The 57671-nt window shown below is 61.1% G+C and carries 49 protein-coding genes and 1 tRNA gene (2 of these 50 cut by a window edge); 23 read left to right on the top strand and 27 right to left on the bottom strand.

The annotated features are described in order from the left end of the window. A protein-coding gene (locus tag L6762_RS00560; RefSeq protein WP_237185065.1) for a bifunctional 3'-5' exonuclease/DNA polymerase crosses the window boundary here: on the top strand, positions 1 to 516 show its final stretch. 1254 nt of this gene lie to the left of the window's left edge; the window shows 516 of its 1770 coding nt (coding positions 1255-1770); its start codon lies off the left edge, out of view; its stop codon occupies positions 514 to 516. A 1-nt stretch (position 517) separates the two neighbouring features. On the opposite strand, the gene L6762_RS00565 is transcribed toward L6762_RS00560, so the two are convergent. Both L6762_RS00565 and nth read right to left on the bottom strand, forming a co-directional pair. Continuing rightward, positions 518 to 1276, bottom strand: a complete 759-nt coding sequence (locus L6762_RS00565; protein WP_237185066.1) for an NUDIX hydrolase — start codon at positions 1274 to 1276, stop codon at positions 518 to 520. Further along, entirely contained in the window at positions 1269 to 2171 is a 903-nt protein-coding gene (gene nth / locus L6762_RS00570; protein WP_237185067.1) for an endonuclease III, read from the bottom strand. Before nth ends, L6762_RS00565 begins: the two co-directional genes overlap by 8 nt. A 179-nt stretch (positions 2172 to 2350) precedes the next feature. Here nth and acs point away from each other — a divergent pair, with 179 nt between their 5' ends. The 3 genes from acs (at position 2351) to L6762_RS00585 (ending at position 6251) form a co-directional block, all read left to right on the top strand. Beyond that, positions 2351 to 4288, top strand: coding sequence for an acetate--CoA ligase (acs, locus tag L6762_RS00575; RefSeq protein ID WP_185174160.1), 1938 nt, complete (start codon positions 2351 to 2353; stop codon positions 4286 to 4288). A gap of 214 nt (positions 4289 to 4502) precedes the next feature. Then, positions 4503 to 4958 (top strand): type II 3-dehydroquinate dehydratase, encoded by a 456-nt coding sequence (aroQ, locus tag L6762_RS00580; protein WP_237185069.1) that lies wholly within the window; start codon positions 4503 to 4505, stop codon positions 4956 to 4958. A gap of 9 nt (positions 4959 to 4967) precedes the next feature. Further along, positions 4968 to 6251, top strand: coding sequence for an APC family permease (locus L6762_RS00585; protein ID WP_237185071.1), 1284 nt, complete (start codon positions 4968 to 4970; stop codon positions 6249 to 6251). Here the strand turns inward: L6762_RS00585 and L6762_RS00590 are convergent. After that, positions 6248 to 7420: a MarP family serine protease gene (locus L6762_RS00590; RefSeq protein ID WP_237185079.1), complete on the bottom strand. Its 1173-nt coding sequence runs from the start codon at positions 7418 to 7420 to the stop codon at positions 6248 to 6250. The two genes, L6762_RS00585 and L6762_RS00590, sit on opposite strands and share 4 nt — an antisense overlap. Before the next feature lie 373 nt (positions 7421 to 7793). Here L6762_RS00590 and L6762_RS00595 point away from each other — a divergent pair, with 373 nt between their 5' ends. Then, positions 7794 to 8471: a Crp/Fnr family transcriptional regulator gene (locus L6762_RS00595; RefSeq protein WP_237185080.1), complete on the top strand. Its 678-nt coding sequence runs from the start codon at positions 7794 to 7796 to the stop codon at positions 8469 to 8471. Positions 8472 to 8579: 108 nt separating this feature from the next. On the opposite strand, the gene L6762_RS00600 is transcribed toward L6762_RS00595, so the two are convergent. The 4 genes from L6762_RS00600 to L6762_RS00615 form a co-directional block, all read right to left on the bottom strand. Beyond that, positions 8580 to 9656 (bottom strand): hypothetical protein, encoded by a 1077-nt coding sequence (locus L6762_RS00600; protein ID WP_237185081.1) that lies wholly within the window; start codon positions 9654 to 9656, stop codon positions 8580 to 8582. A 2-nt stretch (positions 9657 to 9658) separates the two neighbouring features. Then, positions 9659 to 10615, bottom strand: a complete 957-nt coding sequence (locus L6762_RS00605; RefSeq protein WP_237185082.1) for an NUDIX hydrolase — start codon at positions 10613 to 10615, stop codon at positions 9659 to 9661. Then, the gene (locus L6762_RS00610) at positions 10608 to 11084 is read right to left on the bottom strand and encodes a RidA family protein (RefSeq protein WP_237185083.1); all 477 of its coding nucleotides are present in this window, start codon (positions 11082 to 11084) and stop codon (positions 10608 to 10610) included. The genes L6762_RS00605 and L6762_RS00610 overlap by 8 nt, the downstream gene beginning before the upstream one ends. Before the next feature lie 89 nt (positions 11085 to 11173). Beyond that, positions 11174 to 11380, bottom strand: a complete 207-nt coding sequence (locus tag L6762_RS00615; RefSeq protein ID WP_185174154.1) for a DUF4177 domain-containing protein — start codon at positions 11378 to 11380, stop codon at positions 11174 to 11176. A gap of 121 nt (positions 11381 to 11501) precedes the next feature. Here L6762_RS00615 and L6762_RS00620 point away from each other — a divergent pair, with 121 nt between their 5' ends. From L6762_RS00620 to L6762_RS00645, 6 genes are all read left to right on the top strand, one after another. After that, the gene (locus tag L6762_RS00620) at positions 11502 to 13631 is read left to right on the top strand and encodes a transglycosylase domain-containing protein (protein ID WP_237185084.1); all 2130 of its coding nucleotides are present in this window, start codon (positions 11502 to 11504) and stop codon (positions 13629 to 13631) included. Positions 13632 to 13663: 32 nt separating this feature from the next. Beyond that, the gene (locus L6762_RS00625) at positions 13664 to 14593 is read left to right on the top strand and encodes a metallophosphoesterase (RefSeq protein ID WP_423817072.1); all 930 of its coding nucleotides are present in this window, start codon (positions 13664 to 13666) and stop codon (positions 14591 to 14593) included. A 43-nt stretch (positions 14594 to 14636) separates the two neighbouring features. After that, the gene (locus tag L6762_RS00630; RefSeq protein WP_237185085.1) at positions 14637 to 16502 is read left to right on the top strand and encodes an ABC transporter ATP-binding protein; all 1866 of its coding nucleotides are present in this window, start codon (positions 14637 to 14639) and stop codon (positions 16500 to 16502) included. A 67-nt stretch (positions 16503 to 16569) separates the two neighbouring features. After that, positions 16570 to 18327, top strand: a complete 1758-nt coding sequence (locus L6762_RS00635; RefSeq protein ID WP_237185274.1) for an ABC transporter ATP-binding protein — start codon at positions 16570 to 16572, stop codon at positions 18325 to 18327. 65 nt (positions 18328 to 18392) lie between these two features. Further along, positions 18393 to 18469, top strand: a tRNA-Pro gene (locus tag L6762_RS00640). Between the two features lie 145 nt (positions 18470 to 18614). Next, on the top strand, positions 18615 to 19175 hold the full coding sequence (locus tag L6762_RS00645; protein ID WP_237185086.1) for an NADPH-dependent FMN reductase: 561 nt from the start codon (positions 18615 to 18617) through the stop codon (positions 19173 to 19175). A 107-nt stretch (positions 19176 to 19282) separates the two neighbouring features. Here the strand turns inward: L6762_RS00645 and L6762_RS00650 are convergent, their stop codons facing one another. Both L6762_RS00650 and L6762_RS00655 read right to left on the bottom strand, forming a co-directional pair. Next, positions 19283 to 21436: an MMPL family transporter gene (locus L6762_RS00650; RefSeq protein ID WP_237185087.1), complete on the bottom strand. Its 2154-nt coding sequence runs from the start codon at positions 21434 to 21436 to the stop codon at positions 19283 to 19285. 9 nt (positions 21437 to 21445) lie between these two features. Beyond that, positions 21446 to 22459, bottom strand: coding sequence for a hypothetical protein (locus L6762_RS00655; RefSeq protein WP_237185088.1), 1014 nt, complete (start codon positions 22457 to 22459; stop codon positions 21446 to 21448). Positions 22460 to 22573: 114 nt separating this feature from the next. Here L6762_RS00655 and L6762_RS00660 point away from each other — a divergent pair, with 114 nt between their 5' ends. Beyond that, positions 22574 to 23935 (top strand): cation:proton antiporter, encoded by a 1362-nt coding sequence (locus L6762_RS00660; protein ID WP_237185089.1) that lies wholly within the window; start codon positions 22574 to 22576, stop codon positions 23933 to 23935. A 78-nt stretch (positions 23936 to 24013) separates the two neighbouring features. Here the strand turns inward: L6762_RS00660 and L6762_RS00665 are convergent, their stop codons facing one another. From L6762_RS00665 to L6762_RS00675, 3 genes are read right to left on the bottom strand one after another with little or no spacing between them, the layout of a single operon-like run. Then, positions 24014 to 24655 carry a LutC/YkgG family protein gene (locus L6762_RS00665; RefSeq protein ID WP_237185090.1) on the bottom strand — a complete coding sequence of 214 codons (642 nt, stop codon included), beginning with the start codon at positions 24653 to 24655 and terminating at the stop codon, positions 24014 to 24016. Continuing rightward, on the bottom strand, positions 24655 to 26280 hold the full coding sequence (locus tag L6762_RS00670) for a LutB/LldF family L-lactate oxidation iron-sulfur protein (RefSeq protein WP_237185091.1): 1626 nt from the start codon (positions 26278 to 26280) through the stop codon (positions 24655 to 24657). Before L6762_RS00670 ends, L6762_RS00665 begins: the two co-directional genes overlap by 1 nt. Positions 26281 to 26284: 4 nt before the next feature. Beyond that, on the bottom strand, positions 26285 to 27082 hold the full coding sequence (locus L6762_RS00675; protein ID WP_237185092.1) for a (Fe-S)-binding protein: 798 nt from the start codon (positions 27080 to 27082) through the stop codon (positions 26285 to 26287). Positions 27083 to 27599: 517 nt separating this feature from the next. On the opposite strand from L6762_RS00675, the gene L6762_RS00680 reads away from it, so the two are divergent. Next, the gene (locus L6762_RS00680; protein ID WP_237185093.1) at positions 27600 to 29294 is read left to right on the top strand and encodes an L-lactate permease; all 1695 of its coding nucleotides are present in this window, start codon (positions 27600 to 27602) and stop codon (positions 29292 to 29294) included. A 124-nt stretch (positions 29295 to 29418) separates the two neighbouring features. Then, positions 29419 to 30177: a FadR/GntR family transcriptional regulator gene (locus tag L6762_RS00685; RefSeq protein WP_237185094.1), complete on the top strand. Its 759-nt coding sequence runs from the start codon at positions 29419 to 29421 to the stop codon at positions 30175 to 30177. On the opposite strand, the gene L6762_RS00690 is transcribed toward L6762_RS00685, so the two are convergent. The 3 genes from L6762_RS00690 to L6762_RS00700 form a co-directional block, all read right to left on the bottom strand. After that, positions 30174 to 31100 carry a phosphoribosylaminoimidazolesuccinocarboxamide synthase gene (locus L6762_RS00690; RefSeq protein ID WP_237185095.1) on the bottom strand — a complete coding sequence of 309 codons (927 nt, stop codon included), beginning with the start codon at positions 31098 to 31100 and terminating at the stop codon, positions 30174 to 30176. The genes L6762_RS00685 and L6762_RS00690 overlap by 4 nt on opposite strands. Positions 31101 to 31185: 85 nt before the next feature. Beyond that, entirely contained in the window at positions 31186 to 32466 is a 1281-nt protein-coding gene (gene purD / locus L6762_RS00695) for a phosphoribosylamine--glycine ligase (RefSeq protein ID WP_237185096.1), read from the bottom strand. A gap of 176 nt (positions 32467 to 32642) precedes the next feature. Then, positions 32643 to 32987, bottom strand: coding sequence for an endonuclease domain-containing protein (locus L6762_RS00700; RefSeq protein WP_237185097.1), 345 nt, complete (start codon positions 32985 to 32987; stop codon positions 32643 to 32645). Between the two features lie 1090 nt (positions 32988 to 34077). On the opposite strand from L6762_RS00700, the gene L6762_RS00705 reads away from it, so the two are divergent. The 7 genes from L6762_RS00705 to purM all read left to right on the top strand — a co-directional run bounded on the left by L6762_RS00705 (position 34078) and on the right by purM (position 42846). After that, positions 34078 to 34785, top strand: coding sequence for a TetR/AcrR family transcriptional regulator (locus L6762_RS00705; protein WP_237185098.1), 708 nt, complete (start codon positions 34078 to 34080; stop codon positions 34783 to 34785). A 38-nt stretch (positions 34786 to 34823) separates the two neighbouring features. After that, a complete protein-coding gene (locus tag L6762_RS00710; protein ID WP_237185099.1) occupies positions 34824 to 37853 on the top strand; it encodes an MMPL family transporter in 3030 nt (1009 codons plus the stop codon). Positions 37854 to 38002: 149 nt separating this feature from the next. Continuing rightward, complete coding sequence (locus L6762_RS00715) at positions 38003 to 39001, top strand: asparaginase (protein WP_237185100.1); 999 nt, start codon at positions 38003 to 38005, stop codon at positions 38999 to 39001. Further along, complete coding sequence (locus tag L6762_RS00720) at positions 39001 to 39396, top strand: sterol carrier family protein (protein WP_135012526.1); 396 nt, start codon at positions 39001 to 39003, stop codon at positions 39394 to 39396. Before L6762_RS00715 ends, L6762_RS00720 begins: the two co-directional genes overlap by 1 nt. A gap of 55 nt (positions 39397 to 39451) precedes the next feature. Then, positions 39452 to 39823 carry a hypothetical protein gene (locus tag L6762_RS00725; protein WP_237185101.1) on the top strand — a complete coding sequence of 124 codons (372 nt, stop codon included), beginning with the start codon at positions 39452 to 39454 and terminating at the stop codon, positions 39821 to 39823. Positions 39824 to 39978: 155 nt separating this feature from the next. After that, the gene (purF, locus tag L6762_RS00730) at positions 39979 to 41703 is read left to right on the top strand and encodes an amidophosphoribosyltransferase (protein ID WP_237185102.1); all 1725 of its coding nucleotides are present in this window, start codon (positions 39979 to 39981) and stop codon (positions 41701 to 41703) included. Beyond that, positions 41704 to 42846 (top strand): phosphoribosylformylglycinamidine cyclo-ligase, encoded by a 1143-nt coding sequence (gene purM, locus L6762_RS00735; RefSeq protein WP_237185103.1) that lies wholly within the window; start codon positions 41704 to 41706, stop codon positions 42844 to 42846. It abuts the gene before it with no gap. A gap of 79 nt (positions 42847 to 42925) precedes the next feature. Here the strand turns inward: purM and L6762_RS00740 are convergent, their stop codons facing one another. The 9 genes from L6762_RS00740 to clpB all read right to left on the bottom strand — a co-directional run bounded on the left by L6762_RS00740 (position 42926) and on the right by clpB (position 54331). Further along, positions 42926 to 44164, bottom strand: a complete 1239-nt coding sequence (locus L6762_RS00740) for a bifunctional glycosyltransferase family 2/GtrA family protein (protein ID WP_237185104.1) — start codon at positions 44162 to 44164, stop codon at positions 42926 to 42928. A 5-nt stretch (positions 44165 to 44169) separates the two neighbouring features. Continuing rightward, the gene (locus tag L6762_RS00745) at positions 44170 to 45201 is read right to left on the bottom strand and encodes a phosphodiester glycosidase family protein (RefSeq protein ID WP_237185105.1); all 1032 of its coding nucleotides are present in this window, start codon (positions 45199 to 45201) and stop codon (positions 44170 to 44172) included. A 202-nt stretch (positions 45202 to 45403) separates the two neighbouring features. Next, complete coding sequence (locus tag L6762_RS00750; protein WP_237185106.1) at positions 45404 to 45742, bottom strand: endonuclease domain-containing protein; 339 nt, start codon at positions 45740 to 45742, stop codon at positions 45404 to 45406. 960 nt (positions 45743 to 46702) lie between these two features. After that, a complete protein-coding gene (locus L6762_RS00755) occupies positions 46703 to 46909 on the bottom strand; it encodes a DUF3073 domain-containing protein (RefSeq protein WP_237185107.1) in 207 nt (68 codons plus the stop codon). A 318-nt stretch (positions 46910 to 47227) separates the two neighbouring features. Next, the gene (locus L6762_RS00760; RefSeq protein ID WP_237185108.1) at positions 47228 to 48751 is read right to left on the bottom strand and encodes a carbohydrate-binding domain-containing protein; all 1524 of its coding nucleotides are present in this window, start codon (positions 48749 to 48751) and stop codon (positions 47228 to 47230) included. 58 nt (positions 48752 to 48809) lie between these two features. Next, positions 48810 to 49682, bottom strand: a complete 873-nt coding sequence (locus L6762_RS00765; RefSeq protein WP_237185109.1) for a polyphosphate polymerase domain-containing protein — start codon at positions 49680 to 49682, stop codon at positions 48810 to 48812. Positions 49683 to 49891: 209 nt separating this feature from the next. Further along, positions 49892 to 50485, bottom strand: a complete 594-nt coding sequence (locus tag L6762_RS00770; protein WP_237185110.1) for a DUF4956 domain-containing protein — start codon at positions 50483 to 50485, stop codon at positions 49892 to 49894. Positions 50486 to 50644: 159 nt separating this feature from the next. Further along, complete coding sequence (locus L6762_RS00775; protein WP_237185275.1) at positions 50645 to 51577, bottom strand: Sir2 family NAD-dependent protein deacetylase; 933 nt, start codon at positions 51575 to 51577, stop codon at positions 50645 to 50647. A 165-nt stretch (positions 51578 to 51742) separates the two neighbouring features. Then, positions 51743 to 54331, bottom strand: coding sequence for an ATP-dependent chaperone ClpB (gene clpB, locus L6762_RS00780; protein ID WP_237185111.1), 2589 nt, complete (start codon positions 54329 to 54331; stop codon positions 51743 to 51745). A 215-nt stretch (positions 54332 to 54546) separates the two neighbouring features. On the opposite strand from clpB, the gene L6762_RS00785 reads away from it, so the two are divergent. Further along, positions 54547 to 55263: a glutamine amidotransferase gene (locus tag L6762_RS00785; protein WP_237185112.1), complete on the top strand. Its 717-nt coding sequence runs from the start codon at positions 54547 to 54549 to the stop codon at positions 55261 to 55263. Between the two features lie 26 nt (positions 55264 to 55289). On the opposite strand, the gene L6762_RS00790 is transcribed toward L6762_RS00785, so the two are convergent. Next, complete coding sequence (locus L6762_RS00790) at positions 55290 to 55883, bottom strand: hypothetical protein (RefSeq protein ID WP_237185113.1); 594 nt, start codon at positions 55881 to 55883, stop codon at positions 55290 to 55292. A 50-nt stretch (positions 55884 to 55933) separates the two neighbouring features. Here L6762_RS00790 and L6762_RS00795 point away from each other — a divergent pair, with 50 nt between their 5' ends. Beyond that, positions 55934 to 56584, top strand: a complete 651-nt coding sequence (locus tag L6762_RS00795) for an HAD family hydrolase (protein ID WP_237185114.1) — start codon at positions 55934 to 55936, stop codon at positions 56582 to 56584. 85 nt (positions 56585 to 56669) lie between these two features. On the opposite strand, the gene L6762_RS00800 is transcribed toward L6762_RS00795, so the two are convergent. Further along, positions 56670 to 57173: a Dps family protein gene (locus tag L6762_RS00800; RefSeq protein ID WP_135012503.1), complete on the bottom strand. Its 504-nt coding sequence runs from the start codon at positions 57171 to 57173 to the stop codon at positions 56670 to 56672. Positions 57174 to 57487: 314 nt separating this feature from the next. Beyond that, a protein-coding gene (locus L6762_RS00805) for a YrzE family protein (RefSeq protein ID WP_237185115.1) crosses the window boundary here: on the bottom strand, positions 57488 to 57671 show its final stretch. The gene runs 866 nt beyond the window's last position; 184 of the gene's 1050 nt are visible here — the last part of the coding sequence; its start codon lies beyond the right edge, outside the window — the gene reads right to left on this strand; its stop codon occupies positions 57488 to 57490.

Below are 57671 nucleotides of genomic sequence, written 5' to 3' on the forward strand. Positions count from 1 at the left end.
GGCGAAGGCGGGCAACTCATGCCCCACCTCAAAAAAATGTTCCCAGCCGCCATCGGCCTCACCGAACGCGCCGCCGACGTAGGTCTGCGCGGCGGGCAGGTCACCACTTATCTAGGGCGCACCTCCCCTGCTCCCTCCCACGCCTGGTTCCAAGCGCAACGCAACCAGGTCACCGCAGCCGACGAACGCGCCGCCCGCTCAGCCGCCCGCGCCCACAGCCGCTTCACCCGTAACTTCGTCATCCAGGGAACAGCCGCCGAATGGGCCATCATCTGGATGGCCCAAATCCGCAAACGCCTCCGCACCGAACGCCGCTTCGGCAAACGCATGCAAACCCGCCTGGTCTACTTCCTCCACGACGAAATCATGCTCTACGGACCCATCGGCGAATCAGCCCGCGCCGCCGAAATCGTGCGCGAGTCAGCGCAAGCTGCCGCCGAACTCATCTTCGGCCCCACCGACGTCGAGTTCCCCGTCACCGTGGTCACCACCGACGATTACTCGCAGGCTAAATAGGCTAACTCCCAGCTTCCCGGGTGCGCTTCTTATCCCAGGGCTCTTCCCAGCCCAGCTCTTCAAAGACGCGGGACAGCAGGTTGCCGGTGAATCCCCAGATGATAAAGGGGGCGAAGTTGCCGGTTACCTCAAAAGCCGGGGATTTGTGCCTGGTCCGGCCGCGAGTCACCGTCATCGTCAGCCGGTTAGCCGGGTTCAGCAGGTCTGCCACCGGTACGCGCACCACCAGGGTTGACTCATTCCGGTCTACTGCCTCCACCGGGGTCGGTAGGTCCCACCAGCCCAGCACGGGAGTCACCCGGTAGTTACTCACCGGCAGATCAACCGCCGGGAGCTGGCCCAGCAGGCGCACCCCCTCAGCCTGCAGGCCGGTCTCTTCCACAGCCTCCCGCAGGGCAGCCACCTGCTGGACGGTTCGGCCGGTACGGGATGCCTCGTCGTAGTCCTCAGGGTCGATCCGCCCGCCGGGTAGGGCAGGCTGGCCGGCATGGTGACGCAAGGAGTCCGACCGCACCAGCACCAAGAGGTCAAGGTCTGACGCAACCGTGCCGCACCCGGTATTCTGCGCCGGAGCCTCATCAAGCACCCCCATCAGCACCAGCACAGCAGCCTCTTTAACGGTGCCCGGGTCCATCTGCCCAATCGGCCACGAATCCTCGGGGCGCACAACGCTCGGGGCCCGCTCCGCCAACTCCTGCAGGGCCGCTAGGGCAGGGTGCTGCCCCGCTATCTCTTCCCCTGATATCTTTTTCCTAAGCACTGAGCGTCCACCCCTCTTCCCGCAGCTGACGACGGGTAGCGCCCTGCACAAAGCGCAGGTGCAGGCGCTCACGCCCCGGGGCCATCTCGTACTTGAGCAGTTTCTCTGCCGCCACCGGGTTGGTTTCACCGCTGCCGTAAGCCGGGCAGAGGTCGGCAACGGGGCAGGCCCCGCAGGCCGGTTTTTGGGCGTGACAGATGCGGCGGCCGTGGTAGACCAGCCGGTGGGAAAGCTGCGTCCAGTCCTTGGGTTCAAAAAGCTCGGCGACGTCGCGTTCGACCTTAACGGGGTCGTCTTCAGTGGTAAAGCCAAAGCGGCGGGCTAGGCGGCCGAAGTGGGTATCGACGGTAATTCCCGGCTTGCCAAAGGCATTACCCAGCACCACGAAAGCGGTTTTTCGCCCCACCCCGGGGAGCTTCACCAGTTCCTCAAGCCTGCCCGGTACCTGCCCGCGGTGATCTGCCACCAGCTGGGCAGCCAGATTCACGATTGCTTTGGCCTTGGAGCGGTAGAAGCCCAGGGGCCGCACAATGTCTTCCACGTCTTCGATTCGGGCGGACGCCAACGCCGCCGCATCGGGGTAGCGGGCAAAAAGTTCGGGGGTGGTGGCATTCACGCGCACATCGGTGGTTTGGGCTGAGAGCACGGTAGCTACCAGGAGCTCAAAGGGGTTATCAAAATCGAGTTCGGCAACCGCATAGGGGTAGGTCTCCCCCAAAATACGGTTGATTTTGCGGGCACGACGGGTGAGCGCTAGGGGGCTTTCGGCCTCACCGCGAGCTGCCGCGCGGGCGTGCTTTCGGGCGGACGCTCGCGCCTTGGGCTCGGGTACAGAGCGGGTTTCAAGCTGGGCGAGCTCGTCAGGGCTAAGAGGTACATCGGCATGTAGGGGCATATACCCAAGCCTACCGCCGCCCGTCCTTGCGGTACCCGGGTTAGCTGCCACTGGCGTCCTGATTTCGCGTAACACGAACGCACAAATTTGTGACTAGCGCTACAGGGTGCGCTAAGGTGAGAAAAAGTCCGTTTGTGGCGCACATCAATGACGCGCCCCACAGAACAGGAAGGCACACCATGACCGACACCCAGGACGTCTTCGCCCCCAGCGCCGAATTCTCAGCCCAGGCCAACGCTCAGCCCGGCATCTACGAAGAAGCCAAAGAAAAAGGCACCGAATTTTGGGCAGAACAGGCCCGCAACCTGCTCACCTGGTACAAGCCCTTCACCGAAACCCTCGACTGGTCCAACCCGCCCTTCGCCAAGTGGTTCGCAGACGGCGAGCTCAACGCCTGCTACAACGCCGTAGACCGCCATGTTGAAGCAGGTAACGGCGACCGCACCGCCATCCTTTTTGAGGGCGAGCCCGGCGACACCAAGTCCTACACCTACGCAGAGCTCAAGGACGAGGTCTCCCGCGTAGCCAACGGCATCGAATCCCTGGGTGTTTCTAAGGGCGACCGCGTTGCTATCTACATGCCCATGATTGCCGAAGCTGTGATCGCCATGCTGGCTTGCGCCCGCATCGGCGCTGTGCACTCGGTCGTCTTCGGCGGCTTCTCAGCCGACGCCCTGCTCTCCCGCATCGAGGATGGCGAAGCCAAGCTGGTCATCACCGCCGACGGCTCCTTCCGCCGCGGCAAGCCCTCCATGCTCAAGCCCGCCGTCGACACCGCCCTGGCCAAGGGGGGCTCTTCGGTCGAAAAGGTTCTGGTCGTCAAGCGCAACGGCGAAGATATCAACTGGGTTGAGGGCCGCGACGTCTGGTGGCACGAGCTGGTCGCCGAGCAGTCCACCGAGCACGAACCCTCCCGCCAGAACGCCGAAGACCCCCTCTTCATCCTCTACACCTCCGGCACCACCGGTAAGCCCAAGGGTATTCTGCACACCACCGGCGGCTACCTCACCCAGGGCGCTTTCACCCACAAGAACATCTTCGACCTCAAGCCCGAAACCGACATCTACTGGTGCACCGCAGACGTCGGCTGGGTCACCGGCCACTCCTACGTCGCCTACGGCCCCCTGGTCAACGGCTCCACCCAGGTCATCTACGAAGGCACCCCCGATGCCCCGCACCGCGGCCGCTTCTGGGAAATCGTGCAGAAGTACGGGGTGACCATCATGTACACCTCCCCCACCGCTATCCGCACCATGATGAAGTGGGGCGAGGACATCCCCGCCCAGTACGACCTCTCTACCCTGCGCGTCCTCGGCACCGTGGGCGAAGCCATCAACCCCGAAGCCTGGCGCTGGTTCCACCGCGTCATCGGCGGCGGCAAGTGCCCCATCGTCGACACCTGGTGGCAGACCGAGACCGGTGCAATTATGGTCTCCCAGCTGCCCGGCATCACCGCAGCCAAGCCCGGCAGCGCCCAGCAGCCCATTCCCGGCATCACCATCGACGTGGTGGACGACCTGGGCGAGTCCCTGCCCAACGAGCAGTCCGGCTTCCTGACCATCCGCGAGCCCTGGCCCTCCATGCTCCGCACCATCTGGGGCGACGACGACCGCTTCGTCGACACCTACTGGTCCCGCTTCGAAAAGATGTACTTCGCCGGCGATGGCGCCAAGCGCGACGCCGACGGCGACCTCTGGGTCCTGGGCCGTGTGGACGACGTCATGAACGTCTCCGGCCACCGCCTCTCCACCCCCGAGATTGAATCAGCTCTGGTCTCCCACCCCGCCGTCGCCGAAGCAGCGGTTGTTGGTGCAGCCGATGAGACCACCGGCCAGGCCGTCATGGCCTTCGTCATCCTCAACGACGAGGCCAAGGCAGCAGGGCACGACGAGACCGAGCTGGCAGAGCAGATTCGCGCTCACGTGGGCGTCGAAATCTCCCCGATTGCCAAGCCCAAGCGCGTGCTGATTGTGGATGATCTGCCCAAGACCCGCTCCGGCAAGATCATGCGCCGCCTGCTCAAGGACGTCGCCGAAGACCGCCCGGTCGGCGACACCACCACCCTGGCAGACCCCACCGTCATGGAAGCTATCGAGGCTAACTTCAAGAAGGGTTAGCAGCGCGATATAACAGGATGTGGGGCATGCGTGCCCGCCGACTAACCTTCTTGCTGGCTCGCAAGCAATTCATGCCAGCCCCAGCCAGTCGGCTTTGGCACGCATGCCCCACATCTATCGAAGTTAGTGTTCTTTGATTAAACGCCCGCCCCAGTGTGCTCCATCTATGGCTGCAAGCTGGAGGCGGGCGTTTTCGTGTGAAAAACTAGAACCTATGGCAACACCACAGACTGCACCACGACATATCTCCGTGATTAACGGCCCCAACCTCAACCTGCTCGGCGTGCGCAAACCCGAGATTTACGGGCGCACCACCCTAGCCGACATCGAAGCAACCCTGCGCGTCCAAGCCGCCGAGCTGGGCTACGAGATCAGCTTCATGCAGTCCAACCACGAGGGCGACCTCATCGACGCAATCCAGGCAGCCCGTACCGCGTCCGCCGGTATCATCATCAACCCGGCCGCCTACACCCACACCTCTGTGGCCCTGCACGACGCCCTCGAAGCGGCCGAGCTGCCGGTTGTCGAAGTGCACCTCTCTAACGTGCACAAGCGGGAGCCCTTCCGCCACCACTCCTACGTCTCACCACAGGCGACCGCCGTGATTGCAGGTGCAGGTGCCCAGGGCTACGAGCTGGCGCTCTCCTTCCTAGCCCGCCACCTGGGCTAGTTCGGCACGATGGCTACCCAACCTCGGGCACAGCTGACCCTCACCGACGCCGTCTGCATCGGTGCCGGGTCCATGATTGGGGCTGGCCTCTTTGCTGCCTTCGCGCCGGCAGCGGCAGCAGCTGGGAACTGGCTGCTGCTCTCCTTAGCCCTAGCTGCCTTTCTCGCCTTCGCTAATGCGACCTCTTCGGCCCAGCTGGCCGCCCAGCACCCCGAATCAGGCGGTACCTACATCTACGGCAGCCGCCAGCTCGGCCACATCTGGGGCTTTGCGGCGGGGTGGTGCTTCGTCATCGGTAAAACGGCCAGCTGCGCCGCTATGGCCATGACTTTTGCCGCTTATCTGGCACCGGGCTATGAAAAGTTCCTGGCTATCGCAGCAGTTGCTGCCCTCACAGCTGTCAATTACAGGGGTATCACCCGTACCGCGGCCCTCACTAAAATCCTGGTTACGCTGGTGCTCTTAGCCCTGGCCGTCTTTTTCGGGGCAGTCCTACTCGGGGTAGCCCCCGACCCGGCGATCACCAGCCCAAACGCAGGAGCCGGGGCGGGAGCGTCCGCCACACCCACTAGCCCGGTGACAACTATCTACGGGGTGATGCAGGGCGCTGGCCTGCTCTTCTTTGCCTTCGCCGGCTACGCCCGTATTGCCACCATGGGGTCAGAGGTCAAAGACCCCGCCCGCATCATTCCGCGGGCTATCATCATTGCCCTGACGCTGGTGGGCACCCTGTACCTGCTAGTTGCCCTCGCGCTCATCCACCAGCTGGGTTATGCGGGCTTGGCAGGAACGTCCGCCCCGCTGGCTGCGGCGGTAGGGTCGTCCGCACCCCTGAGCGCCCTCATGGGTATCGCGGCTTCCATCGGTGCGCTCGGAGCCCTGCTGGCCCTTATCACCGGTATCGGCCGCACCGGGCACGCCATGGCTGCCCACCGCGACCTGCCCGCCTATTTTGCGCACCTACACCCGGTCTACGGGGTGCCCTACCGGCTAGAGATCACCGTAGCGGTGGCTGTGACCACCCTGATTCTGTTCTTTGATGTGCGCGGTGCTATCGGCTTTTCATCCTTTGGCGTGCTGCTCTACTACTGCGTGGCGAACCTGGCAGCCTTCACACAAACAGCCCCCTACCGCCGCTACCCGCGCGCCCTGCAGGTTGCCGGGGCAGCGGGCTGCTGCTTGGTGGTGGGGACGCTGCCGCCCGCCTCTATCGCAGGCGGGTTACTTCTGCTGGGGGTGGGGCTAGCGGTTTATCTTCTGTACGCCCGCCCCACCCAGACCGCGAAGCCCTAGTTAGGTACGCACTGGCCGGTGGCAACCTCGGGTGAGGCTGCGCTGACCTGGGTTAGAGCCTCAATGATCTGCGAGGCCGGAACAGCGTAGCCGGTCTGGCTCTGGGTCGACTTAGCAAAGACCATAGCCATGACCTGCCCATCCTCGGTGAGCACAGGACCGCCGGAGTTACCCTGCTGAACCTGGGCAGCTAGCTGGTAGACCAGGCGGGAGGGGTTGGTTTCCCCGGTCTGCGCGTTGATGGTTTGGGTGTAGCCGAGCCCCTGGACAATCGCTGCCCGGCTGGCGAAGGGGCCGCCGCCCGGGTAGCCCATAAAGGCAACCTCGGTGTCCGAAGCGACCTCGGCTTCGTTCAGAGCCAGGGGGGCGAGGGCCAGGTCGGGGGCGCTGATAATGGCGATATCGCGTTCAGTATCGTAGTAGACCACATCGCCCGTTGCAGCCTGACCGTCGCGGCTCAGCAGGGTAGGGGTGCTCACGCCCGCAACCACGTGCGCGTTGGTGACCACTAGACCACCGTCCACCACGAAACCCGAACCCTCAGATGTGTAATTACAAGCCTGGGCTGCACCCACAACCTGCACCACCGACCAGCCAGCTTCTTCCAGCGCAGCTGTTTCAAGGGTGCCGAGCGGGGCGGACTGCTCGGGGTAAAGCAGCTGAGAAATCTCGGGCAGGCCGGTGGCCTGCACAATCTGGCCCCGAACCTCGGTTACTTTTTCCTGCACGGACGCCGGGGTCACCTGCATCATCCAGGTCACCACCTTAGATTCCGCGGCGAGGGCGGTAACCGCTGGGATACCCAGGGGGCGGACGACCAGCACCACGGTCACGATGACCAGCGAGGCCAGCACCATGTTGAGAACACCGCCTGCAAGTCGCTCTAGACCGCGCAGGGGCGTGCGGTCGCTTGCCCTGCGGATTGCGCTACCCAGGGTCATACCCAGGGTCTGCCCCAGCACCAGACAGGCGAGCACTGTACCCAGTCCGGCAAGAAGGTACCACCGTGAATCAACCTGGTCAATGACCCAGGGGGTGGCGTACATAGCTGCAACCGCACCCAGCACAAACCCAACAAAGGTACCCAGGGTGACAAAGAGCCCCTGCCGTACACCGGCCAAGAAGTAGAGGGCAATGATAGCAATAATGACCCAGTCAAGAACGGTCATGATTCTCCATTCAACGGGGAAGGCCAAACGGGCTAGGCTCCACCCTATGCCGCCTCAGTAAAAATAGGCCGAGCGGACGCTGGGAGCTCTGCCGGGACTCAGCCCTCACAGGAATACCACAGCCTACACGTCCAACCTGAAAAAATAGGCGGAAACTCAGGAAAAATTCTCGGTGAAGGGACTAAGCTCTAGGCGCTTTGGGTATCGAAAGCATCAAATATCCTGTAGGCTCGTATTAGTTGAATATGTCACAGATAAAAGTGCTGTGTGATGAACTAGGCAAAGACTATGCTTAGAAGTCTGCCCGCCCTGTGTGTACAGGGCACTGCACTCGAATCGCCCTTTAGATCCACATCAGGAGTAAAAGAGAACCATGGATATTGAAGTACTACGCCGTGCTCCGCTGTTCGCTTCACTCGACGACGAAGCCTTTGCAGCGCTAACCAAAGACATCACCGAAGTCGACCTTTCACGCGGCGCTACCCTCTTCTACGAAGGTGACCAGGGCGACCAGCTCTACTTCGTCATCTCAGGCAAGATGAAGCTGGGTCGCACCGCTTCCGATGGCCGCGAGAACCTGGTAGCTATCATGGGCCCCGGCGAAATCTTCGGCGAAATGGCCCTGTTCGACCCCTCACCCCGCTCAACCAGCGCAACCGCTGTCTCTGAGACCCGCCTGGCAGGTGTCAAGCACGAGTCCCTGCGTAAGGCTATGGAGAAGTCCCCCAACATCTCCGCCCAGGTTCTGCAGGCCCTGGCCCGCCGCCTGCGCCGTACCAACGAGAACCTGGCTGACCTGGTCTTCTCAGACGTTCCCGGTCGCGTTGCCAAGGCCCTGCTTGACCTGGCTGACCGTTTCGGTCGCCCCGCCACCGACGGTGTGTTGGTTGCCCACGAACTGACCCAGGAAGAGCTGGCCCAGCTGGTCGGCGCTTCCCGCGAAACCGTGAACAAGGCCCTGGCCGAGTTCGTTTCCCGTGGCTGGATCCGCCTGGAGGCTCGCGCTGTGGTCATCCTCGACCTGCAGCGTCTGCGCCAGCGCTCCCGCTAAGGTGGGGCGGGCGTCCGGCCTGCTCTCAATACTCTAAAACCGGGTGGTCAGCTCTAGCTGACCACCCGGTTTTTTGCACCTACCCCGGGCAGGGGCGGACGCCGGTGGTTAGCGGGTCTGCCAGGTGAGGCCGTCGGATGAGGTGATGAGGGTGGTGCTACTTGAGGGAACCCAGGCCGGATAGCCAACTTCAAGGGTGTAGGTTCCGTTAGTGTAGTGGGCCTCTAACAGGTAGGAGGCGGCTGGGTCTAGCTCGTGGGTAGTCCAGGTGAGCCCGTTATCTGCGCTGGTCAGCAGTGTGGCCCCTTCGGCCCGGGCTTGGCAGTAGACCAGAACTGTCTTACTGAGGCGCTGGTGACCGCAGAGCTCTAGGGATTTGGCTCCAACCGTAGAGATTTTTCCGCCCATAAGCCAGTGACCCTGGTCGGTGTAGGTTGCGGCGTAGATGTCGTTGCTGTTGGCCAGAACCAGGCCGAAGGTTCCGCTCTCGTCGATGTCGGTGACGTTTTCAGCCTCAACCGGGGTAAGCGGAGCGGGAGTGTAGGGCTGGTCGGTGGGCTCGGGGGCAGGCATTGAGGGTGCGGACGGAGTGAAGGCATCTGGCACCCGAATCTCATCCAGGCTGCTCGGCGGTGTGGGGGTGGCCTTACCGTCGTAGTTGTTGTACCAGCAGACATAGCTATCGCCAAGGTCACGGGCAAATATCAGGTAGGTCTGCTCTAGCTGCCTGCAGGAGTCACCCCCAAATGGGGTTCTGACCTGGTAATAGGTTTTTCCCTCAATCTCGTAGCGCGTCCAGTTGTTGCCCAGCACCAACAAGAAGATAAAGAAAAGAGTCATCAATAGGGCAAGAGCACTTGCCAGCAAGAACAGAAGTCCTTGGGCGAACCAGGTGGTTAGCAAGACCAGGGTGCTGCTTCTAGCTCCATCTGGCTGGGGGATTTTTCCCAGGCTCTTGAGGATATAGGCGGTACCACACACCAGTAAGGTAAGGGCCGCCAGGTAAAAAAGCCCCAGGCAGAAAAGACCAACCTCGGGGATGAGCAAGAAACCCAACGCGTCCACCCCATACCGGCCACCGGCAATCACCACCAAAAGAAAGCAGGCCCCCAGGGTCGCCCATCTGGTAAGTCTCTGTGAGAACGAGATGGGTACTGGGCTGGGGGCCTGATGCTTGAGGGGCACGACTAGACCTTTTTCTCCTGCACCGCCAGGTAGCAGGTGCCAGCGGCGTCCTGCTTGACCTCGGGCAGGTAGAGGGAAACCTGACGTCGTTTAGCCAGAAAGGCTACCGCCCCCGATGAGGCAGCCAGCTGTTCAAGCAGGTACATGACGCCGGGGGTCACTAGCTCTTGGAAGGGAACCCCGATGGTGTCCTCCTGCCCAATTTCATTACCGAGCTCCACGCTTGTGGGGTGGGCAACCAGGTCACGCACGTTCACCCAGCGCCCCCAGATACCCTTGCCAGCTAGCAGGGAGGGGTTCTGCCCCACCGGCACCGCGCAGGTGAAGTAGTGAATGTCGTAGCGCTTGTGGAAGAAGCCCGGCGACTGCCAACGAGCTAAGGGTTTGAGCAGGTCGGCGCGAATCTTCAGGCCCCGGCGTTCAAGGTAGTCAGCAAAGGTCTTATCCTGCTGGGCAACGGCCTGGCGGGAAGCCATGCATTCGTGCCCGCTAGTGAGTTCGATGGTTGAGAGCTCTCCGCTACCTGCTAGCAGCACACCGGTCTCTTCAAAGAGCTCACGCACTGCGGTGACCACAACTGCGTGCGCTGCCCCCAGGTCGTCCTCGCTAAAAGCCTTAGCCCAGTAGTCACCACCGGGCCCCACCCAGCCGGTAGGGGCGGCGTCCTCGGGCACGCCTAACCCGCCGGGGAAGGCAACCCGCCCCATGGGCGATTTCACGCGGTAGGTCATAAAAGTTTCGGGCCCTGAGGCGCCATCACGCACAAAAACAACCGCGGCTGCGGGCTTGGCCGCGCGCGGGGTGCACTCTCCTTCATCGAGCCAGGTACGGGCTGACTCCTGCTGGCTTGACGGGATGGGGTGGGTTTTGGGGGCCGGAGCCGCCGCCGAGACATAGGGGGCGGACGCCGGCGGCGGCACCCGCTTGAGGGCGCCGGTATACATGGGTTGGCTAGGCATATTCCACAATGATTTCAACTTCTACCGGGGAGTCCAGCGGTAGTACCGGCACGCCAACGGCTGAGCGGGCGTGCACGCCTGCCTCGCCAAAGACCTCGCCCAAAAGCAGGGAGGCCCCGTTGATGACGGCGGGCTGGCCGGTGAAGGAGGGGTCTGACGAAACGAAGCCGACCACCTTGACCACGCGGGTGACGCGGTCAAGATCGCCGATAACGGACTTGACGGCAGCCAGGGCGTTCAGAGCTGAGAGGCTAGCCAGTTTCTGGGCGGTCTCGGGGTCTATAAAGCCTTCGGCGTCGGAGTCGGAGACCTTACCGGTGGCGGGCAGCTCGCCCTTAACGAAAGGCAGCTGGCCCGAGGTGTAGACGTAGTTACCGCTGGTGACGGCAGGAACGTAGGCGGCTACCGGGGCTGCCAGCTCGGGCAGGTCGTAGCCAAGTTCTTTGAGGCGGTCTTCGATCTTTGACACGGTATACCTTCTTGAAAAGCAATGTTTCTAGGGGCCAAAAACCGGGCTCGTGGCTATGGTCAGCCTGAACCCGGTTCTGGTGTGAGTATTTAGTTACTAGCCTTCTTGCGCTTGAAGTAGGCGATCGGATTACCCTGAGTGGGAGCAACCATGTTTCCGGCGGGAGTGGCGCCGCTAGGAGCGGGGGCACCGGGGAGCACGGTAACGAGCTCCCAGCCGTCTTCACCCCAGTTATCGAGGATCTGCTTGGTTGCGTGAATCATCAGGGGCACTGTTGCGTATTCCCATTTTTCCATAGCACCAAGCCTAGACCACCGGGGCTAAAAAGACGACTCTTACATCTCTCACAGGTTTTTCTTGGGTGGCTGTGACATGCATGCCGGTGCGCTTTTCGCCCTGAGCCGATAAACTGATGCAATGGCTTCTTCAAAGAATGTGCGAAAGAGGCGCCGTAGTCCCGGCGACCTTGTTCAGTTTATTGCGCTGAGCATCATTGCCGGTTTTATTGCGGCGCTGATTATGGTGCCGCCCGCTACAGCTCTCAGTGCATCCATTAATGCATCAATGAACTGGTTTAAGAGTCTGCCCGCCTCCCTGAGTGACGGACCGCTCTCTCAGCCGTCCGTCATCTACGCAAATGACGGAAAAACTGAGCTGGCGTCCTACTATGCCCAGAACCGTACCGAGGTGGCGCTGGACGACATTTCCCAACATATGAAGGACGCGATTCTTTCGTCCGAGGACCGTAACTTCTACGAGCACGGTGCGGTTTCCCCCATGGGTATCGCGCGTGCCCTGGTCAACAACATCATTAACCCTGAAGCCCGTCAGGGTGCTTCTACTCTGACCCAGCAGTACGTCAATAACCTTCTGATTGATGCCGCTGAGCAGGCAGGCACCGAGGCAGGTACCTTGGGTGCTAATAAGGACTACCTTGATAAGATCAAGGAATTTAAGCTGGCCATCTCGATGGAGCAGAATCTCTCCAAGGACCAGATTCTTGAGGGCTACCTCAACATCATCAACCTGGGTGGTTCCAACTACGGTGTAGAGGCCGCAGCCTACTACTATTGGGGCATTTCAGCATCAGAGCTCAGCATCTCCCAATCGGCAATTCTGGCGGGCATGGTGGTTTCACCTAACGTCTACCGCCCCGATGTTAACCCCGAACTGTCCAAGGAACGTCGCGATGTGGTGCTGGGCACTATGCTCCGCGACGGCAAGATTACCGAGGACGAATACTCGGATGCCCTGAACGAAGAGATTACTCTCGATATTCACACCACCCCCATGGGCTGCTCAACCGCCGGCGACTTTGCGCATTTCTGTAGGTACGCAATATTTGATTTCCTGGGTGACGAGACCTACGGTGCCACCAAAGAGGACCGTGAAAATGCCCTCTACCGCGGCGGCTACAAGATCGTTACCACCGTTGACCCTGATGCCCAGAAGGACGCCAAGACCCAGGTTGAGGCCACCCAGCCTTCCACCAACAACCCCGATCGCGTCAGCGCCGCTCTCGTTTCCGTTGCTCCCGGTACCGGCAAGATTATTGCCATGGCCCAGAACTCCGGCTACGGCCCTTCTGATACGAGCAACTTTGCTGATAACTACTTCAACTTCAATGCAGATGTGGATCACGGTGGTACAGCAGGCTTCCAGCCGGGTTCTACCTTCAAGGCCGTGATTCTGGCCCAGTGGATTAAAGACGGTAAGGGCGTCAACGCTACTATTGACGGCACCTCACTGAGCTACCCCAAGGACTTCCGCTGGCCCGCTACCTGTGAAAAAAACGGCTACGTTACCTCTGAGGATGAGGAAGGGTACGTCTTTACCAATTCTGAAGGCGGTAACCAGAGCTGGGGCACTGTAGCCTACGGTCTGAAGAACTCCATTAACTCCTACGCCATTAAGATGGCTTCGGTTACTGATGCCTGTGCCATCAACGATTTGCGAGCCAAGCTCCGCATCACCGACGGCACCGGTTCAGACCCCTACACTATTACCCGCCCCGCCTATCTTCTGGGTGGTTGGGAACGCGGTACCACTCCGCTGATTATGGCTTCGGCTTATGCAACCTTTGCCAGTGGTGGCACCTACTGCGAGCCCATGTCGCTGGAAAAGGTCAGCAAGGGCGATACCGAGGTCAAGACCTATGAGTCCACCTGCGAACGCGTACTTGAAGAGGACGTTGCCAACGGTGTGAACTATGTGCTCAAGCAGGTTCTGGTGGACGGCTCGGGTTACCAGCGCGGCATTGGCCTGACCGATGCGTCCGCTGCTAAAACCGGTACCACCGATAACTCTGCCCAGACCTGGACCGTGGGGTACACGCGCGGCCTTTCCACCGCGTCATGGGTGGGCAGCATAGAAAACACCTCTCGCCCCCTCAACGGCCTTTCCATCAACGGTAGGGTTCTGAGCTACGTGGACGGTGCCACCTACGCAGGTGCCCAGTGGCAGAAGTTCATGCAGGCCCAGGCTAAGAACTACAACACCGATAAGTTCGATACCCCCTCGAACACGGTTCTTGGTACTAACCAGTAAGGACTCCCTTGAATTCTCAGAATTCTCGTGGCGTGGCGGCTTCAGCTGGCACCCTGGCTCAGACCCTTTCAGGGGTTCTGGCAGCGGGTGCTGTAGCTGGGGCCGCCACGGCCGCTTATGCCCACTTTATTGAGCTCAATAACTTCCAGGTACGTAGGGAAACCCTGCCGATTCTGCCGGCAAGTAGCCCCGATTTTAAGATTCTGCATATCTCGGATATGCATATGATTCCGGGGCAGGCCCAGAAAACCGCCTTTATGCATTCTCTGGCCGAGCTAGAGCCTGACCTGGTCATCAATACCGGCGATAACCTCTCCCATCTCGACGGTCTTCCCGCCCTACTAGAGGCCCTGGACCCTCTGCTGGATTTCCCGGGTGTCTATGTGCCCGGCTCTAACTGCTACTTTGCCCCGGTGCCCAAAAACCCGGCCCGCTACCTCTGGAAGAAGAACACCGGGGACGAGGCCAACGACCAAACCCGCGCGGTACTCCCCACCCAGGTGATGCACGATGCCTTCGATGCCCGCGGCTGGATAGGGCTGATCAACCGCTACGAGACGCTCACCCTTGGAGGGCTGCGCCTAGAGTTTTCTGGGGTGGACGACCCTCACCTGGAGTACGACCGCCACCCCGGCTTCTCCCCCACCGCTTTCGATGCGGAGCCGGGCCCGAGCGTCCGCTTGGGTGTCTGCCATGCCCCCTACCTGCGCACCCTCGACCGCTTTGCGGACGACGGCGCCCAGGCTATCTTTGCCGGCCACACCCACGGCGGGCAGGTCTGCCTGCCCGGCGGGCGGGCCCTGGTGTCCAACTGCGATCTGCCACCGGCCCGGGCCAAGGGTCTCTCCTACCAGGGGGACGTGCCCGTGCAGGTGACGGCTGGCCTGGGCACCTCACGCTATGCCCAGGTGCGCCTCTTCTGCCCGCCCGAAGCCGTACTGGTGACCCTAACCGCCAGGTAATCTATCTGGTTTTTGCAGGAATGCAAATGTAAGATAGATTACTATGGCTTCTCGACTACTGCGCGTCTCCCCCATACCAACCCCTCCCCCTGTGCCACCCGGTGCCCGCACCGAGCAGGACATCACCCTCTGGCAGTACTCCCGCCCCATTCGCGTCCGCTGGGTCTGCGGTCTTTTCGTGGCACTCACCGCCGCTATCATCGCTATCTCTATTCCCCAGGTGCTGGGCTGGATTGTCGATGCCATGCTCACCGACCAGCCCACGGTGGGAGCAGTCTGGGCGGGCGGTGCCCTGGTATTTGCCCTGGGTCTGGCTCAGTCAGCCCTTTTCTTCCTGCGCAGGCAGCTGGTTATTGAGCCTGCCAGCACGGTTGAGAACACCATGCGCATTGACCTTTTTGACCGCCTGCTGCGTTTCCCCGTGGCCTTCCATGACCGCTGGCCCTCAGGTCAGCTGCTCACCCGAGCCATGAGCGACCTGGGCACCATTCGCCGCTGGACAGCCTTCGGCCTGATCCAAATTATTACCGTGGCCGTCCAGGTAACCGTCGGCAGTTTCTACATGTTTACCGGCTCCTGGCAGCTGGGTCTGATCTTCCTGGCCAGCATGCCGCTGACCCTCTTCTGCGTCTGGCGATTTGTGCTGACCTTCCGCACCCTGACCCGCAAGGCCCAAGAACGTACCGGCGACCTGGCAACAACCGTCGAAGAATCGGTGCAGGGCTTACGCGTGCTCAAGGCCCTGGGGCGCGGCCCGCACGCCCTGGCGGGGTTCAGGGCAGAGTCCCTAGAGTTGCTTGACCTTGAAGTTGCGCGCGGTAGGGCTATGGGCCGGGTCCGTATGCAGAGCACCTTCATCAGCGGGGCCTCCCTCTGCATAGCCCTGCTCTGGGGCCTGCACCTGGTGAGCACCGGCGTCATGACTGTCGGCGCCCTCACCAGCTATTTCGCCACCGCCACCATCCTCTTCACCCAGGTGGAGCGCTCGGGCATGCTGATTTCTATGTACCTGGCGTCGAGCGTTTCAATGGACCGCCACCGCCAGGTCATGGTGGGCGCGGCCGGTGAAGATATCGACATTCTGCCCGCCCACCGCGAGCGCCCCGAGGCGGCAGCTGCCCGCCTCGATTTTAAGGACGTCACCTTCAGCTACGGGGAGCAGGAGCAGCAGGTGCTCACCGGCTTTTCTGTGCAGGTGCAGCCGGGGGAGATTATTGCCCTGGTGGGCTCAACCGGGTCGGGCAAGTCTACCGTCCTGCAGCTGGTGCAAAGACTGTATGAGCCCACCTCAGGCAGTATCAGCTTGAACGGCCGAGATATTGCCTCTTTGCCTCTGCCGGAGCTCCGCTCCCAGGTGTCAATCGCTTTCGAAGACCCCCTGCTATTCTCAACCAGCGTGCGGGAGAACGTCCTGCTGGGGGTTGACCGTAGCGGGCTCAGCCCCGACCAGGAAGATGCCCTACTCCACCGGGCCCTGACCATAGCGGCTGCCGACTATGTCTACCAGCTTCCGCAGGGGCTGGACACCGTGATTGGTGAAGAGGGCATGAGTCTTTCAGGGGGGCAGCGTCAGCGCCTCTCGCTGGCCCGCGCTATTGCTGCGGCCCCGGCCGTCCTGCTGCTGGATGACCCCCTCTCGGCTCTCGATGTGACCACCGAAGAAAAGGTGGTGGGCCTGCTCAAACAGGAGCTGACCGAAACCACCACCCTGCTCACAGCCCACCGGCCCTCTACGGTGGCCCTGGCCGACAGGGTTGTGCTCTTGCAGCAGGGGCAGGTGGCAGCGGTGGGCACCCATACAGAGCTTCTGGATAACCCCGTCTACCGCGACCTCATGAGCACCGACACCACCATGCCTACCGCAGGGCAGGATGCCGGGGCTCCAGCCCACGAGAGCAAGGAGGGCTAGCACCGTGGCAGCACACAAGATTTCCGATGCCGAAGACAAGATCACCCTCAGCCGCGAAGAGGCCAAGATGGTGCGGCAGCGCTCGGTTGCCCTTCTGCTTGATGTCCTACGGCCGGTGCGGGGTCATTTGCTCTTCACGCTCTTCCTGGTCATCCTGGCAACCGCCCTGACCACCGCCATGCCCTGGCTGATTTCCACTGCCATTAACGATGCCCTGGAGCCTCTTCTCGCCGGGGACAGCAGCTATGCCATCACCCTAGCTGCCCTCTATGTAGCTGCAGCGGTCGTGGCCGGCTTAGCGACCTACACCAACATTCTGCTCACCTACAAGATTTCCCAAAAGGTGCTCTTTGACCTGCGCCAGCGTATGTTTGAGCACGCCCAAAAACTCTCGGTAGGCTTCCACGACACCTACACCTCGGGCCGTGTAATCTCCCGCCTCACCAGCGACCTCGATACGATTCGGCAGTTCCTCGACTCGGGGCTTTCTGAGCTTGCAGCCATGCTGCTCTCCATCTCCTTTACCATCGTGGCCCTCTGCCTCATGGACTGGCGAGCTGGCCTCGCCCTACTGGTGATGATGCTCCCCGTCGCCTGGCTCACTGCCTGGTTCCGCCGCGAATCTGAGCTGGCCTACCGGGCCCAGCGGGTGGCGTCCGCCCGCATCATCTCCCGCTTTGCCGAGACCTTCACAGGCCTACGCGCCGTCAAGGCCTTCCGCGCCGAGGCAAGCTCGCGCGCAGCCTACGCGGACGCTGCCGAGGACTACCGGGTGCGGGTTATGCAGTCCATCAAGGTGCACGGCACCTACATGCCAGCCCTTCAAGCCCTGGGCAACACCTTTGTTGCCATTGTGCTCGTCATCGGTGGCTACTCCATTCTGGGCGGGGCCATGCAGGCCGGAACCCTGCTAGCCCTGGTCATCTACGCCAACCGGGTCTTTGAACCTATCTTCATGCTCTCGGACTACTACAACATGTTCCAGTCAGCGGTCTCTGCCCTCGAAAAAGTCTCAGGCTTTCTCGCTGAAGAGCCTGAGGTAGCCGAGCCCGAGCGTCCGGCCCATCGAACCGCTCCCGCAAGCGGCCACCTGATCTTTGACGAGGTTGAGTTTGAGTACGTCGAAGGACGCCCCACCCTGCACCGTCTGAATCTCGACATCCCTGCCGGGCAGCGCCTAGCCCTGGTGGGCGAAACCGGCGCCGGTAAATCAACCATCGCCAAACTCATTGCCCGGTTCTACGATGTCACCCACGGGCAGCTCACCCTCGACGGGGTAGACCTGCGTGACCTATCCGATGAGCAGCTGCGCCGTGAGGTCGTCATGGTCACCCAGGAGGCCTACCTCTTCAAGGGCACCGTGGCCGACAATATCCGCCTGGGCAACCCGGCCGCCAGCGATGAAGAGGTGTTCGAGGCTGCCCGCAAGGTCGGGGCCTACGATTTCATCACCGGCCTACCCCAGGGTTTCAATACCAACCTTTCTAAGCGCGGTGGGCGGGTCTCTGCGGGCCAGCGTCAGCTCATTTCCTTTGCCCGGGCCTTCCTGGCCGACCCGGCCGTCCTAATTCTCGATGAAGCCACCGCCTCCCTCGATATTCCCACCGAAAAGCTGGTACAGCAGGGGCTTGAGTCCCTGCTGGCGGGGCGCACCTCTGTGGCGATTGCGCACCGCCTCTCCACGGTCCTTACCGCCGACCGGGTGCTGGTAGTGTCGGACGGACGCGTGGTGGAGGACGGCTCCCCCGCCGCCCTGGTCGAGGCCGGCGGACGCTTTGCCGCCATGGCCCGGGCCTGGGAAGAGAACAACAGTACCGAGGGCTAAATCGGGGTGATTTGGCAGGCTTAAGACCACCGCGCTATACTTGAGAGGTTGTTATACGCAACAATCGGGATGTGGCGCAGCTTGGTAGCGCGCGTCGTTCGGGACGACGAGGCCGCAGGTTCAAATCCTGTCATCCCGACCAAGCATAACCGCCCCTGGTTCTAGCCGGGGGCGGTTTTTTGTTGCCCGCTTTTGCCCCCATAGGGTCACACAGCGTCATAAATACTTGCATTGTAAAGTTTATAGGGTGTAGTCTAAAGAAAAATGCAAATGTGAAAGGAAAACCAGTGTCACAGAAAGTTCTCGTTATCTCAGGCTCTGACCGCGACGGCTCCTTCAACACCCAGCTGGCAGAGCAGCTCGTTGAAGCCCTTGAAAACGAAGGGCAGAGCGCCGAGGTCTACGACTTCTCAGCTGTCCCCCTGCTCAGCCAGAACTCCGAGTTCCCCGCCCCCGCTTCCGTCGAGAAGCTGCGCGCCGACATCGCTAACGCGGCCGGCCTGATTCTGGTCTCCCCCGAGTACAACGGCTCCTACCCTGCCCGTCTCAAGAACCTGATTGACTGGGCCTCACGCGCCGTCATCGCGGGTGACAACACCACCCCCACCGTTCTCAACGGCAAGAAGGTCGGTGTAGCTTCGGTTGCTAACTCAACCTACGGCAAGTTTGTGCGCGAGAACCTGCGCAATCTGGTTCCCTACGTCCGCGCTGACCTGATGGAGGGCGAGGGCCTGGGCATCCGTATTCCCGGTGAAGCCTGGGGCACCGGCAAGCTGGAGCTAGAAGAAGAGCAGCAGAAGAACGTTGATCAGTTCGTGGCTGACTACCTCAAGTTCCTGGCAGCCTAAGCCAGCTCAACTCAAGACATTGGGGCCTCCCTGTACAGCAGGGAGGCCCCTTCTTTATGGGCCTGGCAGGTGGCTTCACCCGGCCAGATAGGCTCTGTGCTAAGGCCTTAGCGGGAGAGCTTTGAAGGCCACCAGATTTTCTTGCCGATATCTTCAACGAGTGCCGGTATGAGCAGGGCTCGCACTACAGTGGCATCGAGTAGCACGCCGAAGGCAACGATGAAGGCGAGCTGGGCTAGGAAAATCAGCGGGATAACGCCCAGGGCTGCGAAGGTGGCCGCCAGAACGATACCGGCTGAGGTGATCACACCGCCTGTTGCTACCAGGGCTGTGCGCAGGCCGCTCTTAGTACCCCGATGCAGGGCTTCTTCTCTCACGCGGGTCATCAGGAAGATGGTGTAGTCAATACCCAGAGCGACGAGGAAGACGAACCCGTAGAGGGGCACGGTGGGGTCAGCACCGGGGAAATTGAAAACGTGGTTGAAGACCAAGGCTGAGACGCCGAGAGCGGTGAGATAAGACAGCACCGTGGCAGCCACCAGCATCAGCGGTGCCAGAATTGAGCGCAGCAGAACCATCAGAATCAGGGTGATAACGACCAGCACTACCGGGATAATCAGGGCCCGGTCGCGCTGGGCGCTGTCGATGGTATCGAGGTCAGACGCGGTGGTTCCACCCACCAGGGATCCGGGAGCTGCGTTGGCCAGGCTCTCGCGCATCTGGCGCACGGTCTCTTCTGCCTGCGGCGAGTCGGCGGGGTCAGCCAGGGTCACCTGGAGCATGACGCGCCCCTCAACTTCAGTGGGGGCAATACCGGCAAAAATCGGCGGCACTGACTCAGCGGACGCCCCCACCGGCACGGTGCCAGCAGGCGAGTCTTGGGCAACCGCGGCAATGGAGCTCACCCCATCGAGCCCGTCAAGGGCAGCCACTGCGGTATCTTGCTCAGCAGCAGGCACAATTACATTTGCCGGGGAGCCTGAGCCACCGGGGAAGTGTTCAGCCAGCACGTTCTGGCCATCCCGTGCCTGAGACTGCCCCAGCACCAGGTCAGATTGGCGCACCCCATTGGCCTGGAAAGTCGCAGAAAAGCCGGCGAAGATAGCCAGCACCAGAGCCGTAACCAGCCAGACTGTGCGGGGCTTGCCCGACACGAAAGCCGCAATTTTTGCCCAGAAGCCGGCTGAGGCGTCCTTAACCTCAGCGGAATAGCGAGGACGGGCAGGCCAGAAGGCTACCCTGCCCAGCAGGGCCAGGACGGCGGGCAGGAAGGTCAGCGAGGCCAGCATAGACAGCACGATGCCGGTAGCTGCCACGGGTCCCAGGGCCTTGTTCGACGACAGCTCAGAGAGTAGCAGACACAGCAGGCCCGCAATCACCGTACCGCCGGAGGCCAGAATCGGCTCAAGGGACCCGCGCCAGGCAGCCCGGGTAGCGTCCCAGCGCGAAACGTACTGGGTGAGGGCTTCGCGATAGCGGGCTACATAGAGCAGGGAGTAGTCGGTTGCAGCACCAACCACTAGAATCAGCAGGATTCCCTGCACCTGACCGTTAATCATCACCCAGCCGGCATTCGCCATATGCCAGATAACGAAGATAGCACCCGAGAGGGCAACCATCGAGCTGGTCAGCACGATGATGGGCAGCAGGGGTGAGCGGTAGACCACCAGCAGAATCACAAAGACCACAATGAGGGCAACTGCCAGCAGGATGCCGTCGATACCGCCAAATGCCTCAACCAGGTCGGCCGAGAAGCCAGCCGGGCCGGTCACGTAGCCGGTGAGGCCGTCGGGGGCCTGGGCTATCTCTGCCCGGATAGCGTCAACGACCTCTCGGGTTTCGAGGTCGGTGGAGATAGGGAGAATGAGCTCGGCCGCCCGGCCGTCCTCTGAGTAAATCACGGGTGAGCTTTCACCGGTGAAGGCTCCGGACGCCGCCAGCTGGTCGGTCAGGCCCTCCAGGTAGGTCTGGTGGGAGTCAGTGAGGGAGCCGTCGGCTTCAAAGACGAGAATAGCGGGCACCGCGTCGGTACCCAGGAAATCGCCCTGCTGCTCTACCACCTGGGTAGATTCAGCGGACGCCGGCAGGAAGTCGGTCTGGGAATTGGTCGAGACCTCGGAGATTTTTCCGAAGTAGGGCCCGCCGATACCCGCCACAGCAAGCCAGGTAAGGGTCAATAGGACGGCAAGAGCAACCCGCACCCAGGTGCGTGAAGAGGAACCGGCCCTGATAGAGCCGGTTTCCGAAGAAGAAGTATGCATACTGAGAGTTTACCCCCTGCCAGAGACCCAGGCTAAGGGAGTCTCAAGCGGGCCGCGCCGCAAGAAGGTCTGCCCAAGCAGGCGCTGCCAGGCCCAGGCAAAGAGCAGGGCACCCAGAATCAGGCCGAACATCATGGCCCAGGAGTTATCGGAGGCAGGCAGGCCGTAGGCCGGGGCGTAGTTAGCGTACAGGGCCAGCACGGCAATCTGGAGCACGTAGAGGGAAAGGGTCATACGCCCGGCTCCCACCAGGGCACCGGCCAGGTGCTCCCGCCCAGCTAGAGCGCGCGCCAGCAGGCAGCACCAGCCCACGGTCGCCAGGCAGGCTGCCAGGCTAAAGGCAATCTCAAGCCGGCTGGAGGTGTAGGGAAGGAACTCAGCCACAGCAAAGCGGGAGTACCAGAAGAGGCCACCGGTAGCCAGGCTACCTAACAGGGCCAGAGCCACATCGCCCCACACGCCCCAGCGCTCAATCAGGGAAGCAATCACAGCCCCCACGCAGGCATAGGTGAGCAGAGTGAAGACCTGATAGTTATGGCCGGTGAACATCCACTCGTAGAGGTAGGCAGTGTAGCTGCCGTCGAGAGATGCCTGCATAGCCTGGGGCTGGAAGTAGGTCCGGGCGGACGCCGCAAACCACCAGCTGCCCGCAGCCAGGAGGGCCAGGGCCCAGGAGGGTAGGAAGACAAGAGGGGCCATGAGCAGGCTCAATACCCCCAGGTACTCCAGCACGATATCGACCTGGGCGCCCCAGGTACCGATGTAGAGCCCCACAGCAACCAGGGCGATAGCTCGCACCACCGAGGAGGCGAAGAGGGCGGGGAAGCTCATACGCTGAGACGAAAAGAGGGCACCTGCCCCCAAGAGGAAGGCAAAGAGCGGGGTGGCCAAGAACTCGCTGAGATTTAGGACATCCCTGGGGCCACTGACTGGAGCACAGTATGCAATAAACATGCTGATCAGGGCAGCACAGCGAGCCAGGTCAATACCGATAACACGGCCTGCGGTTTTTAGGTCGGTCACGCAATACTCCTCAATAAATACCTGCTTTAGCCTAACACTGCCCCGCCACCCTGCGTGGGCAGGGGCACCCATGGCACACTGGTTAGGTTGCCCCTCACCTCTTTGAAAGTCACTATGAGCACCCACTCCACCGACGTCGTCCTTCTGGCCGCCGGTTCTTCGGCGACCAGCGAGTATGTTTCTATCTTCTGGATAGCTGCCGCTGCCCTACTGGCGCCCCTGGCGTCCGCCCTGGTGAAGAAGAAAATCCCTGATGTTGTCTTCCTGATTATCTTCGGCGTACTCATTGGCCCGCAGGTGCTAGGGTTTGCCAGCACCGACGGCGGGGTTGCCCTGGTCAAAGATCTGGGGCTAGGGTTGCTCTTTTTGCTGGCTGGTTACGAAATTAACGCCGGAGCCCTGCGCGGACGCCAGGGGGCTTTCGCTGTGGGCTCCTGGCTGGTGAGCTTCACCCTCGGCCTGGTTCTAGCGATGAGCCTCTCCCAGTTTTCGGGTACTTTCTCTACCTACGCGGTCATCGGTATTGCCCTGAGTTCTACCGCCCTGGGCACCCTGCTGCCCCTGCTCAAAAGCCACGGTAAGGCGGGCACGAAAGTCGGTGACGGGGTGATGGTGCACGGGGCTATCGGTGAGCTGCTCCCTATCTTTGCGATGTCCCTGCTGCTCTCATCGCATGCCCCCTGGGTTGCGGTGCTGATTCTGCTGGCCTTTATGGTCATTGCTGTCATTTCAGCGGTTGTACCCCACCGCCTCTTTGAGCATATTCCTGGCCTGCGCCGCACCATGGCAGCTGAGGCTAACACCACCAGCCAGACCATGCTCCGCCTGGCTATGTTCCTTCTGGCTACCCTCATGATGGTCGCCGCGGTCTTTGAGCTCGATGTGGTGCTCGGCGCTTTTGCTGCCGGCATCATCCTGCGCTCCCTTACCCCCGATGGTGCCTTTGAGCCCTTCTCCAAGCGTCTTGAGGCCCTGGGCTTTTCCTTCCTCATTCCCCTCTTCTTCGTGAGCTCGGGTATGGGCATCAAGGTGTCGGTCATCTGGGAGCAGCCGCTGCTTCTTGCCGGTATTGTGCTCGGTATTCTGGTGGTGCGCGGCCTGCCGGTCTTTACCGCTGAAAAGTTCTTCGATACCGGTTCGGGGCTCACCACCGTGCAGGAAAAGCTCCAGCTGGGGCTCTACTCTGCGGCGGGCCTGCCCATCATTGTGGCTGTCACCGAGGTGGCGCTGGCCAACGACCTGCTTAGCGAACAGAACGCTTCCCTGCTGGTGGCAGGTGGGGCGCTGACCGTCCTTCTCTTCCCCCTGTGGGCCTCGGCCATCGGGGCTGTGGGGCGTAAGGACGCCGATTCCCACCCGGATGCCTCTGGCGGCTCAAGCTCACGGCAGCGCCGCAGCGCTAAGAAACTAGAGCGGGCCGCCGCGGTGCGGGCGGCAACGGGCGCTCTTCCCGTCATCAAGCGTCCGAATTCCTAGCTCCCCCTTGGAGTACCCAGCAAAAGGGCCCCCTTGCCTGAGCAAGGGGGCCCTTTCTATCGCAGAGCGGGTATCAGCCTACTTAAGGATGATGACGTCCAGGGTACGGGGGCCGTGCACACCTTCAACGCGGATCAGCTCGATGTCTGAGGTCGCTGAGGGGCCTGAGATCCAGGTGATGGGCTTGTCGAAGTTCAGACGAGCCACGGTCTCGGGGATCAGCTCCACGATGGTGTCCACGGGAACCACGCAGATGTGGTGGTCGGGCACCAGGGTGATGGCGCGGCGGCCTTCGGTCTCGGCGCTGTTGAGGGCGATGGTGCCGGTTTCAGCGCAGGAGACGGTTGAAGAGGTAACAACCGCGTCGATAGCGTCGAGTTCACGCACGGAGAGGGCTCCGGGCTTGTTGGCGTTGCCGGAGTCAACCACGCGGGAGCGGGCTGCGGTGTCTTCGGGCAGCCACTCGGTCTTGAGGCCGGTGGGCACCACGTAGCGGGAGGACTTGCCGAGCAGCTCACCCACGCGGGCGGCGATGGTCTCTTCGGTCTCGTGGTAGACGTTAGCCTTGTAGTCGATCAGGCGGTCGACCAGCATCTCGATGATTTCCTCGGCGCCCTTGTCGCTTTCGCGGCGGTAGGCGCGGACGGGCTCAGCCGGCTGGGGGTTGTCCCAGAGGGAGGCGCGGATGCGGCCCAGGATTTCTGCTTTTGCATCAGACATTAGTTGGCCTCCTTGGGGGCGATGGGGTTAGCGGTCTCAGCGTTGGCGTGGGCCTCGGCAATCTTGGCCTGGTTGGCGGCAATAATGGCCTGCAGGTCAACGCGTTCGCCGCCTACACGCTTGGGGGCGGAGCCGCGCTCCTTCTTCCACTCGTTACGGAAGGAGGTCTTGGGGGGTGCCGGGATATCGCGGTATTCGGTCCAGCCGCCGACGATACCGGGCAGCTTGGTGATCTTACCCTTCTTGCCGGTAATCAGCTTGGAGGCGGGCAGGCCCTTGGTGGCCAGGGCCATGAGGGCACCTGAGCTGAAGAGCTTCTTGGCACCGAACATCATGGCGTCCATCTGCACGTGGCGTTCCTTCTTGCCACCTGCGAACTCACCCTGAGCCTTTTCGTGATCAACGGCCTTGCCGCGCAGGTGAACCAGCACGTCGGGGATGTTGATCTTGACGGGGCAGGCTTCGTAGCAGGCGCCGCAGAGGGAGGACGCGTAGGGCAGGGTGGAGTTGTACTGGTTCTCGATACCGCCCAGCTGGGGGGAGAGAATTGCGCCGATGGGGCCGGGGTAGGTAGAGCCGTAGGCATGGCCGCCTGCGCGTTCGTAGACGGGGCAGACGTTCATGCAGGCTGAACAGCGGATGCAGTGCAGGGCCTGGCGGCCAACCTGGTCGGCCAGGGCTGCGGTGCGGCCGTTGTCCATCAGGATGACGTGCAGGTTCTGGGGGCCGTCACCGGGGGTTACACCGGTCCACATGGAGGTGTAGGGGTTCATGCGCTCACCGGTGGACGAGCGGGGCAGCAGCTGGGTGAAGACCTCGAGGTCCTGCAGGGTCGGCAGCAGCTTTTCGATGCCCATGAAGGTGATGAGGGTATCGGGCAGGGTCAGGCACATACGGCCGTTACCCTCAGACTCAACGATGGTCATGGTGCCGGTTTCGGCGATACCGAAGTTGACGCCTGAGATGGCGACCTTGTTGGTCAGGAACTTCTCGCGCAGGCGGAAGCGAGAGGCTTCTGCCAGCTCTGCCGGGTCGTTGGTGAGGTTGGGGTTGACGCCCTCAATCTTCTTGAGGAAGATGTCGCGGATCTCGGTGCGGTTGCGGTGAATTGCGGGCACCAGGATGTGGGAGGGGCGGTCGTTGTCGCCCAGCTGGACGATTTCTTCTGCCAGGTCGGTTTCAATAGCGTGGATGCCGTGCTCTTCGAGGAACTCGTTGAGGCCGGTTTCGGCGGTGGCCATTGACTTAATCTTGTTGACCTCGGTGACGCCTTCAGCCTGGATCAGCTTGAGGGCGATTTCGTTGGCCTCGTGGGCATCGCGGGCCCAGTGTACGTGGCCGCCGCGGGCGGTGAAGTTCTTTTCGAACTCTTCGAGGTAGGTGTCGAGGTTGGCCATGACCTTCTGCTTGATCATGGAACCTGCGGTACGCAGATCCTGCCAGTCGGGCAGTTCTGAGATGACGGCGGCGCGCTTGTTACGGATCTTGTGGGTAGCAAAGCCCAGGTTGGCGCGCAGCTGCTCGTTCTGGAGTTCCTTCTCTGCGTATTCGGGGAAGGGCTCGAATTCGAAGATGTTGCCGACGCCGTGGCGGACCTTGGGCATGCCGAGTGCGGTGGTTGACATGGCTTTACTTACCTCCTGCGGTAACAGCTACGGGGCCGGTGACCTTGAGCGGGTTTTCCTTGGTGGATGCAAGAATCTCGGCGAAGTGTACGGTCTGTATGGGTGAGTTCTTGCGGGAGAGAGCGCCACCGATGTTCATCAGGCAGGATGAGTCGCCGCCGGTGCAGACCGATGCGCCGGTTGCTTCGATGTTCTCTACCTTGTCGGCAACCATGGCGCCGGAGGTGTCTGCGTTCTTGAAGGAGAAGGTTCCGCCGAAGCCGCAGCACTGGTCAAGGCCGTCAATCTGGGTGTATTCCAGACCGCCCACAGTGCGAATCAGGTCTTCCTGGCGGGTGCCCAGACCTAGCAGGCGCATACCGTGGCAGGAGGAGTGGTAGGTGACCTTCTCGGGGAAGTAGGAGCCCAGCTGTTCTGCTGCGTTGGTGATACCGCAGACGTCGATGAGGAACTGGGAGAGCTCGAAGGAGCGGGCAGCCAGTGAGGCGGCAGCGCGGGCGATGGCGTCGTCGCCTGCTCGTTCTGCGATCATGGGCTGCTGGTGGCCGAGGGAGGCGACACAGGAGCCTGAGGGCGCAACGATCGCGTCGAAGTCCCATTCTTCAAAGGCCTGTACGTGGGTTTTGACGATGGGGTAAGCGTCGTCGAAGTAGCCCGAGTTGACGTGCATCTGGGAGCAGCAGGTCTGGCCCTGCGGGAAGACGACCTCGTGGCCGAGACGCTCCAGGATGTCAACGGTAGCCTTAGCTACCTTGGGGTACATTGCGTCGACGATGCACGTTGAAAACAGTGCGACACGCATGTTGGTTCTCTCTTCTTCTGTGCGGCATGGGTAGCCCGCGTCTTCCTCACCGGTTCAGGGGCGCGGACGCCGGTGGCCGGGTGGGAGAGGAAGGGCGGGCGGGGTGCCTGTTAGATTCTTTTCCTACTCCCTCATTTAACACGATGGGGTCGGCATTTCGATACTTTAAATAGGGCATATTTTCTTATGCAAATAACCTAACGGTCTGACCACATAAAGAAAGCTGAAAGAACCCCGCTCCCCCGCCGCGGGCGTCCGCACACCCCAAGAACCACACAAGCAGGCGCATGCCAACACAAGAGCGCACCCAAAAACCCCGAAAACCCCACAAAACCACAGGGACGAAAAAAATACCGCAAATAGATGCGGCTACAGCTTGGCGAAGGTGAACCACCTCATGTAACGTAGACCTCGAAAAACAATGGTCTGACCACAGGAGGTTAGGCCTCATATTTTTTGGCTCAGCGCCCCACAGATGTGACGCCCAGCCATACCACACATCACTAAGGAGAATACGGTGGAAAATACCTATACCGCTGTAACCGACGCCGTAGGAGGAAGCCTCGCGCTCAGCGCCCTGGTCTCCACCCTGCCGCTGTTGGCATTCTTTATCATGCTGCTCGGCCTCAAGGCCCGCGCCCACGTCGCCGGCCTGGTCTCCCTGCTGGTCGCCCTGCTCGTTGCCATCTTCGGTTTCGGCATGCCCTGGGATCTCGCCGGCATGTCCGCCTTCCGCGGCGGCATCTACGGCCTCTTCCCCATCGTCTGGGTTATCCTCATGGCCATCTGGTTCTACCAGGTCACCGTACTCTCCGGCCGCTTTGAAGACCTGCGCCGCACCTTCGACCTCATCGGCGGCGGCGACCTGCGCATTCAGGCCATCCTCATCGCCTTCTGCTTCGGCGGTCTGCTCGAAGCCCTGGCAGGTTTCGGTGCCCCCGTTGCTATTACCGCAACCATGATTCTGGCCCTGGGCGTCAAGCCCCTCAAGGCTGCCACCACCGTCCTGATCGCCAACACCGCTCCCGTAGCCTTCGGCGCCGTCGCTATCCCCATCACCACCGCCGGTGAAGTGGGCGGCAAGGACGCCACCGTCATCGCAGCCCTCGTTGGTCACCAGGCCCCCTTCATCGCCTTCTTCGTGCCCTTCATCCTGCTCTGGATCCTCGACGGCGTCAAGGGCCTCAAGGACGCCTGGATGCACGCAGCCGTCATCGGTGCCTCCTTCTCTATCGCCCAGTGGTGGGCCTCTGCGCACTTCGTCTACCAGCTCACCGACGTCGTAGCCTGCATCGTCTCCATCGCAGCAGCCGTTGTCTTCATGCGTTTCGTCAAGCCCCGCGGCGTTGAAGGCGTCCGCGAACGCTACGGCATCACCGCCCCCCTCGAAGTTGAGCACCTGCCCGGCCGCCGCATCTGGATGGCCCTTATGCCCTACCTGGTCGTTGTCATCATCTTCGGTGTCGCCAACCTCTACACCCCCCTGGTCAACTGGATGAAGACCACCGTTGCCGAGTTCGATATGCCTCTACTCTCTGAACGTCTGCTCAAGGCGGACGGCACCGCAGTAGACACCGTCTACAAGTGGGCATGGCTCAACAACCCCGGTACCTACCTGCTGATCTCCGGCATCCTGGTCGCCATCCTCTACGCCATCTTCAACGAAAACGGCAAGTACAAGCTCTCCATGGGCGACGCCTTCAAGGAAATCGGCGCCGTAGCCTACAAGATGCGCTGGTCAGCTGTCACCATCGCCCTGGTCCTGGCCCTGGCCTTCGTCATGAACTACTCCGGCCAGACCGTTGCCATCGGTGAATACGTCGCCTCCCTCGGCGTAGCCTACGCCTTCCTGGCACCCGTCCTCGGCTGGGTCGGCACCGCCGTCACCGGCTCCGACACCTCAGCCAACGCCCTCTTCTCCAAGCTCCAGGTGACCGCCGCTGAGCACCTGCAAGAAGGCGGCATGACCGGTGCCCACCCCGAACTCATGCTGGCAGCCAACACCACCGGTGGTGTGGTCGGCAAGATGATTTCACCCCAGTCCCTCGCCATCGCCGCCACCTCGGTCAACATGGAAGGCAAGGAGTCCGAAATCTTCAAGGCAGTTCTCGGCTGGTCCTTCATCCTGCTGCTGGCCGTCTGTGCCCTGGTCTTCCTCCAGGCCACCGTCCTCTCCGGCCTTCTGGTTGAGCCCTACCTCACCGGCCACTAATCACAGGTTCACACCTATGAGCTAGGCACACAAAGGGCGGTGCAGTCCCACGTAACATACGTTGGAACTGCACCGCCCTTACCTATACCTTGTCTATGTACCTACCCCATCTGAAAGACAGCGCGTGAAAGAAAAAGAGCCCACCTATACCGCCCTGCTCGAGTCCATCGAACACCGGTTGCGCCACGGCCAGCTGCGCATCGGCGACCGTCTGCCCGGTGAACGCTCCCTGGCAGAGGAATACGGCATCTCACGGGCCTCGGTGCGCGAAGCCCTGCGCATTCTCTCCGCGGTGGGCCTCATTCGGTCGGGGGTGGGCTCAGGCCCCAAGGCCGGCGCTGTCGTGGTCTCAGAGCCCTCAGACGCCCTGGGCTGGGCCCTGCGCATGCACATCGCCACCCGCACCCTGCCGGTCGCAGATATCGTGAGCACCCGCGTCCTGCTCGAAGGTGAAGCCGCCGCCCGGGCAGCCGATGTAGCCCAGAAACCCGAACATGCCGCGTCCCTAGCAACCGCCCGGCAGTACCTCGACGAAATGGATCACGCAGATATTAGCGACGACCGCTTCCACTTCTGCGATACCCGCTTCCACTACGAAATTTCCTCCCTCGGCGGCAACATCGTCATGGACACCGTCATTGACTCCCTGCACCTAGCAACCGTAGGCTACGTGCAGGAAGCCGTGCCCTACCTCGACGATTGGGAAGCAACCAAACGGGAACTCCAGGAGCAGCACCGGGCCATCTACGCGGCGGTTATTGCCGGAGATGCAGAACGTGCCCAGCGAACAGTCGCTGAGCACATTCGTTGGTTCTACGCCCTTTCAGAAATCGGGGCCGCCCACTACGAGTACCACCAGAAGGTACGCGATACGCAGGTCTAAGCCTCGAACTTCTGCCCGGTCAAACGCTCGTAGGCCTCAACGTAGCGGGCACGGGTCTTCTCCACAACCTCAGCGGGAAGCTCAGGCACGGGGCCGGTGCCGTCCCAGCCCGACTCCTCGCTCTTGAGCCAGTCGCGCACGTACTGCTTATCAAAGGACGCCTGGGCACGGCCGGGCTCGTAGTCATCGGCATCCCAGAAACGCGACGAATCGGGGGTCAGCACCTCATCGCCCAGGGTGATTTCACCGCGGTAGGAGTCGGTACCGAACTCAATCTTGGTGTCGGCCAGAATGATGCCGCGCTCACGCGCAATCTTCTCAGCGGTCTCGTAGACATAGAGAGTCAGTTCCTGCAGACGGTCAGCGATAGCCTCTCCCACCTCAGCGTCGAGCTCTTCACGGGTAATGGGCTCGTCGTGCTCACCCACCTCTGCCTTGCCGGTGGGTGTGAAGAGGGCAGGTTCCAGGCGGGATCCATCTACCAGACCGGCGGGCAGCTCAAACTCGTTGACCTTACCGGTCTTACGGTAAGAAGCCAGGCCGGAGCCGGTCAGGTAACCGCGTACAATGCACTCAACAGGGAACATGTTCAGAGACTTACAGATCATGGCGCGGCCAGCCACCACCTCGGGCACGTCGGTAGACAGCACATGGTTGGGCACACCCTTGAGCTGCTCAAACCACCAGAGGGACATCTGGGTCAGAATCTTGCCCTTATCGGGAATCTCGGTGGGAAGCACCTGGTCAAAGGCACTGATACGGTCGGTGGCAACCACCATCACGGAGCCGGCACGCAGTTCGGCGTCGTCCTTCACGTTCAGGCCGGTGACGTCCTGAGTGTCCTCGTCGGGGATGTAGAGGTCACGGACCTTGCCGGAATACACGTGCTTCCAGCCGGGAATATCTACGGGGGTATGGCTCATGATTTTCTCCTGGGGGTGTGCAGGTGGGCTGTGAGGTGATAGAAAAGTGACTGCCCACGCGGGTGCGGTGGGCAGTCACAGGAGGTTAGTTCTGGGTGGGGATCTGAATGCGATTCTCGGCGGCAGCGAGCGCAATGTCTGAACGGTACTGGGCACCCTTCCAGGCAATGTCGCGCACGCCGGCGTAGGCAGCCTCGCGGGCTTCGGTGAGGTTCTCGCCCAGGGCGACAACAGTCAGCACACGGCCGCCGGCGGTGACGATCTCTTCACCGTCGAGGGCGGTTCCTGCGTGGTCAACATGAACGCTCTCGCGCTGGTTAGCGGCGTCCAGGCCGGTGATGGCGTCACCCTTGCGGGGAGTATCGGGGTAGTTCTCTGCTGCCATGACCACGTCAACGGCGGTGCGGGGGTCCCAGTCAAGAGCAAGGTCGGTGGGCAGTTCACCCTTGGCCGCTGCCAGAAGGACGCCGCCGAGCGGGGTGCGCAGGCGGGCCAGCACAGCCTGGGTTTCGGGGTCACCAAAGCGGGCGTTGAATTCGATCACGCGGATGCCGCGGGAGGTAGCTGCCAGACCACAGTAGAGCACGCCCACAAAGGGGGTACCGCGGCGCGCCATTTCGTCAACGGTGGGCTGAGCTACGCGCTCAATGACCTCTTCGACGAAGCCTTCGGGCAGCCAGGGCAGGGGGGTGTAGGCGCCCATGCCACCGGTGTTGGGGCCTTCATCATTATCGAAGATACGCTTGAAGTCCTGGGCGGGCGAGAGGGGCAGGCAGGTGCTACCGTCTGAGATAACGAAGAGGGAGACCTCGGGGCCATCGAGGTATTCTTCGATGACCACGGTGCCACCGGCGGCGAAGCAGGCTTCGGCGTGGGCCAGGGCAGCGTCGAAGTCTTCGGTGACCACAACACCCTTACCGGCGGCCAGGCCGTCGTCCTTAACCACGTAGGGGGCGCCAAAGGTAGAAAGGGCAGCTTCTGCTTCTTCACGGTTGGTGGCAACCTTGGCCATGGCGGTGGGTACATTGGCGCTGGCCATGACCTCCTTGGCAAAAGCCTTGGAGCCCTCAAGCAGGGCCGCAGGCTTAGAGGGGCCAAAAACGGGGAAGCCCGCATCGCGCAGGGTATCTGAAACACCGGCTACAAGGGGCGCTTCGGGGCCGATGACAACCAGGTCTGCAGCCAGTTCGGTAGCTAGTGCCAGGGCCTCTTCGGGGTTATTCGCGTCAATAGCGTGGACGGGCACGTCTTGGGCGATACCCGCGTTGCCGGGGGCTGAATGCACCTCGGTAACGGCTGGATCTTTCAGGAGTGCTCGGATAATTGCGTGTTCACGACCGCCGGGGCCCAGTACCAAAACCTTCATTCTTTTAGGCTACCGGCAAGGTCACGATTTGATGAAGTTTTTACCGCAGTTTGAGCGGTTTTTGCGGGAGATTTCTGCGGACGCCCGCCCCGGCTCACATACCTTTCCGCATTTATTCTGATTTACCCGCAACTAGTTGCGGGGTTTTCAGAATAAATGCGGAGAGGTCTCGATAATCACTGTTCCAACTTCCTCACTCCACCACGTATGAGGCGCTGAATTACGACCCGCGGCCTGTTCATAAGGTCGTCCCAGGTGGCCCGAACGACCGTCCACCCCGCAAGTTCAAGCGAACGCTGCCGCAGAGCGTCCCTACGCAACTGCTCCTCAGGTGAGCGGTAGGCGCCGTAGTACTTGTGTAGGCCATCGACTTCTAAAAGAAGTTTCAAAGACTCCCAGGCAAAATCTGCGCGGTGCACTCGACCGTCGTGCGTCCAAATTTCTAGCTGCTGACGAGGGCGTTCAAGCTTGGACTGTACGATTCTGAGCATTGCCAGGGATTCAAGAGGTGACTCGGTCAAAGCGCTCATCGACTCAGCGATGAGGGAAAAGCTTCCCGTTCGATAGCCGCTAGAGCTTGCGAGGTGGGCATACACATCGCGGTAAGGCACATGCGCATGATGCAGAAAATAATCTGTAATCGCCAAGGCCTGAACCGCCGGTAAAGATCGGGCGCAATCAAGGATAGTCGTGAGCGGGTCCGTGACCGGAAAACCAGCTACAATCTGGGCCGCCTCACACACTTCTGACCGGGCGCTATGGTACCTGACCTGGCTATGGTGCCGATGGTTAGAACGCGGAAGAGACAACTCAACCTTTGCAGGCAACCTAAAGAGCGGAGCGCCCCACATGAGAGCAGCAGAAGCATGACTGAGCACCGCCTGCCGATGAGACATCGCGAGCGCTATTGTCACAGCGATACACCGCTCTTCGGGCGTGAACTGCCGACCTTCTGCCGCTGAGATATAGACACCCCGCGTCAGCCGAATCAGCTCACCCCGCCGGTGCATAGCACCAATGAGGTTTTTACTCACTCCTTCCAGATTGAGCTGTTGAGATGTTTTGACTTTTGAGGCAACCCGTTCGATTCTGTCGTGCATGAGACTACTGTGGCAAAGCAGCCAGGGGCACTCAAGTAGCATTTTTAAATCTGTGGATAACCCGCGTTATCCCTTATCAAGACATGCTTCTATCATGTGGATAAAACCGCAACAGAAGGTCACAGTTGGAACCGCCCCCTTATGCGCCCCACGGAGCCACTACCCAACCGCTCAAGCAGAAGCCGCCACGGGCGTCCGCGCCGCGCCCAGCTATCGCACCACCCCGCCCGACTCGCGCGGCCCACCCGACTCGCGCGGCCCACCCGACTCGCGCGGCCCGCTATCTCCCCGCACTTATTCTGATTTACCCGCAACTAGTTGCGGGATTTTCAGAATAAATGCGGAAAGTTTGCCCGGTCGCACCTAACTCTCCACCCGCACTACCCCCACACCCGTCCACCCGCACTAATCCACCACTCCACGTCCTCACTAGCCCACACTCATCCGCTCGTGCCTAACCCCACACCCCAACTATTTGCAGTTTCTGCAATATTGCAGTTACTGTAAATATATGCTGAAAAACATCCCCCCTCCGGACCGGCGCAGGGCACGCTCAACGGCCTCCAAACAAAAAATCGCCGCAGCAGCCGAACACATCGTGCTCACCAGCGGACGGGCAGGTCTCACCGCCTCAGCTCTGGCCGAGCAGGCAGGGGTTTCAGAACGCACCGTCTTCAACCACTTCAAAAAGCTCGAAGACGCCCTCACCTACCAGCTGTCTACCCACCTGGAACCCTGCATCGACGAGCCTCCCCTGCCCCAGAACCTACCGGCAGAAGAGCTCCCCCGCGCTCTCGTTCAGCATTTCCACGACGCGATAGACAATCGTCGCTCGCAGCAAAGCATTATCCGGTTTATGACCTTGGCAGCAGCTCTTGGTCATGACGAATTTGAACTAGTAGCTAGAGAAGTCAGGCTGACCCTGGACGACATCGGCAACGCCTTTTTCAACGAGGTGAACCGGCTCTACCCAACGCTCTCCGTCAACCAGGTTTTAGCTTTAGGTTTGCTCGTTCACAACCTGATGACGGCCTACATGATTGGTTGGGTGCGCTTTGCCCAGGACGTTGACGACAGCATTTTTAAGGGCTTTTCTGTGCCATTCACTATCAAGCCCCATATGTTTGTTCCTTATATCCATGCCTACCTAGACCAGGTAGCCGCAGGCACCCCGGTATTTACCGCTGATGGCAGCGTTGCCGCAGGTCAGACCACCTAAGAGAAAACACAACTACGCGAAAGGGAAACCGGCAGACCATGTCTGAATTCCTCTACAAAGTCGGTAGCTTTGCAGCTCGCCGCGCCTGGGCCGTTATCGGTATCTGGGCGCTGGTCATTGCGCTAGCTGGCGGTGCTTATGCTTCCTTTAAAGGGGAGCTAACCGATTCCATCACTATTCCTGGCACCGAGGCGCAGCTGGTTCAGGAAGAGCTGACCGATACCTTCAACCTGAATCTCAATGCCGGTACCGGTTCTGCCATTGTGCAGACCGAGGACGGCTCACCCTTCACCGATGAGCAGAAGGCTGCTGTGGCGAGCGCCGTTGCTGAGACCGAGACCGTTGAGGGCGTTGACAGCGTCACCGACCCCTTTGCTGTAGCTCAGCAACTTGCGGACGGCCAGGCCCAGCTTGAGGCGGGTCAGGCTGAGTTGAGCGGGGGCAAGCAGCAGCTTGCGGACGGCCAGGCGCAGCTTGATGCTGCTAAGGCCCAGTTGGATTCGGGGCAGGCTGAGCTTGATTCCCGCAAGGCTGAGCTTGAGTCTGGTCAGCAGCAGCTCGATGAGGGCTATGCCCAGCTTGAGGACGCCCAGAATCAGCTGAACGAGGCCCGTAGCCGTCTTGAGGGTGAGGGTGCTCCACCGGAGGCTTTTGGTGAGCTTAACGGCCAGCAGGCCCAGCTGGACGCTCAGCGGGCTCAGCTGGATGCGACCGCTGAACAGCTCAACCAGGGTCGTGCCCAGCTCGATGAAGCCCAGGCTCAGCTTGACCAGGGGCGCAGCGACTACGAGGCCGGCCTGGCTCAGCTCGAAGAATCCCGTTCCCAGGTAGAGAGCGGTAAGAGCACCCTTGAGCAGAACGCTACCCTGTTGGAGATGTCCCAGAGCGGTGTTGCGATTTCTGAGGATAACTCCACCGCTATCGTGTCCGTTACCTTTGATGCGGAGACCGGTTCTATCCCGGCGGAAACTCTCGAAGAAACCCAGCAGAAGCTTGATGTACTGGCAGATAGCGGTCTGACCGTCACCTACGACCAGTTCATGCAGGGCGTTGAGCCCCATATGAATGTAACCGCGGAGATTATCGGTATCGGCATTGCCTTTATCGTTCTGCTTCTCATGCTGGGCACTCTGGTAGCTGCTGGCCTGCCGATTATTATGGCGCTTATCGGCGTGGGTACTTCTGCCTTGGCCGTCCTTTCGCTGTCTAGCCTTGTGGAGATGACCTCGACCACCCCCACCCTGGGCACCATGCTGGGTCTGGCTGTGGGTATCGACTACACCCTCTTCATTCTGAACCGCCATCGCACGAACCTGGCTAGGGGTATGGGCGTGAAGGAATCTATCGCCCTGGCAACCGGTACCTCTGGCGGCGCGGTCTTCTTCGCAGGCGCTACCGTCGTTATCGCCCTGCTGGGTCTGAACGTTGTGGGCATTCCCTTCCTGGGCGTTATGGGTAACGCCGGTGCCTTTGCGGTCGCCGTTGCTGTGGCAGTTGCTACCACCCTCTCTCCCGCGGTCATGTCTCTGCTGGGCGAGCGCATCCTGAGCAAGAAGCAGCGGGCGAAGATCGCGGCAGGTACACAGGCGGCCAGCGGGGACGACGCCCAGGCAGCTTCTACCCGAGCTGAGGCTAAGCGGGCGGCAGCTGACCACGAAGAAGCCCACCGCGGCTGGATTGGCCTGGTTCTCAAGAAGCCGATCGCTACCGTCGCAGCTGTAGTGCTTGCCCTGGGAGCTGTGGCTCTACCGGTGGCAGATATGCGTCTGGGTCTGCCCGCGGGCGACTCTCAGGCTACTGATTCAGCGGCCTATATTTCCTACACTACCGTCGCTGACAAGTTTGGTGAGGGCCAGAACGGCCCCATCGTGGTAGCAGCCCGCCTGCCCGAGGGAACCACCGAGGAACAGGCTAAGGCTCTGCAGGTTGAGGTGGGCCAGGATCTTCTGGATCAGAGCGACGTTTCAGCCGTCATTCCCGCCATGATCTCTGACGATAACTCCGCCCTGCTCTACCAGGTGATTCCCGACGAGGGCCCCAACGCCCAGTCAACCACCGACCTGGTGCACGCCCTGCGTGATATGACCGTCTCAACCGAGAACGGTGAGGTGACCTTCGGCGTCACCGGTCAGACCGCAATGGCCGTTGATATTGCCCAGAACCTGGCTGAGGTTCTGCCGGTGTACGTTGCGCTGGTCATGGGCCTGTCGTTGCTGGTTCTAATTCTGGTTTTCCGCTCCATTCTGGTACCGGTCACCGCAACCCTGGGCTTCCTCTTCTCCCTGCTGGCAGCCCTCGGTGCGACCACGGCTGTGTTCCAGTGGGGTTGGGCATCCGAGCTCTTCAATGTCTCAACCCCCGGCCCGCTGCTTGCCTTCCTGCCGATTCTGGCTGTGGGTATTCTCTTCGGCCTGGCCATGGACTACCAGCTCTTCCTGGTCTCGGGCATGCGAGAGGCCTACTCGCACGGTCGCGGGGCTAAGACCTCGGTTGTTGTGGGCTACCATCACGGTGCCCGCGTGGTCACCGCTGCGGCGCTGATTATGGCCGGTGTCTTTATCGGCTTCGTCTTCTCCGGTGACCCCATGATTGCCTCCATCGGCTTCGTGCTGGCGGTCGGTGTTCTGCTGGACGCCTTCGTCGTGCGTATGACCCTGATTTCGGCGCTCATGTACCTGCTGGGTGAAAAGGCCTGGTGGCTCCCCGCCTGGCTCGACCGCCTGCTCCCCGACCTGGACGTTGAGGGCACCAAGCTCGAAGCTCAGGCCCACGAGGAAGAGGCGGCCCCGGCACCTACTGAATCGCGGACGTCCGCCCCGGTGGAAGACGCTCGACACGAAGTGGCGGCCCCGGCACCCGCTCAGCAACCGGCGTCCGCGCCGGAGCATCCGGTCAGCCCCACCCAGGTTGTGGCGGTTGAGTCCACGCGTGCTCTGGCCCAGGCCGCTGTGGTTGCTGCCGACCAGGCCCTGGCAGCGGCAGACGAGGCCCAGGTTGAGGCGCAGCGAGCTGCCCGCGCGGCCCGCGAGGCGCTCAAGGCTCTTTCTGAGCAGCAGAAAGAGCAGTAGCGAGGACGCCGCACCCAGCTCATCTCGCACGGCCAGTCGGTAGATGCCCGCATTTATTCTGAAAAACCCGCAACTAGTTGCGGATGAATCAGAATAAGTGCGGGCATCGCTCGTTTCAGCGCTAGTGGCTACCCAGTAGACTGGTGGGCATGCAGACTTTTACCGCGCAGCAGGCAGCAGAGCTGGCAGTCGTCACCCGTGGTGACTTTATCGAGTCCCGCCATGTGGGGTCGCTGGTCGTACTGGCGCCCGACGGTTCTACCGCCCTGAGCCTGGGAGCCCCCGAGGCTCTGGTCTATGCCCGTTCGGCGCTCAAACCCTTGCAGGCTATTGCGTCGATGAACGCGGGGGCTGAGCTACAGGGGGCCCAGATTGCGCTAGCTGCCGGTTCCCATACCGGTTCTTTTGAGCATATGAAGGTTGCCCAGTCGGTGCTGGCTGAGGCAGGGCTGACCGCTGATGCCCTGCTCTGCCCACCGGCCTGGCCTGCTGATGAGCCCAGTTACCACGCCCTGGTAAGGGCCGGCCACGACAAGCAGCGTCTGGCTTTTAACTGTTCCGGTAAGCACGCGGCCTTTCTGTGGGGCTGTGTGAAGTCGGGCTGGTCGACAGATAACTACACCGACCCGCACCACCCCCTGCAGGAGCTGGTACTTCGGACTATTGAGGAGTTCACGGGTGAAACTCCCCAGCATGTGACTGTCGATGGCTGCGGTGCCCCTGTTGCTGCTACCTCGCTGGTGGGCCTTGCCCGGGCCTATTCCACCCTGGGCTCGGCGGTTGAGAACATCAGAGCTGATGCCCGCGCAGCCACCGTCGCAACGGCCATGGTGGACTACCCCGAGTACGTCCACGCCACCGGCGGCTCCGATACGGTGCTGGCTGAGACCCTCGACGCTGTGGTCAAGCGCGGGGCTGAGGGCGTGCTGGCTATTGGGTTGCGCTCTGGCGCATCGGTGGCGCTGAAGATGCTTGACGGCTCTAACAGGGCTGCTTCCCTGGTGGCGGTGCGGGCGCTCCAGGCCGCCGGTTTTCTTGAGGGCGGGGTCGCTGACCGCGCGGTTACAGCCACGACTTTCCCCATCACCGGTGGCGGGCAGCCAGTGGGTTCTATCGAGCCCGGTGCGGCTTTTGAGGGGCTGCTCTAATGGCGATTCGCCGCAAGATTACCGAGGCGGACGGCCTCGCCGCCCTTGCCCAGGTACGGCAGGTTTTTGAGGGTACAGAGGGTGAGGACGCCCGCGCGGCGGCTTTTGCTGCCCTGCCCCGGGGCGTGCGGGCGGCGTCCGTCCGTTTTCTACTCGAGGAGCTGGCGACCCTTGCCCCGGGGAATTCTGTGGAGGTGCGGGTACCGCCCATGGGGGTGACCCAGTGTATTGCCGGGCCGCGGCATACCCGCGGCACCCCGCCCAACGTTGTTGAAACCGATCCGCTGACCTGGTGCGCCATTGCGCTGGGTTATGCCAGCTGGCAGAGTGCTGCCCCCGCGATTTCGGCGTCCGGGCTAAGGGCAGATCTGAGCGATTATCTGCCGCTACTCTAGCCCCGGTGCTCGTTTACGCCTCACTACCTGCGGCTTCTTGATAAGGTTGATAGCTATGAGCATCCTGTCGAGATTCCGTCACCCTACCGAACCTGCTGCTCCCCTCACCGAGGCTGAGAAGCAGGCAGCCCCCGGCCAGCATTTTGCGCCGGTATCCGCGCCTGACCGTGCCAACCTGACGGTACGCCGAGCCCCCTCCCTACCGGCCTTTGCTATCACCGGCCTGCTCATCGGCCTCATTGTGGCTTTTGTTGTGACCGCCCTCGGCCCGGAAAACCCCAACTATACTTTCGGTGCAATCTACGGCGTGATGGCCGTTATCTTCGGGGCCCTCTGCACCGCCGCCGCCATCGTAGTAGCCCTGCTCCTCGATAAGCGCTCAGCCAAGCGCACCACCACCTACCGCGCTGTCAGCCAGCAAGACTAAATCAAGCCCACCCGTGAGCAGAAACGTTCACACGGTGGGCTTTACTTATCAGTAGCGTATCGGGCAGGTACACTTGATATGTTCGCTCGCTCACGTGTGCTACCCCACGCTGCACGGCGAGATAACCACCCCACAACAAGAGACGGAAAACCACCTTGGCTCGTCCTGACGGAAAACTATCCTTCGACCTTGACCCCGTTGATCACGGCCCTAAAGACGAATGCGGCGTCTTTGGTGTATGGGCCCCCGGCGAAGATATCGCTAAGCTCACCTACTACGGCCTCTACGCTCTACAGCACCGCGGCCAGGAGTCAGCCGGTATCGCCACCAGCGACGGCAAACACCTGAACGTCTACAAAGATATCGGCCTGGTGTCCCAGGTTTTTGACGAGGTCACCCTCAACTCCATGACCGGCCATATGGCCATCGGCCACTGCCGCTACTCCACTACCGGCGGCAACATCTGGCAGAATGCCCAGCCGACCCTGGGCGATACCCCCCACGGCACCCTAGCCCTGGCCCACAATGGCAACCTGGTTAACTCAGCAGACCTCTACGACCGCCTGCTGGCTAAGAACGGCGGCAAGCGCCCCGAACGCGGCGAGCTGGCCCAGGGCAATACCACCGATACCGCCCTGGTCACCGCCCTGCTGAAAGACCACGACTTCGACAGCCTTGAAGAGGCTGCCCTCGATTTGCTCCCCACCCTTTCAGGTGCTTTCTGCCTGGTTTTCATGGACGAGCACACCCTGTACGCTGCGCGTGACCCCCAGGGCGTGCGTCCGCTGGTGCTGGGTCGTCTGGATCGTGGCTGGGTCATCGCCTCAGAAACCGCTGCCCTCGATATCGTCGGTGCGTCCTTCGTGCGCGAGGTAGAGCCCGGTGAGTTCATCACTATTGACGAGGACGGCTTGCGCTCCCAGCGCTTTGCCGAGGCCAAGCCTGCCGGCTGCGTCTTTGAGTACGTCTATCTGGCCCGCCCTGACACCACTATCTCGGGTCGCAGCGTCTACGAGTCCCGTGTTGAGATGGGCCGCCAGCTGGCTCGTGAGCACCAGGTGGAAGCTGACCTAGTCATGCCTACGCCCGAATCGGGCACTCCGGCGGCTATTGGCTACGCTGAGGAGTCCGGCATTCCCTTCGGTAACGGCCTGGTCAAGAACGCCTATGTGGGCCGCACCTTCATTCAGCCCTCGCAGACCATCCGCCAGCTGGGTATTCGGCTCAAGCTCAACCCTCTGCGCTCCGTGGTCGAGGGTAAGCGTCTGGTCGTGATTGACGATTCTATCGTTCGCGGCAACACCCAGCGCGCCCTGGTGCGCATGCTGAGAGAGGCCGGCGCAAAAGAGGTCCACGTGCGGATTTCGTCCCCGCCGGTCAAGTGGCCCTGCTTCTACGGCATCGACTTTGCCTCGCGCTCCGAGCTGATCGCTAACGGCCTGACCATTGAAGAGATCGGTAAGTCGCTGGGTGCAGATTCCCTGGGCTTCATCTCAGAAGAGGGCATGATTGCCGCTACCGAGCAGCCCCGCGAGCGTCTGTGCACCGCCTGCTTTACCGGTAAGTACCCCATCGAGCTGCCCAGCGAAGACCGCCGCGGCAAGTCCATCTTTGATGATTCCAAGGGGGGCCCGCTGGCCGGTACCGCGGCTGAGGTGACGGTGGAGCGTCCTGTTGCCCATAAGCCTTCTAAGGCCAAGGCGGTGTCTATCGAAACCCGCCCCGGCACCGAGTCGCTGGAACACAAGTTTGACGGTGCCCAGGCGTCATCGAGCACCGGCTCCTGTGAGCCTGGCCCCGATTCTGACCTTGAAGATTTAGTCCTTCCCCAAGATACGATTCCTGCCGATTCTACCGGCACTGACCGAGAGGCCCGCTAAATGAGCGAGAACCAGAACGCAGTTACCTACGCTTCGGCTGGTGTAGATGTTGAGGCGGGCGACCGCGCTGTTGAGCTGATGAAGGACGCCGTCAAGGCAACCCACGGGGCCGGTGTAGTGGGCGGTGTGGGCGGCTTTGCTGGCCTCTTTGACCTATCTGTGCTCAAGGATTACCGCAAGCCCTACCTGGCGACCTCCACCGACGGTGTGGGCACCAAGGTAGCGATTGCTCAGAAGCTCGATATCCACCACACTATCGGCCATGACCTGGTGGGTATGGTGGTGGATGACATCGTGGTGACCGGCGCCCGCCCGCTTTTTATGACCGACTACATTGCTACCGGCAAGGTGGTGCCTGAGCGTATCGCCGATATTGTGCGAGGCGTGGCTGAGGGTTGCTCCCTGGCCGGTACTGCCCTGGTGGGCGGCGAGACCGCTGAGCACCCCGGCCTGCTGGCTGAGGATGAATACGATGTAGCAGGTGCTGCTACCGGCATCGTTGAAGCGGACGAGCTGCTGGGCCCTGACCGCGTGCGCGAGGGCGATGTGCTGATTGCTATGGCTTCAAGCGGTATTCACTCTAATGGCTACTCCCTGGTGCGCAAGGTGCTCTCGGTTGCTGGCTGGGAGTATGAGCGTGAGGTCGCCGAGCTGGGCCGTACCCTGGGTGAGGAGCTGCTGGAGCCGACCCGCATTTACACCGCTGACTGCCTGGATTTGATTGAGGCTTTCCCGGTCAACGGTGAGGACGGGCAGACCGGTTCGGGTGTGCGCGGCTTCTCGCATGTGACCGGTGGCGGTCTGGCCGCTAACCTGGCCCGCGTGCTGCCGGTAGGCACCGTGGGTGTGGTCGAGCGTTCCACCTGGGAGATTCCCGCTATCTTCAAGCTGATTGGTGAGCTGGGTTCTGTACCCCAGGCTGACCTGGAACGCACCCTCAACCTGGGTGTGGGCATGATTGCTGTGGTTGACCCGTCGGTTGCTGATGCGGCCGTTGAGCGTCTGAACAAGCGTGGTCTGCCCTCCTGGGTCCTGGGTACCGTGCAGAAGGATACCGGCGAGCACAAGGCAAACCCCGATTATGTGCAGGGCGCTAAGGGCGTGGACGGCGGCGCTGCGGTGCTGTTGGGGGCCTACAAGTAGGTTTTAAAGAAACACATAAATGGTGGTGGGCCCCGGCGATTTGACCGGGCCCACCACCATTTTTCGTACCTGTTGAGGCTTAGGCAACCTTAAGCGGGGCTTGCGTCCCATGTATCTGCTCTCCTGATGCAGCCGAGGTGAGGGCCGCGTCCGTCCTCTTATGCTGTTCTGTCGGGCTGTTTTTCTGTTCAGACTGCTGTTGATCTGCAAAAACCCAGCGGCGCTGCACCGCAAAGCTCACCGGGATAAGTACCAGCTCAACGAGTACCTTAGCCACGAAAAGGGGTAGCCCGACCCAGGTGAGAGTTTCAAGTAGGGCCGTATTAGTAGCCAGAATCGCTACAGCTAGCAGAGCGTAGCGCCCCAGGGAGCGGTGGGCCTGCGGGCGGGGCCCGCCGTCATGCAGAACAATACGGTTGAGGGCAAAGTTGCACAGGGCGGAGATGACGCGGGCTCCCACCACCGCCAGAATTAGGGGCGATCCCAGGGCAACCAAGACCATGAGGGCCACCGTGTCGATGATGAAGCCCGAGAAACTCGCCGCCAGAAAAGCCAGGAGCGGGGCGTAAATCCGTAGGGAGTCCAGTACCGGGTTGAAGTGGCTGGTGGGATTACCCGGCTCATAGACCTTGGTAATGGGTATCTGGGCCAACTCAACCCCACAACGTGAGGCCCGCAGCAGCATATTGAACTCGTACTCATAGCGGTCACCGGGCAGCTCAAAAGCCCAGGGCAGAATCTGCGGGGTCAGGCCGCGCAGACCGGTTTGGGTGTCAGCCAGTTTCTGACCGGTCGACAGACCAAAAAGCGCAGCGGTCAGAGCGTTACCTACCCGCGAGCGCAGCGGCACCCGGGTGTCGGGGGCAGCGGGGTCAGCGATGGTGCGGACGCCCATCACTAGGGTTTTTTGCCCGGCGGACGCCCGTGCCTCAGCTTCCCTACCCACGGCCAGGATGTCGGCGGGCAGGTGCTGCCCGTCGGTGTCCGCTGTGACAACTACCTCGCCCGGCGCTTCCTGCTGGGCCCAAGCGATTCCCGCCCGCAGCGCCGCACCCTTACCGCCGTTGGCGGGCAGGTGCAGCACAGTCACCGATACCAGACCGGGCTGGGTAAAGCGGCGCTCGACCGAAGGAGCGGGAGCTAACCGGGCTCCCAGCCGCTCAACCTGCCCAAAGACAGGAGCAAAATCGGGGCCGGAGCCGTCATTGACCACCAGCACGCGGGCGGTGATGCCCTCAGCACTGGCACGGGTGTCTATGTCTTCGATGAGACGCATCAGGGAGGTATCAGGTTTGTAGGCGGGAATCAGGATCAGCATGACCTTTAGGCTCCTGCGATGTAAAGGATGTCGCTGGTTTCGCGCTCTTGGCCCTTGCCCAGCGGGTTATTGACCAGGGAGTCGTTGAAGAGCATGACGGAGGAGCCGCCACCGTCGATGTTGTAGGCGGTGGTACAACCGGCGTCAATCATTATCTGGGCCAGTTCGGTCATGGTGGCACCACGTGAGTAGCCCTCTGAGCGGCCGTCGACCACCATGAAAAGCAGGTGGTTGGTGCCGATGACGCCCACCGCGGTGCGGGGCTGCTCGCCCTGGATAGAGTGGTTACCGAAGTTGGTGTCGACTTCGACGTCCTCGATGCCGTCAAGAATCGCGCTGTTCTCCACCAGTGCTGGGCCGAAGGAGAGAGTGTTGAGCACGCCCTCATCAACGAGAGCCTGGGCGGTGGTGGCGGTTTCGTCGTAGATTTTGACGCTGCCATCGGCGTAGAAGGCTAGACCGGTGCGGGCAGGAGAGTCGCGGTAGACCACGCCGTTACGCACCACAATGCCGGTCTCGCGGAAGCCGTAGTAGTCGCCGTTGATAGCCCAGATAGCGTTGTGTTCTGCGCCGATGTTGCTGGGCAGGTCAACGATGTTCAGGCCGAACTGGTTGTTAGCGAAGGCCGAGCGCAGGATGCTCGCTGACCCCAGCTTGACCTCCGCGGTGTAGGCGGTGATCTGGTCGCTGGTGCCCTCGTTGAGCACGATGGTATTCAGGGCGATAGAGCCGTTATCTGCGGTGACGCCGGTGTCGGTCACCTGCATGTTGATCAGTTCAGTGTCGGATGCCGCGGCGCTCGTGGTGCTGTTCGAGGCAGCCTGAGCCTCGTAGGCGGCTACGTCTGCGATTTCGGTGTGGTCACGCAGGTAGCGGTTATAGGCCCAGCCGCCGCCCAGGCCTGCGGTACCCAAGAGACCCAGGCCGCCGAGGAGGGCGGTACGTCGAGTGGTTTTGGATTTGGCATAGCTGGTCTTCTGCTCTGCCTGGGTCTGCTGCGGGTTCTGTTCGATGTTCTGGTCTGCGCTGTTGTTCATACCTTCAACTATGGGCGGCTAACCCATGACGAAGGCTTGTCTAACCTATGCCCCAGCTGTGACTGCAACCGAGCGCACCTAGCCGAGCGCGGACGTCCGCGCCTACACCGCTAACCCTTTTCTAACTGTGGCGCTGACCGCCAAATGTGGCAACGCCACCGCCACATTTGGCGGTAGCCACAACATGTTGCGCTCACGCCCATCAGCGGACGCCCTTGTCCACCAGGTTCTTTCGCACAAGCTCAGGGTTATTCATCAGGTCGCTCCACCTAACACGCACAAAACGATAGCCTCGTAGCTCAAGGTCACGCTGACGAATAACCTCCTTCTGAAGCACATGATCCGGCTGCCCATAAGCTCCCGAGTACTTCACGTCTCCATCGACCTCCAGGATGACCTTGGCATCCTCCCACAAAAAATCAGGACGATAGTACCGCTGCCCCACCCAAATAACTTTCTGTTCCTCAGGCCGAGACAGGCCCCACGACATCACCAGATACCGTGCAACCGTCTCTGCAGGCGACTCAGATTTTTCGCTCATATACTCAGCTATCTTTTGACGCTGTTTCGAATACCTACCGCTGCTTTTGAGCAGGGCACTCCGCAGCTCGGCAGCTGGCACCAAACGGTGGTGCAGAAAATAGTCCGCAACGCACAAAGCACTCAAAAAAGGAAGACTCTGACAGCAGTCAAGTATCGTCTGAAGAGGCGTAGTCACAGCTAGCCCCTGATTCAGTACTGCCTGGTCACAGATTTCTTTGCGCGACCTACTCACATGTACACCCGGTTTTGACCGCACAGCAGAAGAAGCGCTGCTCACCCATATCTTTGCGGGTGCTTCCAATAAAGGCGCTCCCCACCAAAGAGCTGCAGATGAATGACTCAGCACATACTGAGGGTGCGTCTTCATAAACGCCACATGCTGGGCTATAAACCGGTGACGGCCGTCCCAACTTTGCCACGTCTGCACCGGCGTATAGGCATTGGTCGCGATTTTATACAGTAGACCCCGTCGACACCGCCGAGAAATTTCGGACGAGCTGATACCTTCGTCTTTCAGCTCCGATGAGGTTTTGATCTGATCGTATATCCTGCTCATACCCACTACCTTGACCACCAGACCTCGCGTTTTCTAGAGGGGGCGGTGAATCTGTGGATAACTTCAGCTATTTTTTGCTCTTATCAGCCTGTATGTCGTAGCGGCCTCGCTATGTGTTAAGAATCATCCACAGGGCTTGACAGCTTTGCAAGTATCGGCGCTGCTCCAGGAACCGCGAAGACGGACGACTCTGCGCGACGTGCCTAGCCGAGCACGGACGTCCGCGCCTACACCGCTAACCCTTTTCTAACTGTGGCGCTAACCGCCAAATGTGGCGACGCCACTGCCACATTTGGCGGTAGCCACAACATGTTGCGGCCCCGCCCATACAAAAGCCCGCCACCGGCGGGCGGTGGCGGGCTAGAAAAAGAGACGGGAAGAACCCGCGTGGTGCTACGCGGGTTACTTCTCTTGATAATCGTCGGCGTACTTATCTGCGTATTCCGAGTAGTCGTCCTCGTCATCGTACTGATAACCAGACGACTTAGACTGAGAGCCAGCATTCTTGCTGAGCTCCCGCTCAAGTGCAGTGTAGTCAGTGTCGGGGCTGAAGTACTTCATCTCCCGAGCCTGCCGAGTTGCTTTAGCCTTCTGACGGCCGCGCCCCATGGCGAGACCCCCTCTTTATCGCTCGTATCTGGCCACCCGCGTGCGCGCAGGGGTGTGCCAGAAAAACTTTCAGTCTTTTCTGTATCTAAGGGTACATGTTTTTGCGCGTCTTTGCTTGCCTGTTCGCCACATGAGATGTAAGAAACTGCTAAAAACCACAAAAAATATAGAGAACGGTCGTTTTATTTCACTTAGCTCCCCTCCTGGCAAAGAGAAGCTCCGCGTCACCCGACCAGAAAGAGGTGACGCGGAGCGGTAGGGCAGCCAGCGAAGGTCTAGGCTGCGAGTGTCGTTATCGCCGGCTGAGTCTATGGGGCTTTAGGGGCGGCCGCCGGGTGCCATACCACCCATGCCACCTGCGGCAGCACCGGAGGTTGCGGTAGCAGTACCGGCCTCTGAGCCGTTGACGCTGATGGTGTAGGTTTCACCCTCGGTGATGGAGCTACCGGCGACAACCACCTGGGAGATGGTCTTGGTTGAGGTGTATTCAGCTACAACCTCGCCGCTGGAGTTGGTGACGGTTACGGTGTCACCCGATGAGACGCTGGCAGAGAACTGGGCGTAGGCGCCCTCCATACCCTCGAACATATCGCCGGAGTCGCCCTGAATCAGGGTGCCGCCGGTGATGGTCAGGCCGCCCGCGGCGTCGGTTGCGCCGTTGCCGCCGGTGGAGGGACCGTTAACGATGACGGTGCCGCCTGAGATTTCAGCGGTGCCGTTGGAGTCAATACCGTCGCCCTCAACGTTCAGGGTGAGCTCGCCGCCGGTGATAGAGATGGACGCGTCAACCACCTGATCCATGCCGCCACCGAAGCCGCCGGAAGTGGTGGTTGAGGTTGAGTCGGTAGAGGGGATGGTTGCGTTGATACCGTCATCGGAGCTGGTGGCGTTGGTGGTGCCGCCGCTGACCGTCAGGTACTGACCTTCGATAGCTTCGACAGACTCTTCGATGGTCAGGCTGCCGCCAGCGATTTCAAGTTCACGTTCTGACTTGAAACCGTCGTCCCCGGCCTTGATATTGATAGTTCCCTCAAGCAGGCGCACCCAGCCGCGTTCGGCGTCCGTATCGTTGGTGGCCTTGATGCCGTCGCTGGTGGCGGTTACATCGATAGTGCCACCGAGAATGTCGACGTAGTCCTTGCCCTTAATGCCGTCGTCGGTTGCGGTGACTTCGATGGTTCCGCCTGCAATGGTCAGACCGTCGCCGCTGGCGATACCGTCGCCGTAGTTACCGGTGACTTTCAGGGTGCCTTCACCGGCCAGGGTCAGGTCGGTGCGGGCGTAGAGGGCGGCATCGGGGTCTTCGGTGCCGGTTGCGGCATAGGTTGAGCCGTCAGCGATGGTGTTGGTGGTGCCGGACTCGGTGTAGATGATGGTTTCGTTGGCGCTTTCGGCGTCGATGGCGGCCCCGTCCTTGTTGGTGATGGAGGCGTTATCGAGGATCAGGCGTACGACGTCCTCGTCACCGGCGGCAACCACAACCTGCCCGTCGGCCAGGGTGCCGGTGAGGCGGTAGTTACCGGCAGCGGTGATGGTGATGATGCCGTTGTCAACGGTTACACCGTCGGTGGCGGTGGGGTTGGAGAGGTCAATGCTAACTTCGGTTGAGGAGTCCCAGGTGAGGTCGTCTGCGTCGTAGTGGGTGTCGTAGCTGATGACTGAGGCTACGGTGCTTCCGGACGCGGTGGCGACAGCGGTTGCCGCTGCTGAGCTTGAAGAGGTGGTGGAGCTTGATGAGGTGGTGGAGCTTGCCGTGGTTCCTGCGGAGCAGCCTGCCAGGGCCAGGGTGCCGACCAGGGCTACGGAGGTCAGGGCTTTGGTGAGGGTTGCGGGCATCTTCATGGGTTTTTCCTTTGTTTTCTGGTCTTGGTTTGTGGAAAGTTTGTGGGGCTGGCTGGTTTTAGCTGGCCAGGGCCGCGAAGCGGGCTTCGGCTTCGACCGGCTGCAGGTACATGTTGCGGGCGATGGTTCGGTTCCACTTGTTGGAGGGCAAATCGGGGTTGAGGGCTGCCATACCGGTGGCGAACTTTGAAATCTTCGAGGGGCGGATGCCTGCCCGCCACAGGTGCTTGTCTGCTACCGAGGGGGCGGAGCCTGACTTGGTTTCGATGATGACCATGCCGGCTGCGGTGTAGTCGGTGCCGACCTCGTACTGGGAGTGGGGCCCTAAGGCTCGTTCGCTCATGGGTGTCCAGGTCAGGTGGGTGTCGATGGTCATGCGGGAGTCGACCGGGTTGTGTTCGGACGCCGGTAGCAGCACGGTGGTGCGGCGGTAGGCGGTGGTCAGGATGGGCTCGAAGGCTGTGGCCGGGGCGTCGATGAGGCCGCGCAGGGATTCTTCGACGTAGTCGCGGCCAGCGGCGTTGAGGTAGGCCCGGTCTGCGGCGGGGTAGGGGATGCGTTCCTTGACGGTGACTGCCCGGGCGCCCTCGGTCTTGACTTCGAGGAAAGTGTCGCCGGTGTCTACGTAGGAGCGGGTGCGGATCTTGTAGCGGTTGCGGCGGCCGGTGGCGGCCAGCTTGTAGGAGTCGAGGTTTTCAGTATCGAAGTAGACCGAGTCGTAGGCGAAGTCGCGTTCGCCGTTGATTTCGAGTACGGACGCATCGGCGGGCAGGTTGGAAAGTACCGCTGCGGCGTAGAGGCCGTCGACGATGTACTTGCGGTCGACGCGGGTCTGCATGGCTGCTTTGGCGTTCAGTTCGTCCAGGCTGATGCCGGGCCAGTGGGCCGGGACCAGGGTGGCGGTGTTCTGGGTGAAGGCTGTAGCAGTCATGGCGGTCTTTCTGTCGTGCTCTGTTCGGGCTGTTGTTAACAGTCTGGTGGGCGAAGCTATGTTTAAGCTGTGGTGAACTTAGCTTGAACTTATGCATGCCAAACTTTTTTATTTCCCCTTGTCAAAAGGTAAAAATAAGGACGCCCGACCCGGCTTTCTTGCCCCTGGCAAGTAAAGCGGGTGCGGGCGTCCTGCTCGCTCACTGACCCCTAGCGCACGCTGGTGAGGGAGCCGGTGGCGGGCAGAGTCTTCTTGGAATCTCCCACGGTGTAGCGGATGTTGGCGATGGTCTTGTCGTTGATGAGGTCAAGCTCGGCGATGGTGGCGTTCTCGATGCTGTAGCCCAGCTGGGTTGAGAGGTAGGCCTTGAGTTCTTCTTCGTCGCTGATGGCGCGGTCGACAATGATGGTCTGGCTGCGCAGGGTGGTCATGAGCTTGGAGTGGTCAACCACGAACATGATGGCCAGTAGCAGGGCTGAGAGGCCGAGAGCCAGGCCGATAGGTTCGAGGCCGATACCCATGAGCAGGCCGAGGGCGAGCGCTGCGAAGTAGTAGGCAACTTCGCGCTGGTCAAGCTCGGTGGAGCGTAGGCGGATAATGGACAGTACGCCGAAAAGACCCATGCCCATACCGGCGCTGGTGGCGTCGGCGTTAGCCAGGGCGACGGTGACGGCGAAGACGCCCACGTTGATGATGATGTAGGAGACCACGAGGTCGCGGCGGCGGTGGCGGGTCACGTACATGCCGCACAGAATCAGGATGGCGACGAGGTCGAGGGCGGCTGCTGTGATGATGGTGTTCACGGGGTTCTCCGAGGGGTGTATCTGGTCTTGCTTTGCTTGATAACCAGTGTTCTCTCAGAGTCTGTGTTTAGCCTGTGTTGTACTTAGCCTTCACTTATGAGCACCTACAGACAGCCCTTTTAGTGCCTTTGACCTGGTGAAACTCACAGAAGAAAAAGTTTAGATGCCTTCGTGCGGGGCTGTAACGGTGTAGAGGGCGTCGGTGACGTCGGCGCGCCAGAGGTAGGTGGCACGCGCGTCCGCCCGGCCCGGGCCCTGGTTGATGACGGCGATGGGCTTGCCCGCGCGGGCGAAGTCGAGGGCGATTTTGTAGGAGCTCATCACGGCCAGAGATGAGCCGAGAACCAGCAGGGAGCGCGCCCGCTCCCCCAGTTCTTTGACGGCCTGCTTGCGGGCAGGTGGAACGGGTTCGCCGAAGTAGACCACTGCGGGTTTGAGCTTGGTCGAGCCGCAGGCCAGGCAGCCGACCATCTGAAAATCCTGGATGAAGCGGGCGTCGATCTCAGCGTCCCCGTCGGGGTTGACCTGCAAGGTGGTGCTGGCGAGGCGTTCGAGGTAGCCGGGGTTGGCGGCCTCAATGCGGGCGTCCAGGGAGGTGCGGCCCTCGTCCGCCCCGCAGTCTAGGCACTCGATGCGGGAGAGGTCCCCGTGCAGGGTAACGACCTTACGGGAGCCGGCTGCGGTGTGCAGGCCATCCACGTTTTGGGTAATCAGCCCGGCAAGGCGCCCCTGGGCTTCGAGGTCTGCGAGCAGGTAGTGGGCGGTATTGGGGCGGGCCCGGTTCATCTGCCGCCAGCCCACAAAAGATCGGGCCCAGTAGCGCTGCCGCGCCACCTCGTCGAAACGGAATTCCTGGTAGGTCATGGGCCGGTGGTTACGCAGGGACCCGGCGGGGCCGCGGTAGTCGGGGATCCCTGAGCCTGTGGAAATTCCTGCCCCTGTGAGCACCAGAACCTGCCCGTCACGCAGGAGTTGCCGGATGCCGTCCGCTGCTACCTGCGGGTCGGTGGGCTGGGCTGTTTCGGCCACCACCCGGTCGATGGAGCGCAGGGCCGCAGCGTGGGTGGCGGCGATCTCGGCGTGCGCGGTGATGGACGAGGACGCCCCGGCAAAGCGGGTATCGAGCGTGTTGGGTGCGGGGCGGGGTTGAGTCTGGTTCACTCTTCCAGTTTAAAAGACAAAGACCCTATCGCTTCTCTCTTGACCCCGAGATAATCCGTAGGGTCAAGAGAGAAACAATAGGGTCATGCTCCGTTTTTACTCGGCGGTGACGACCAGCCCGTCGACGGTGACATCGGGGTTGACGTCCACGCGTACGGTGTCGCCGTCCTTGATGGCACCGGCCAGGATTCCCTTGGCCAGGCGGTCGCCGATTTCGCGCTGCACGAGGCGGCGGAGCGGACGGGCCCCGTAGGCCGGGTCGTAGCCGGCAAGTCCCAGCCACTCGGTGGCGGCGTCGGTGACGTCCAGGGTCAGGCGGCGGTCTTCCAGGCGGCGGGCCATCGAAGCGATCTGTAGACCCACGATAGAGGCCAGGTCATCGGCTGAGAGGGGCTCAAACATGATGACCTCATCCAGGCGGTTGAGGAACTCCGGCTTGAAGCTGGCGTTCACGGTATTCATGACCGCGCTCTTTCGGGCTTCATCGTCGAGGTTCTGGTCAATCAGGAACTGGGAGCCCAGGTTAGAGGTCAGAATCAGGATGACATTGCGGAAGTCCACGGTGCGCCCCTGACCGTCGGTCAGACGTCCGTCGTCGAGCACCTGGAGCAGGATGTCGAAGACCTCGGGGTGGGCCTTTTCGACCTCGTCGAGCAGCACAACCGAGTAGGGGCGGCGGCGCACAGCTTCGGTGAGCTGGCCGCCCTCTTCGTAGCCAACGTACCCGGGAGGGGCACCGACCAGGCGGGCGACGGCGTGCTTTTCGGCGTATTCGCTCATGTCGATACGGACCAGGGCACGTTCGTCGTCGAACTGGAACTCGGCCAGGGCCTTGGCCAGCTCGGTTTTACCGACGCCGGTGGGGCCGAGGAAGAGGAAGGAGCCGATGGGACGGTCGGGGTCTGAGATTCCGGCGCGGGAGCGGCGCACGGCATCAGCCACGGCGGTGACTGCCTGGCGCTGACCGATCAGGCGCTTGCCCAGTTCGTCTTCCATGTGCAGCAGCTTCTCAGATTCACCCTGGAGCATGCGCCCGGCGGGAATACCGGTCCAGGAAGAGATAACCTCGGCGATATCGTCGGCGGTCACTTCTTCAGAGACCATAGATTCTTCAGAGGCGGTGTTCTCGGCCTGCTGGGCTGCGGCCAGTTCAGCTTCAAGGGCGGGAATCTCACCGTAGAGCACGCGGGAGGCTTCAGCCAGGTTGCCTTCGCGCTGGGCGACTTCTGCCTTGGAGCGCAGCTCGTCGATTTGGGTTTTGAGGTCACCGACGCGGTTGAGACCTGCCTTTTCAGCTTCCCAGCGGGCGTTGAGGGCGTCCAGCTCTTCCTTCTTGTCGGCCATGTCTGCCCGCAGGGCTTCAAGGCGCTCGACGGAGGCGGGGTCGGTTTCGTTGGCCAGGGCCAGCTCTTCCATGGTCAGACGGTCAACGGCGCGACGCAGGGCGTCGATCTCTTCGGGAGCGGAGTCGATTTCCATGCGCAGACGGGAGGCTGCCTCGTCGATTAGGTCGATGGCCTTATCGGGCAGCTGGCGCGAGGGGATGTAGCGGTTGGACAGGTTCGCGGCAGCGACCAGGGCGGAGTCTGCAATGGCAACCTTGTGGTGGGCCTCGTATCGCTCTTTCAGACCGCGCAGAATACCGATGGTATCTTCCACGCTGGGCTCACCCACGTAGACCTGCTGGAAGCGGCGCTCTAGGGCGGCGTCCTTTTCGATGTTTTCGCGGTACTCATCGAGGGTAGTCGCACCGATCAGGCGCAGCTCACCGCGGGCCAGCATGGGCTTGAGCATGTTGCCGGCGTCCATGGATCCCTCAGAGGCACCGGCTCCCACAACCGTGTGAATCTCGTCGATGAAGGTAACAATCTGCCCCTCAGACTTCTTGATATCTTCGAGCACGGCCTTGAGGCGCTCTTCGAATTCGCCGCGGTACTTGGCACCGGCGACCATAGCCCCCAGGTCCAGGGAGATCAGGGTCTTACCGCGCAGGGATTCGGGCACGTCACCTGAGACCATACGCTGGGCCAGGCCCTCAACCACGGCGGTCTTACCGACACCGGGTTCACCGATGAGCACGGGGTTGTTCTTGGTGCGGCGGGAGAGCACCTGGATCACGCGGCGGATTTCGCTATCGCGCCCAATGACGGGGTCGAGTTTGCCTTCACGGGCAACGGCGGTCAGGTCGGTGCCGTACTGTTCTAGGGCACCGAAGGTGCCTTCGGGGTCGGGGGTGGTCACGGTGCGGTCTCCTCTCACGGTGGGAATAGTGTCTTCGATGGTTTTTTCGGTTGCCCCGGCTTTCTGCAGGGCACGGGCGGTGGCGTCATCACCGGTGGCGAGTGCCAGAAGCAGGATTTCAGTGGAGATATAGGTATCGCCGAACTGGGTGGCCTTGGCTTGGGCGGTTTGAATGGCGGTCAGGACGGCCCGGCTCGGCTGGGCTTGGGCAGCGGAGGCTCCCTGCACCTTGGGTAGTTTTGAAATCTCGGTGGACGCTGCCAGCGAGATGGCATCGACGTCGAGGCCGGCGGTTTTGAGGACGGCTACAGCCACTCCCTGCCGCTGGTCCATGAGGGCCTTGAGCAGGTGGGGAGTGTCGAGGGTGGGGTTGCCCGCAGTTTGGGCATTCATGTTGGCAGCCGAGAGGGCTTCTTGGCTCTTGGTTGTAAATTGGGCGTTCATTGTTCTCCTTTACCTTTTGCGTTGGTAGTTTGTTCATACTTGAGTCTACTACACTCAACTATCTTGCGCTAGATATCTGAGGGGCAATTTTCTTTCCGCCCCTATCTACCCCAAACCTACAGGTGTCTCGCACGGCGGGCACGCACGTCCGCCATCTTTCTCAGCCCACCACATCACCTTTACACTGGATAGCAGTCACTCACCCAAGGAGAACCATGCCCCGCACCGCCTACGCCATCCGCCATGTCGCCTTTGAAGATCTTGGCATCTTTGAAGATTTACTCACCAAGCGAGGTTTTAGCGTCGAATACCGCGATGCCGGTATTGACGCCCTCAACACCCCCGAGGTGCGCGAGGCAGATTTGCTAATCATTCTGGGCGCCCCCATTAGCGTGAACGACACCCAGGACTACCCCTTCCTCTTTGAAGAAGTAGAACTTATCAAGGCGCGCATTGCCGCCCAGAAACCCGTGCTGGGTATCTGCCTGGGAGCCCAGCAGATTGCTCTGGCAGCGGGCGCGCAGGTTGACCCCACCGGCGAAATCGAGCTGGGCTACTCCCCGGTAGAACTTACCGAAGCCGGGAAAGAATCAGTACTTGCGCCGCTCGGCAACGACCCCGTCCTCCACTGGCACGGCGATGCCTTTACCCTGCCCGAAGATTCCCTTAGCCTAGCCCGCACCCAGATGTGCGAGAATCAGGCCTTTACCCTAGAGGACGCCGCAGGACGCCCCTACGCGCTAGCCCTCCAGTTCCATCTTGAGGTGAACCCCCGCCATATTGAGCAGTGGCTCATCGCCTACGCCGACTACATCAGGGCCTCAGAACAGGACGTCGCGGTAATCCGCCGCGAAGCCTCCCTCTACGCTGAAAAACTGACTGCAGCTGCCACCGAGGTACTCACCGGCTGGCTCACTAGGGTAGAACTGTAATAAGCCACCACCGCACGATTACAGGGCTAGTCGAGAAAGTCATACATGGACTCTTCTCGCTCAAGTCGCTCGCGGGTAGCCTCATCTAGTCCGCGGGTGAGAGCTCGCGCCCGCCGGTAGTCACTGATGGCCAGCAGCAGGGTGGCAATAGCGAATGAGAAGGTTAGAATTCCGCTGGTATTACCAAAGGCAGCAGAAAGACCGATAACATCGGGGCCCAGCAGGGCTGCCGCTGCCGAAATATTCTGCCCCTCTAGCCGGTCGGGAGCAACCATACCGAAGAACCCGGCTAATACCCATGTGGAAGCAGCAACAAGGGCGGTAACAGGCGGCAGCCCCGCCCGCTTTCCGGCGCCCTGCAGCCCCATCTCTTTATAGGAAAACAGGGCAGCTACCAGCAGAATAATGAGCAGGGCGGGGCCGAACGATATCGCGTAAATAGGCACAAGCTCTCCCCCAGCACCAAAGAGGGCGCGCCCGGCGGTAATCCAGGCAGCCGACGCACAAGCCATGGGTACCAGCAGATAGGCCAGTGCCTGACGCACAAGGCCCGACTGCCGCTGTAGACGCGGGTGGGCAGAAGCAGAGTCAGGGCTAGATGTAGAGTGCTCTTGGTTCACCCCACCTATCCTAACCGGGCAGAGCTCTGCGGACGGGTAGGGTGGTATATATGAGCAGACTTGAAGCTATTTTCTTTGACCACGACGGAACCCTTGTAGACACCGAGCCCCTCTGGGCAGAGGCCAAAACCGCACTGACTGCCGAGTTCGGAGCTACCTGGACCGAACAAGATACCCTCATGACCCTGGGCAAGCCTGCCGCAGTCACCTTCGCCCGCATGCAGGAGCTGGGTGCAGATGTTTCTGCTGACGAGCTCTACGACCGCCTTAAGGCTAAGATGTCGGTTCTCTTGAAGGACGCCCGTGTGGAGCTCCTGCCCGGCATTGAGGCGCTCTTGGCGCAGGTGGCCGAGGCGGGCGTCCCCGCAGGAATTGTCACCAACGCGACCACCGAGGTTGCCGCCAACACCGCCAAGCTGGCACCGGAGGGGCTTTTCAAAACCCTGGTCACCGATGAGCAGGTCACTCACGCTAAGCCCGACCCCGAGCCCTATCTGCTTGCAGCCCGCAATTTAGGGGTAGACCCCGCTAACTGTATTGCTGTAGAGGATTCTGCTTCTGGCGCTCAGAGTGCTATGGCCGCAGGCATGAAAGTGGTCGTCGTGCCCGGTATGACCGAGGTGCCCGAACATCTGGGCCACGCCCGTTATGCCCACACGGAGCTCACCCTTGATAAGATTCGGGCATTGATCGAAGGCTAAGAGCTACATTGCCACACAGAAAAGGCGGGTCTATCGCGCGATAGACCCGCCTTTAGTGCGTGGTTCGAGTTTTAAGCTCTGCGGCTTACTTGAGGTTACCCTGGCCGTCTTCGAGGTGGCCGCGCAGGAACCACTGGAAGAGCTCCAGTTCAGCGGTCTGGCCAATCAGCAGGTCCTCGGTGATGGGGTCGATGTCGCCCACCTTTGCAATAGCTGCACGGTGGTCTTCAACCACAACGTTGTAGACCTCGTTCAGGGCACGGATGTGAGTCATAGCGTCTGCACGGTCAACATCGTATTCAGCCCAGGTGCGCTTTTCAACCAGGTCACCGGAGAGGCCGTTGGGGGCTACACCCATGGTGGCCATGCGCTCTGCAATGGCGTCAACGAAGCCGCGTACCAGGTCGACCTGGGGGTCGAGCATTTCGTGAACGGCGATGAAGTTGGGGCCAACGACGTTCCAATGGGCGTGCTTAAGCACCAGGTGCAGGTCGTTCAGGGCGTGCAGGCGAAGCTGCAGAACGTCGGCTACGTGGTGGCCTGATTCTTCGGTGAGACCGGGGACGGTGAATGATGCGTACTTGCTCATGAGTGAGACTTCCTTTCGAAAGTGATGACCGGTATTTTTCAAAGCTCCGGCTGGCTTGCTGTACTTCTAGCCTACGCACTCTCAACAGCGTTTTCAAGCATTATTATGATTAATTCATAATAAGCAAAACCTTGTTTGACCTGCTGGAACACCTTATTTCTGTCTTAGTTAAGCCTTACCTGACCACACTCTGGCTAGATATTTCAGGCAGTCAAACCACATAAACCCATTTAACATAAAGGTTCACGCGCCACAGATGGTGGAGCGTGAACCTTGATGCAATCAATGAGACTGGTTATGCAACCCGCTGATGACTAGATTTTTTCAGCAGAGCGGCCAGTGCGGGCACCAAGCAGACCACCCAGGGCGGTGATGATCATAGCCAAAATGAGACCACAGAAAGTGTACAGGGAGTACTTAGCGGTGTTGTTCATAGCATCGTTTGCTACAACAACAGCCTGATCAAAGGTTTCTTGAGCATTGTTTGCCAGGTTATTC

The sequence above is a fragment of the Rothia nasimurium genome, from assembly GCF_928381705.1.
Classification (GTDB): domain Bacteria; phylum Actinomycetota; class Actinomycetes; order Actinomycetales; family Micrococcaceae; genus Rothia; species Rothia nasimurium_G.

Excerpts from the sequence above, each read along its gene's own strand:
- nth (WP_237185067.1), bottom strand. The coding sequence starts at position 2,171 with ATGCCCCTACATGCCGATGTACCTCTTAGCCCTGACGAGCTCGCCCAG.
- acs (WP_185174160.1), top strand. The coding sequence starts at position 2,351 with ATGACCGACACCCAGGACGTCTTCGCCCCCAGCGCCGAATTCTCAGCC.
- aroQ (WP_237185069.1), top strand. The coding sequence starts at position 4,503 with ATGGCAACACCACAGACTGCACCACGACATATCTCCGTGATTAACGGC.
- L6762_RS00585 (WP_237185071.1), top strand. The coding sequence starts at position 4,968 with ATGGCTACCCAACCTCGGGCACAGCTGACCCTCACCGACGCCGTCTGC.
- L6762_RS00590 (WP_237185079.1), bottom strand. The coding sequence starts at position 7,420 with ATGACCGTTCTTGACTGGGTCATTATTGCTATCATTGCCCTCTACTTC.
- L6762_RS00595 (WP_237185080.1), top strand. The coding sequence starts at position 7,794 with ATGGATATTGAAGTACTACGCCGTGCTCCGCTGTTCGCTTCACTCGAC.
- L6762_RS00605 (WP_237185082.1), bottom strand. The coding sequence starts at position 10,615 with ATGCCTAGCCAACCCATGTATACCGGCGCCCTCAAGCGGGTGCCGCCG.
- L6762_RS00615 (WP_185174154.1), bottom strand. The coding sequence starts at position 11,380 with ATGGAAAAATGGGAATACGCAACAGTGCCCCTGATGATTCACGCAACC.
- L6762_RS00620 (WP_237185084.1), top strand. The coding sequence starts at position 11,502 with ATGGCTTCTTCAAAGAATGTGCGAAAGAGGCGCCGTAGTCCCGGCGAC.
- L6762_RS00630 (WP_237185085.1), top strand. The coding sequence starts at position 14,637 with ATGGCTTCTCGACTACTGCGCGTCTCCCCCATACCAACCCCTCCCCCT.
- L6762_RS00635 (WP_237185274.1), top strand. The coding sequence starts at position 16,570 with ATGGTGCGGCAGCGCTCGGTTGCCCTTCTGCTTGATGTCCTACGGCCG.
- L6762_RS00650 (WP_237185087.1), bottom strand. The coding sequence starts at position 21,436 with ATGCATACTTCTTCTTCGGAAACCGGCTCTATCAGGGCCGGTTCCTCT.
- L6762_RS00660 (WP_237185089.1), top strand. The coding sequence starts at position 22,574 with ATGAGCACCCACTCCACCGACGTCGTCCTTCTGGCCGCCGGTTCTTCG.
- L6762_RS00665 (WP_237185090.1), bottom strand. The coding sequence starts at position 24,655 with ATGTCTGATGCAAAAGCAGAAATCCTGGGCCGCATCCGCGCCTCCCTC.
- L6762_RS00670 (WP_237185091.1), bottom strand. The coding sequence starts at position 26,280 with ATGTCAACCACCGCACTCGGCATGCCCAAGGTCCGCCACGGCGTCGGC.
- L6762_RS00675 (WP_237185092.1), bottom strand. The coding sequence starts at position 27,082 with ATGCGTGTCGCACTGTTTTCAACGTGCATCGTCGACGCAATGTACCCC.
- L6762_RS00690 (WP_237185095.1), bottom strand. The coding sequence starts at position 31,100 with ATGAGCCATACCCCCGTAGATATTCCCGGCTGGAAGCACGTGTATTCC.
- purD (WP_237185096.1), bottom strand. The coding sequence starts at position 32,466 with ATGAAGGTTTTGGTACTGGGCCCCGGCGGTCGTGAACACGCAATTATC.
- L6762_RS00705 (WP_237185098.1), top strand. The coding sequence starts at position 34,078 with ATGCTGAAAAACATCCCCCCTCCGGACCGGCGCAGGGCACGCTCAACG.
- L6762_RS00710 (WP_237185099.1), top strand. The coding sequence starts at position 34,824 with ATGTCTGAATTCCTCTACAAAGTCGGTAGCTTTGCAGCTCGCCGCGCC.
- L6762_RS00715 (WP_237185100.1), top strand. The coding sequence starts at position 38,003 with ATGCAGACTTTTACCGCGCAGCAGGCAGCAGAGCTGGCAGTCGTCACC.
- L6762_RS00720 (WP_135012526.1), top strand. The coding sequence starts at position 39,001 with ATGGCGATTCGCCGCAAGATTACCGAGGCGGACGGCCTCGCCGCCCTT.
- L6762_RS00725 (WP_237185101.1), top strand. The coding sequence starts at position 39,452 with ATGAGCATCCTGTCGAGATTCCGTCACCCTACCGAACCTGCTGCTCCC.
- purM (WP_237185103.1), top strand. The coding sequence starts at position 41,704 with ATGAGCGAGAACCAGAACGCAGTTACCTACGCTTCGGCTGGTGTAGAT.
- L6762_RS00740 (WP_237185104.1), bottom strand. The coding sequence starts at position 44,164 with ATGCTGATCCTGATTCCCGCCTACAAACCTGATACCTCCCTGATGCGT.
- L6762_RS00745 (WP_237185105.1), bottom strand. The coding sequence starts at position 45,201 with ATGAACAACAGCGCAGACCAGAACATCGAACAGAACCCGCAGCAGACC.
- L6762_RS00750 (WP_237185106.1), bottom strand. The coding sequence starts at position 45,742 with ATGAGCGAAAAATCTGAGTCGCCTGCAGAGACGGTTGCACGGTATCTG.
- L6762_RS00755 (WP_237185107.1), bottom strand. The coding sequence starts at position 46,909 with ATGGGGCGCGGCCGTCAGAAGGCTAAAGCAACTCGGCAGGCTCGGGAG.
- L6762_RS00760 (WP_237185108.1), bottom strand. The coding sequence starts at position 48,751 with ATGAAGATGCCCGCAACCCTCACCAAAGCCCTGACCTCCGTAGCCCTG.
- L6762_RS00765 (WP_237185109.1), bottom strand. The coding sequence starts at position 49,682 with ATGACTGCTACAGCCTTCACCCAGAACACCGCCACCCTGGTCCCGGCC.
- clpB (WP_237185111.1), bottom strand. The coding sequence starts at position 54,331 with ATGAACGCCCAATTTACAACCAAGAGCCAAGAAGCCCTCTCGGCTGCC.
- L6762_RS00785 (WP_237185112.1), top strand. The coding sequence starts at position 54,547 with ATGCCCCGCACCGCCTACGCCATCCGCCATGTCGCCTTTGAAGATCTT.
- L6762_RS00795 (WP_237185114.1), top strand. The coding sequence starts at position 55,934 with ATGAGCAGACTTGAAGCTATTTTCTTTGACCACGACGGAACCCTTGTA.
- L6762_RS00800 (WP_135012503.1), bottom strand. The coding sequence starts at position 57,173 with ATGAGCAAGTACGCATCATTCACCGTCCCCGGTCTCACCGAAGAATCA.